The sequence below is a fragment of the Bacteroides sp. HPS0048 genome (genome assembly GCF_964240755.1).
Lineage (GTDB): Bacteria > Bacteroidota > Bacteroidia > Bacteroidales > Bacteroidaceae > Bacteroides > Bacteroides nordii.
The window spans coordinates 115343-155716 of record NZ_CAXSVC010000011.1; the positions used below are offsets into that span (position 1 = coordinate 115343).

The 40374-nt window shown below is 41.0% G+C and carries 34 protein-coding genes and 1 tRNA gene (1 of these 35 running past the window's edge); 17 read left to right on the top strand and 18 right to left on the bottom strand.

Annotated features, from left to right (window positions below; all coding sequences use genetic code 11):
- The 5 genes from ACESQI_RS11095 to ACESQI_RS11115 all read right to left on the bottom strand — a co-directional run.
- A protein-coding gene (locus ACESQI_RS11095) for a SusD/RagB family nutrient-binding outer membrane lipoprotein (RefSeq protein WP_002559114.1) crosses the window boundary here: on the bottom strand, window positions 1–43 show its 5' end (the start). It extends 1724 nt beyond the left edge of the window; only the first 43 of its 1767 coding nucleotides appear in the window; the start codon lies at window positions 41–43; its stop codon lies off the left edge, out of view.
- 41 nt (window positions 44–84) lie between these two features.
- Window positions 85–3624, bottom strand: coding sequence for a SusC/RagA family TonB-linked outer membrane protein (locus ACESQI_RS11100; RefSeq protein ID WP_002559113.1), 3540 nt, complete (start codon window positions 3622–3624; stop codon window positions 85–87).
- 133 nt (window positions 3625–3757) lie between these two features.
- A complete protein-coding gene (locus ACESQI_RS11105; protein WP_002559112.1) occupies window positions 3758–4693 on the bottom strand; it encodes a FecR family protein in 936 nt (311 codons plus the stop codon).
- Between the two features lie 89 nt (window positions 4694–4782).
- Window positions 4783–5346 (bottom strand): RNA polymerase sigma-70 factor, encoded by a 564-nt coding sequence (locus ACESQI_RS11110; RefSeq protein ID WP_002559111.1) that lies wholly within the window; start codon window positions 5344–5346, stop codon window positions 4783–4785.
- A 789-nt stretch (window positions 5347–6135) separates the two neighbouring features.
- Window positions 6136–7113, bottom strand: a complete 978-nt coding sequence (locus tag ACESQI_RS11115) for an ROK family protein (RefSeq protein ID WP_002559109.1) — start codon at window positions 7111–7113, stop codon at window positions 6136–6138.
- A gap of 176 nt (window positions 7114–7289) precedes the next feature.
- On the opposite strand from ACESQI_RS11115, the gene ACESQI_RS11120 reads away from it, so the two are divergent.
- From ACESQI_RS11120 to ACESQI_RS11145, 6 genes are all read left to right on the top strand, one after another.
- A complete protein-coding gene (locus ACESQI_RS11120) occupies window positions 7290–8006 on the top strand; it encodes an ABC transporter ATP-binding protein (RefSeq protein WP_002559108.1) in 717 nt (238 codons plus the stop codon).
- A gap of 132 nt (window positions 8007–8138) precedes the next feature.
- Window positions 8139–9398, top strand: coding sequence for an ABC transporter permease (locus ACESQI_RS11125; protein ID WP_007483811.1), 1260 nt, complete (start codon window positions 8139–8141; stop codon window positions 9396–9398).
- Between the two features lie 155 nt (window positions 9399–9553).
- On the top strand, window positions 9554–10798 hold the full coding sequence (locus ACESQI_RS11130) for an ABC transporter permease (RefSeq protein ID WP_002559106.1): 1245 nt from the start codon (window positions 9554–9556) through the stop codon (window positions 10796–10798).
- Between the two features lie 64 nt (window positions 10799–10862).
- Window positions 10863–11966, top strand: a complete 1104-nt coding sequence (locus ACESQI_RS11135; protein ID WP_122200989.1) for an efflux RND transporter periplasmic adaptor subunit — start codon at window positions 10863–10865, stop codon at window positions 11964–11966.
- Window positions 11967–11984: 18 nt separating this feature from the next.
- On the top strand, window positions 11985–13301 hold the full coding sequence (locus ACESQI_RS11140) for a TolC family protein (RefSeq protein WP_195660493.1): 1317 nt from the start codon (window positions 11985–11987) through the stop codon (window positions 13299–13301).
- A 43-nt stretch (window positions 13302–13344) separates the two neighbouring features.
- On the top strand, window positions 13345–14925 hold the full coding sequence (locus tag ACESQI_RS11145) for an ExeM/NucH family extracellular endonuclease (protein WP_373126080.1): 1581 nt from the start codon (window positions 13345–13347) through the stop codon (window positions 14923–14925).
- 84 nt (window positions 14926–15009) lie between these two features.
- On the opposite strand, the gene ACESQI_RS11150 is transcribed toward ACESQI_RS11145, so the two are convergent.
- Window positions 15010–15510 carry a DUF3836 domain-containing protein gene (locus ACESQI_RS11150; RefSeq protein WP_278508118.1) on the bottom strand — a complete coding sequence of 167 codons (501 nt, stop codon included), beginning with the start codon at window positions 15508–15510 and terminating at the stop codon, window positions 15010–15012.
- 261 nt (window positions 15511–15771) lie between these two features.
- Between ACESQI_RS11150 and ACESQI_RS11155 the strand changes: the two genes are divergently transcribed.
- From ACESQI_RS11155 to ACESQI_RS11165, 3 genes are read left to right on the top strand one after another with little or no spacing between them, the layout of a single operon-like run.
- The gene (locus ACESQI_RS11155) at window positions 15772–17199 is read left to right on the top strand and encodes an O-antigen translocase (RefSeq protein ID WP_002559100.1); all 1428 of its coding nucleotides are present in this window, start codon (window positions 15772–15774) and stop codon (window positions 17197–17199) included.
- Between the two features lie 17 nt (window positions 17200–17216).
- Window positions 17217–18101: a glycosyltransferase gene (locus tag ACESQI_RS11160; RefSeq protein WP_320969602.1), complete on the top strand. Its 885-nt coding sequence runs from the start codon at window positions 17217–17219 to the stop codon at window positions 18099–18101.
- A complete protein-coding gene (locus tag ACESQI_RS11165; RefSeq protein ID WP_007483802.1) occupies window positions 18098–19195 on the top strand; it encodes a glycosyltransferase in 1098 nt (365 codons plus the stop codon). Before ACESQI_RS11160 ends, ACESQI_RS11165 begins: the two co-directional genes overlap by 4 nt.
- Before the next feature lie 20 nt (window positions 19196–19215).
- Here ACESQI_RS11165 and ACESQI_RS11170 read toward each other — a convergent pair whose 3' ends face one another.
- From ACESQI_RS11170 to ACESQI_RS11205, 8 genes are all read right to left on the bottom strand, one after another.
- Window positions 19216–20316: a DegT/DnrJ/EryC1/StrS family aminotransferase gene (locus ACESQI_RS11170; RefSeq protein ID WP_373126101.1), complete on the bottom strand. Its 1101-nt coding sequence runs from the start codon at window positions 20314–20316 to the stop codon at window positions 19216–19218.
- A complete protein-coding gene (locus ACESQI_RS11175) occupies window positions 20309–21289 on the bottom strand; it encodes a GNAT family N-acetyltransferase (RefSeq protein ID WP_122200993.1) in 981 nt (326 codons plus the stop codon). The genes ACESQI_RS11170 and ACESQI_RS11175 overlap by 8 nt, the downstream gene beginning before the upstream one ends.
- The gene (locus ACESQI_RS11180) at window positions 21286–21672 is read right to left on the bottom strand and encodes an FdtA/QdtA family cupin domain-containing protein (protein ID WP_002559095.1); all 387 of its coding nucleotides are present in this window, start codon (window positions 21670–21672) and stop codon (window positions 21286–21288) included. The genes ACESQI_RS11175 and ACESQI_RS11180 overlap by 4 nt, the downstream gene beginning before the upstream one ends.
- A 328-nt stretch (window positions 21673–22000) precedes the next feature.
- Window positions 22001–23089, bottom strand: a complete 1089-nt coding sequence (locus ACESQI_RS11185; protein ID WP_320969604.1) for a hypothetical protein — start codon at window positions 23087–23089, stop codon at window positions 22001–22003.
- Between the two features lie 10 nt (window positions 23090–23099).
- The gene (locus ACESQI_RS11190; RefSeq protein WP_122200994.1) at window positions 23100–23771 is read right to left on the bottom strand and encodes a DUF4476 domain-containing protein; all 672 of its coding nucleotides are present in this window, start codon (window positions 23769–23771) and stop codon (window positions 23100–23102) included.
- Complete coding sequence (gene bamE, locus ACESQI_RS11195; protein WP_122200995.1) at window positions 23768–24097, bottom strand: outer membrane protein assembly factor BamE; 330 nt, start codon at window positions 24095–24097, stop codon at window positions 23768–23770. Before bamE (ACESQI_RS11195) ends, ACESQI_RS11190 begins: the two co-directional genes overlap by 4 nt.
- Before the next feature lie 45 nt (window positions 24098–24142).
- Window positions 24143–24448 (bottom strand): outer membrane protein assembly factor BamE, encoded by a 306-nt coding sequence (gene bamE / locus ACESQI_RS11200; protein ID WP_002559091.1) that lies wholly within the window; start codon window positions 24446–24448, stop codon window positions 24143–24145.
- 123 nt (window positions 24449–24571) lie between these two features.
- The gene (locus ACESQI_RS11205) at window positions 24572–25405 is read right to left on the bottom strand and encodes a S1 RNA-binding domain-containing protein (protein WP_122200996.1); all 834 of its coding nucleotides are present in this window, start codon (window positions 25403–25405) and stop codon (window positions 24572–24574) included.
- 379 nt (window positions 25406–25784) lie between these two features.
- Between ACESQI_RS11205 and ACESQI_RS11210 the strand changes: the two genes are divergently transcribed.
- The 4 genes from ACESQI_RS11210 to ACESQI_RS11225 all read left to right on the top strand — a co-directional run bounded on the left by ACESQI_RS11210 (window position 25785) and on the right by ACESQI_RS11225 (window position 29650).
- On the top strand, window positions 25785–26786 hold the full coding sequence (locus ACESQI_RS11210) for a malate dehydrogenase (RefSeq protein ID WP_002559089.1): 1002 nt from the start codon (window positions 25785–25787) through the stop codon (window positions 26784–26786).
- 106 nt (window positions 26787–26892) lie between these two features.
- Window positions 26893–27696, top strand: coding sequence for a DUF6597 domain-containing transcriptional factor (locus ACESQI_RS11215; RefSeq protein WP_373126084.1), 804 nt, complete (start codon window positions 26893–26895; stop codon window positions 27694–27696).
- Between the two features lie 102 nt (window positions 27697–27798).
- The gene (locus ACESQI_RS11220) at window positions 27799–28170 is read left to right on the top strand and encodes a VOC family protein (protein WP_195448730.1); all 372 of its coding nucleotides are present in this window, start codon (window positions 27799–27801) and stop codon (window positions 28168–28170) included.
- A gap of 172 nt (window positions 28171–28342) precedes the next feature.
- Window positions 28343–29650 carry an MATE family efflux transporter gene (locus tag ACESQI_RS11225; protein WP_195660496.1) on the top strand — a complete coding sequence of 436 codons (1308 nt, stop codon included), beginning with the start codon at window positions 28343–28345 and terminating at the stop codon, window positions 29648–29650.
- Window positions 29651–29766: 116 nt separating this feature from the next.
- Here ACESQI_RS11225 and ACESQI_RS11230 read toward each other — a convergent pair whose 3' ends face one another.
- Both ACESQI_RS11230 and ACESQI_RS11235 read right to left on the bottom strand, forming a co-directional pair.
- On the bottom strand, window positions 29767–30699 hold the full coding sequence (locus ACESQI_RS11230) for a DMT family transporter (RefSeq protein WP_373126086.1): 933 nt from the start codon (window positions 30697–30699) through the stop codon (window positions 29767–29769).
- A gap of 593 nt (window positions 30700–31292) precedes the next feature.
- Window positions 31293–32534, bottom strand: coding sequence for an MFS transporter (locus tag ACESQI_RS11235; RefSeq protein ID WP_007483782.1), 1242 nt, complete (start codon window positions 32532–32534; stop codon window positions 31293–31295).
- Window positions 32535–32990: 456 nt separating this feature from the next.
- On the opposite strand from ACESQI_RS11235, the gene ACESQI_RS11240 reads away from it, so the two are divergent.
- Together ACESQI_RS11240 and glsA are read left to right on the top strand one after the other, a co-directional pair.
- Window positions 32991–34427, top strand: coding sequence for a glutamate decarboxylase (locus tag ACESQI_RS11240; protein ID WP_002559082.1), 1437 nt, complete (start codon window positions 32991–32993; stop codon window positions 34425–34427).
- Window positions 34428–34618: 191 nt separating this feature from the next.
- On the top strand, window positions 34619–35581 hold the full coding sequence (gene glsA / locus ACESQI_RS11245; RefSeq protein WP_002559081.1) for a glutaminase A: 963 nt from the start codon (window positions 34619–34621) through the stop codon (window positions 35579–35581).
- Window positions 35582–35654: 73 nt separating this feature from the next.
- Here glsA and ACESQI_RS11250 read toward each other — a convergent pair whose 3' ends face one another.
- Window positions 35655–36428 (bottom strand): potassium channel family protein, encoded by a 774-nt coding sequence (locus tag ACESQI_RS11250; RefSeq protein ID WP_373126088.1) that lies wholly within the window; start codon window positions 36426–36428, stop codon window positions 35655–35657.
- Window positions 36429–36620: 192 nt separating this feature from the next.
- Between ACESQI_RS11250 and gadC the strand changes: the two genes are divergently transcribed.
- A complete protein-coding gene (gene gadC, locus ACESQI_RS11255; protein ID WP_373126090.1) occupies window positions 36621–38213 on the top strand; it encodes a putative glutamine/gamma-aminobutyrate antiporter GadC in 1593 nt (530 codons plus the stop codon).
- 163 nt (window positions 38214–38376) lie between these two features.
- Here the strand turns inward: gadC and ACESQI_RS11260 are convergent, their stop codons facing one another.
- A complete protein-coding gene (locus ACESQI_RS11260) occupies window positions 38377–39615 on the bottom strand; it encodes a sensor histidine kinase (RefSeq protein ID WP_373126092.1) in 1239 nt (412 codons plus the stop codon).
- A gap of 205 nt (window positions 39616–39820) precedes the next feature.
- Here ACESQI_RS11260 and ACESQI_RS11265 point away from each other — a divergent pair.
- Window positions 39821–39896: transfer RNA gene (locus ACESQI_RS11265), tRNA-Phe, on the top strand.
- Window positions 39897–40374 lie beyond the last annotated feature (478 nt).

Here is a 40374-nt window from a genome sequence, read left to right on the forward strand (position 1 = left end):
TGCAAATGGCCAAGCAAAAATAGTTTATAAATATCGTTTTCATGATTGTTTCTATTTTTATATGTCTCATATATGAATGTCTATTTAAAAGTTTGCTTTAACAGAAAAGCCGAATGAACGAGTGGACGGCATGTTGAATATCTCGAATGCACCCAAGCCGTTTTGTGTGGAAAGCGAAATATCAGGATCAACCGGTGCGTCTTTGTATAAGAACAGAAGATTACGGCCAATGAAAGAAAGGGATACATTTCTGCCCATTCCCAACAAATTGCGGAATGTATACCCCAGTGACACCTCTCTCAACCGGAAATTAGTAGCATCGTACACATACTGAGTTGCATTCACATCTCCACCGATAGAACTATAATAACTTTCAATCGGCGCAAGATTTCCATCAGGCATAACTACTGCAGGTTGTCCGTTCCACACCAGCGAAGGATCTCTCTCGGCAGCCAGACGAGCATTCGCAGTACGTTGTGAAGAGCCTAAGCGGTCTAATTCGGCCTCGGTGAAAGAAACAACTTTCCCTCCGATTTTACCGTCTATCAAGAAATACAAAGTAGCATTTTTATAGCTAAACGAATTACTCCATCCCAACTGATACTTAGCATTCATATTGCCTACATACATTTCAAATTTCTTATCAGAAAGAGTAGGTCTTCCACCAGTCAGTACAATGTTTCCCTGTTCATCACGTTTAAAATCGGTAGCATAAATATCTCCGTAAGATCCTCCTTCTTTGTATTTAACTTTCAGTTTATTGTTAGCAATAGACTGCTCTGTAGGCATTTCACGTCCGTTACTGTCACGATATGTCTTTACTATTACGTTATTGTTATACGAAAAATTGACTGACGTTTTCCATAAGAAATCTTTAGAGTCAAACAGATTGTATGAAACAGTTGTCTCTATTCCCGAATTTCGGATAACACCCGAATTCACCGGACGTTGTCTGCCTGCATCCTGAATCAGTAGATAACTATTGTGCATACTCGAATTATAGTAAGTAAATTCAAGCTCCAAAGCATTATCGAAGAGAGCCACGTCAAATCCGGTTTCAAACGATTTGGTCTTTTCGGGAATAGCATTCTCGAAGCGAGTATAAGGTGATGGAGTGATAGCGCCGGTACTTGGATTGATGCCTATATTAGAGAACATTATGTTGGGAATGGAATTACCCACTTCACTATAAGAAGCTCTTACTTTCAGGTTATTAAACACCTCCGGCAATTCAAAAAACCGATGTAGCAGTGCATTGGCACCCGCAGAGAAATAACCATAATTATCAGAAAGGCCGTCATTAGCAAATTGTTTAAAGGCACGATACCAGTCTCTACGATAACTACCTTCCAGATAAACCTTCTCCTTGTATCCTACCTGCCCGGTGAACAACAAACCTTTAGCCCAGTTGGATGTTTTGTTGTAGGTTCTTTCAGAAAAATTACCGCCCGATGCATTGGGTTGAAACAAATTAATTAACGTAGATATTTTTTTCATCGTAGGATCAAAAGTGGTAGCTTCCGTCCAGATTTTCTGCATGTTTCCTTTCATGCTCTGGAGCGTTCCGCCTACAGAGGCAGATACGGAAAAGTCACCAAAACTCTTATTATAACTGAGCATACCGTCTAAATACATTTCCGTATATGTATTCAGTTCCTGTCCGTAGATACCCCGGTCTTCCATCTGGCTAGGATTCCAGGTGGTAGCCATACGCATATTTACATCTTCCAAGCGGGTATGATCAATACTAAACCGACATTGCAGTCTCAGTCCGTCAATAATTTCATAACTTCCGGCAATATATCCATAGGCACGGTTTTCATAATTGATACGGGTATTACAGTTGACCAGCCAATAAGGATTGTTTTGTCGCTTACTCGCATATGGCCATATTTGCTTAGGTCCTTGTAACTCTACCGTTCCCTTGGTGAATACATTATTATTATCATAATAACCATGCTGATTGGAAGTCCATGTAGCATTTTCTTCGCGATAGTTTTTCTTATAATAGTCCATATCTATGTTGCGAGGTGTTGTGTAAAGGTCGTAAAGCGGATTCAGAGAAGTTCCTCCTCCAGGACGGTTACGAGTTTCTGAATTTACATAATTTATTGCAACATCAACATTCAGTTTTTTATTAAAAAGGGTATAGTTCTGACGAAACGTCATGATATGACGATTAAAGTAGTTACGTTTGATCATACCATTGGCATTAGTATTTGCATATGAGAAATAAGTAGTTACGTTTTCTGTACCGCTACTTAATGATACGGATGTATTTGTAGTAACTCCCGTACGGAAAAAGTCTTTTACGTCATCACGGCTTTCATTTCTTAAATGCGCATTCGGATAAGCCATCTCTTCCGGAGTTAATTCGGAAAGTTTTTTTCCCCAGCTATTCAATGCCAGCGTACCGGCAGCAACATTGATTGCTGCACCATAAACATTTTGTATTTCAGGTGTCAATAAAGGATTTTCAAAAGTGATGTTAGAAGATACATTAATACTTAACTTGCCTTCTTTCCCTTTTTTAGTGGTAATCATTATGGCACCATTGGCTGCCGCACTACCATAAAGAGCAGCTGCATTGGCTCCTTTCAGGATATTAATACTTTCAATATCATCTGGATTAATAGCAGATAGCGGATCCGAGCCTTCGGTTATATTTGCATATTCCAGACTTTCTCCGTCATTAAATCCCGCCTGTGAACGTGTATTGTTCGTGATCGGAATACCGTCAATCACCACAAGCGGACTGTTATTTCCCAGAACCGACTTATTACCTCTCAACAATATCTTTGAAGCACCACCGGCACCACCGGCACTGGGGGTAATGGTCATTCCTGCCGCTTTTCCCTGAAGAGCGTTCACAAAGTTAGCATCCTGAACTTTCGTAAGTTCCTCTCCACTGACTTTCTGTGTGGCATATGTCAACGATTTCGATTTACGCTGGATGCCCATTGCAGTGACTACCACTTCATCAAGAGTTTTGGCATCTTCTTCCATTGTAATATTTATGAACTGTTTATTGGCAGAAACAGTCACAGGCGTATAACCGATATATGAAAATACCAGCTCACCGGTGAGTTTGGGAACCTTAATAGTATAGTTACCATCTAAGTCTGTGATTGTTCCAATACCAGCATGTCCTTTTAGGGTTACATTCACTCCTGGCAACGGCTCTCCCTGCGAGTCCACCACTTTACCGCTAATGACATTATCCTTTCCATCCTGTAGTATGGTCTCGTTGCCTATTGGCCTATTAGAAAGAATAATATAGGAACCTTCCGTAGAATAGCTGACATTTGTTCCTTTCAGCAATTGATTTAAAACACTCGATACGGTAGCATCTTTGACTTTTATCGATACTTTTTTTTGAGTATCGATACTGGAGTTTACAATAAATAGATAGTCCGTCTGACTTTCTATTTCATTAATCACTACTTCTAACGGACTGTTGAGTTGAGACAAAGTTACACGTGCGTTTTGAGAATGCACATCCTTTGCTTTCAAACTAAAAACAGAAATAAAGGCTAACAAGAGGGTAATTCTCATAATCTTAAAAAGATGATTAGTTTTTAATTTTTGGAGGCATAGTTCACCACCCAAAGATTTTTTTTTCATATCTTTGTTATGTTTAATATAGTTATTAGATAAATTGTATTATTCAGAGCGTTGATGTAGTTTGCAGCTATCAGCGCTCTTTTCCTTTGAGTTTCATTGAGTCAGGTTTTCCATGTTTTTCACCATAGGCTGTCTATTTTATATAAATTATTTGATTTTCTTCATTTCTTTCAAAAGTGAATTTGACATCCTTCTGTAATACCCTTAAGGCATATGAGATGCCATCCGACTGACGAAATTTACCGGTATAACGGGCGCTTAAGACCTTCTTATTTTCAATCTTTATAGTCACCCCGTAGCAAGTCTCGAATTTGGCCATTATATTGTTGAATGTTTCATCTTTAAAGCAGATGAGTCCCTCTTTCCACCTATAAATATTATAATCCTCTATTGGAACTGCTTTTAAATCTCCCCGACTCAGGATTGCCATTTCATCGGGTTTTATCAATAGTTCTTTTGTACCGGACGTTACTTTGACAGAACCTTCCATCAGAGAGGTTACAAAAGCATCATTATCGGCATACGCTTCCAGGTTGAATTTAGTACCCAAAACTTCTACATTTCCTTTGGTTGTTTCTACAATAAACGGTTTTTGAACATTGTGTGCTACTTCAAAATAGGCTTCTCCGTTCAAATGTACTGTTCGGTTCTTTCCTGTAAAGGAAGCCGGATATTCTATGGTTGATCGCGAATTAAGCCAGATTACCGTTCCATCCGAAAGTTCAAGATTAATTCTTTGCCCTGCAGGAACCGTAATTTTCTGCATTGCCAATAACTCTTCGTTCGGATAATAATTAGTATATATATATGTACCTATTAAAGTGATTGTTATTACAGCAGCAATTTTCAATACCTCTTTTATCCGGTTGTAACCAATGAAAAATTTCTTCTTTTGGAAAGAACGAACTTTATCTTCGTCTGCTGACAATACCAATGTATCAAACAGCTTTCGTTCCTCTAAAAAGAGCTTATAATTATCCGGTGACGCCTCCATCCAGTTTCTTATCCGGATCTCTTCCGGCATGGAAGTTTTTCCTTGAAAAAAGTTATATAATAGTTCTTTATCCATGATTGATCATTAAAAATGCATACACTCTTTTTATCTTCTTATTTGTAAAGCAGATAATAAAGGTATATCCCTAGTAGAAAATTGTTTTTTTAATAGAAAAATAAATAGAGGAATACAGGAAGATAGTCTTTCAGACTGATTCTCAACTCTTTGAGAGCCTTACCTATATGAAATTCAACACCTTTGGTTGATATATCCATTTTTGCAGCTATCTCTTTGTGAGACATATTTTGCATACGGCTCATAATGAAAATCTCCCGGGTACGCGAAGGAAGTTTAGCTAAGGTACGGTTAACGATTTCCATCGCTTCCGCATTAAAAAGTTCACTGGGATTACATGCTTCAAGAGTAGCAATACGGGTACTGAGCTCCCATTCAGCATGAGACTGAATACTTTCTTCAATATCTTTATGTATTTGTTGCTGCTGAAGATAATTCAGACATTTGTGTTTTACAACAGTGAGCACATAAGCAGGTATATTGGTATTTTCATCTAACCGCTCCCGGTTTTCCCAATAATAAACCAATGAATCTATCACTATATCTTCTGCTACTACCATATTTCGCACGTATGTTTGCGCAAAACGGGTAAATCTCCCTTTATAGTCGGTAAACAGTTGGTTAAAAGTGATTGGTTCAAGAGTATCGCTCATTGCTTTTTTCATGTATTTAATACAAAGGTAGCAAAAATGCGAATGTAAGATAAACAATCTTAAGTTTTTTTTAAGAAACATATCCTATAGCATATTTTTTAAAAAAGGCAGAATAACTTTTTCCGACCATACATAGTATATAAGAAACAAGCGAATTATCGACAAATTAAGCTGAATATTATAGATGTCACATCAAAATACAAAGTTTTATAGATTTCGTACGCATGAAACAAGATATTCCTTAAAACAAAGAGGGTCTATACGATACTTATGGAAGTTTTTTCCCGGTACATTGAGATATAACGATGTGCAATGAAGTAATATATATCCAAAACCATAATGAGCTAAATAACTTTGTGTTAATATTGTTAATACGTTTTTTAACGTTTTAATTTGCCCCTCCCAAAATGTACAATTTAACATGACAAGAATGTACGATTTAGCATAACAAAAGTGTACTATTAACACTCATATAAGCATACACTTTTGACACACCTTAAACAGAAGAATCATATTCACTATAAATCAATCACTTACATAGAAAATAAATATTCAATTCTATCTTATAACTCCTTTTAAAGAATTCCTATAATTATCTTTCTGACAACTATATATTTACCATATAAACCATTGATAAAAAGAAAACGAAATCTTATTATTTCTTCGTTGATTTAGCTTCCACCGGACTTTTTCAAGTGTATCCTCGATCAGAAAATCCAAAGCCCCGAATGAACAACTGGTTCATCCGGGGCTTCATTACCTTTATAAATAATTAATGGGACACGCCTATTACATATCTTTCAGTTCCCAAGCCAATGCACTGGCACCCAATACAGCAGCATCAGAATCTTTCAGTTCAGAAACCAGCAATTTGGTTTTTCCTTTATAGATATTAAGCAGGTTGTCTTCCATGGCTTTGTGGATCGGCTTCATAATGTAATCACCCGACTTTGCCAGACCACCGAACAATACAATCGCTTCCGGACTGGAGAACGCTATGAAATCTGCCAGTGCTTCACCAAGCAAAGTACCCGTAAATTCAAAAATCTCCTGTGCCAATTTATCACCTTGCACTGCTGCGTCATATACATCCTTAGAAGTAATGTTTTCAGCAGAAATATTACGCAAAAGGCTTGCATCTGTACGGGCAGCCAACAATTCACGTGCTGTACGAGCCACACCTGTAGCCGAGCAGTAAGTCTCCAAACAGCCTTTACGACCACAACCGCACATACGTCCTGTACCGCGACGAACAATCACATGGCCCAATTCGCCGGCAAAACCGTCATGACCATAAACCATTTGTCCGTTAATTACGATACCGCTACCTACACCTGTTCCCAGCGTGATCATGATAAAATCCTTCATACCACGGGCAGCACCATATGTCATTTCGCCTACAGCAGCAGCATTCGCATCATTGGTCAATGCAGTAGGAATACCAAGTCGCTCTTCAAACATAGCGGCCAAAGGAATAATACCTTTCCACGGCAAGTTTGGAGCAAACTCAATTGTTCCGCTATAATAATTTCCATTAGGAGCACCGATACCGATACCTTTTATTTTTTCAACTCCACCCTGTGAAATAATAAGCGGAAGAAGATTCTTGCACACTTCATCTACATACTCTTCTACTGTAGAATAGGCCTGAGTTTTCACCGAGCCACTTGCTATAATAGTTCCACGTGCATCTACTATACCAAAGACAGAATTTGTTCCGCCTATGTCAATACCCACTACATAGGGCTTTTCCATGTTTGAATTCATGATAGTTCGTTTAAAAGGGTTAGCTTATTAAATATTTATTGCACACAAATTACGTAAAGAAGATTGATTCGGCAAAATGTTTTTGAAAAAAAGTTCACTCTGTTTGCAACTTTTCGTATCTTACGTGCGTCTAATAGATGAAATTATAAGAAAATAAAAACTAAACAAAGGAAATTGTGATATACCTTAAAGACATTAACAAGACCTACTACAACGGAGCACCTCTCCATGTACTCAAAGGTATCAACCTCGATATCAAACGGGGTGAATTTGTATCCATCATGGGGGCATCGGGCTCAGGAAAATCCACTTTACTAAATATACTGGGTATTCTGGATAATTATGATACCGGCGAATATTACCTGAACAATGTATTGATAAAGAACCTCAGCGAAACGAAAGCTGCAGAATACAGAAACCGGATGATCGGGTTTATTTTCCAATCTTTCAATCTGATCTCTTTTAAAAATGCAGTGGAAAATGTAGCCCTCCCGTTATTTTATCAGGGAGTGGGACGTAAAAAGCGTAACGCTTTAGCACTGGAATATCTCGACAAACTGGGACTGAAAGACTGGGCTCATCACATGCCAAACGAAATGAGTGGTGGACAAAAACAACGTGTGGCAATAGCACGGGCACTAATCACCCAACCACAGATAATTCTTGCCGATGAGCCCACCGGAGCATTGGACAGTAAGACTTCCGTTGAAGTGATGCAAATCCTGAAAGACCTTCACAAAACAGGAATGACCATCGTGGTAGTAACTCACGAAAGCGGTGTGGCCAACCAGACCGACAAAATAATCCATATCAAAGACGGAATCATCGAACGGATCGAGGAGAATCTTGACCACGATGCATCGCCTTTCGGACAGCACGGAATAATGAAGTAAAGATATTTACGATTGGGCGATTGACTATTTACGATTGAAAAATCTTTGTAAATCATAAAGCCAAGGGACAGTCGTAAATACAAAAGTAATTTCAATCGTCTAATTGTAAATCGTTAAATCGTAAATAAAATCATGTTTGACATTTGGCAAGAAATATACGGTACCATCAAGCGGAATAAACTTCGTACCTTCCTCACCGGATTTGCTGTGGCATGGGGGATTTTTATGCTTATCGTACTGTTAGGAGCAGGTAACGGATTGATACATGCCTTTGAGCAATCGTCTTCGGAAAGAGCACTGAACTCCATAAAAATATATCCGGGGTGGACAACCAAATCATACGAAGGACTGAAAGAGGGACGAAATATCCGGTTGGACAATAAAGACCTGGATGTGACAAAACAACAATTTCAGGAAAACGTTATCAGCGTCGGTGCAACTCTGTATCAGAGAAGTGCCAATCTCAGCTTTGGCAAAGAGTATGTCAACCTGAGTCTTACAGGCGTATTTCCCAACTTTCCGGAAGTAGAAACCGTGAAACTCTCCGAAGGAAGGTTTATCAACGAAATGGATATACAACAACGCAGAAAAGTTGTTGTTCTTAACGTCAAGACAGCCGATATACTCTTCGGGAAAACCCATACAAACCCCATCGGACAAAATGTAAAGACCGGAGGTATCGTCTATCAGGTGATAGGACTATACAAAGATCAGGGAGACAATAGCTCAAGCGATGCCTATATCCCTTTTACTACTCTTCAGATTATTTACAACAAAGGTGATAAACTAAACAACATTGTATTTACCACCAAAAACCTGAAATCAATAGAAGACAACGAAGCCTTCGAAGCGCAATACCGTAAAGTGCTCGGAGCCAATCACCGCTTTGATCCCACAGACAACAGTGCTATCTGGATATGGAACCGGTTCACCAATTATCTGCGAAACATGGGCGCAATGAATATGCTCCGGATTGCCATCTGGGTAATAGGGATCTTTACGCTGTTAAGTGGTATTGTGGGAGTATCAAACATTATGCTGATTACCGTAAAGGAACGTACCCACGAATTCGGTATCCGCAAGGCCTTAGGAGCCAAACCGGGATCTATCTTATGGCTTATCATCGTAGAGAGTATTGCTATAACAACTTTCTTCGGATACATAGGTATGGTAGCGGGTATTGCCGTAACGGAATGGATGAACAGTGCTTTCGGAAACCAGCAAATGGACAACGGTATGTGGTCGGAGACAGTATTCTCTAACCCGACAGTGGACCTGAGTATTGCCATACAAGCAACTCTAACGCTGGTAGTTGCAGGAACATTGGCAGGATTTTTCCCCGCGCGCAAAGCGGTTAGTATCAGCCCGATTGAGGCACTGAGAGCGGATTAATAATATTTTCGATTGGACGATTTACAATTTACGATTAAAGGTCCTTCGTAGCTTAACAGAAATTCGAGATAAACAAATGGAGCATGAGGGAAACAAAATATTCTTTTGTCGTTTAGCTCATACCCCAATAATATAGCACTTAGTAAATAATAAAGATGCGAATAGACATGGACACGTGTGAGGAAATCCTCATCACGATAACAAGAAACAAAACCCGAAGCCTGCTTACGGCATTCGGTGTATTTTGGGGTATTTTCATGCTTGTGGCACTCATTGGCGGCGGACAGGGTATGCAAAATGCAATGCAGGTACAATTTGAGGGGTTTGCTACCAACTCAGGATTTGCCTGGCCCCAACGTACAGGTGAGGCTTACAAAGGATTTAGTAAAGGACGTTGGTGGAGTATGAACATCGATGACATTGAACGGATACGCGAAAATGTAGAAGGTATTGAGCTTATTACTCCTTCCATTGCCCGCTGGGGGGCTAAATCCGTACACGAAGACAAAAAGTTCGACTGTATCGTAAAAGGTCTGCACCCCGAATATGAAAATATCGAAGCACAGGATATTGCACTCGGACGATTTATAAACGATGTGGATATCCGCGAAGCACGTAAAGTGTGCGTCATCGGAAAGCGCGTATACGAAAGCCTGTTCACCCCGGGAACTGACCCGCTGGGGAAATACATACGTGTAGACGGAATTTACTATCGCGTTATCGGCATGTCGGTAGCAGAAGGGAATATCAATATTCAGGGACAGTCGTCAGAATCGGTTATATTGCCCTTCACAACCATGCAACGGGCCTATAACTTAGGACGTAACATAGAACTGGCCTGCTTCACAGTGAAACCCGGACTGAAAGTGACCGATATACAACCGGAAGTAGAACGTATCATTAAAGAAGCACACTTTATATCGCCAGACGACAAACAAGCAATCATGGTATTGAACACAGAAGCCATGTTTTCAATGATGGACAACCTATTCACAGGAATACGCATTCTTATCTGGATGGTAGGACTGGGTACACTGCTGGCAGGAGCAATCGGGGTATCGAATATTATGATGGTGACTGTTCGCGAACGAACCACCGAAATCGGTATTCGCCGTGCCATTGGTGCACGCCCCAAAGATATTCTCCAGCAGATTCTCTCCGAAAGTATGGTACTGACCACCGTAGCCGGAATGATGGGAATTTCATTTGCCGTGCTGGTACTTCAGGTTATGGATCTTACAATTACCAGTGACAGCGGAAGGTCTTTCGGCTTTCAGGTGACATTCGGCTTAGCCGTAGGTACTTGTCTGCTACTTGTCACGCTGGGCATGCTGGCAGGACTGGCACCTGCTTACCGGGCAATGGCAATAAAACCGATAGAGGCTATCAGGGACGAATAACAGATATGCGCCCCAAAGAAAAGTGAAAAACAAGAATAAAATAAAAATCAAAAATAAAACTAAAATGAAAAAGTTTCTGAAAATCACATTGTTAGTACTTCTGGCAGCCGGTATTATAGGGACATTTGTATTCCTGTGGATGAAATCAAGACCCAAAGTTGTTGTATACGAAACCGTAACAGCAGAGGTGGCCGACCTTCAAAAAACAACCGTAGCTACGGGAAAAGTAGAGCCACGTGATGAAATTCTTATCAAACCACAGATCTCCGGTATCATTGACGAAGTGTATAAAGAAGCCGGACAAAGTATCCGTAAAGGTGAAGTGATTGCCAAAGTAAAGGTCATTCCGGAACTGGGACAGGTAAACTCTGCCGAAAGTCGTGTGCGTCTGGCAGAAATCAATGAGAAACAGGCACAAACAGACTTTGACCGCATTGAAAAACTATTCAAAGACAAGCTGATCAGCCGAGAAGACTTTGAGAAAAGCGAAGTAGCACTGAAACAAAGCCATGTAGAAGTGCAGACAGCCAAAGATGCTCTCGAAATCATCAAGGAGGGTATCACCAAAAACAGCGCTTCACTCTCCAGCACACTGATTCGCTCTACAATAGACGGACTGATCCTGGACGTTCCGGTAAAGGCTGGTAATTCGGTTATCATGAGTAATACATTCAATGACGGAACGACTATTGCTACGGTGGCCAACATGAATGACCTGATCTTCAAAGGCAAGATAGACGAAACGGAAGTAGGCCGTATCCACGAAGGTATGCCCGTAAAACTGACTATCGGTGCATTGCAGAACCTGACATTCGACGCTACACTGGAATACATTTCACCCAAAGGTGTGGAAGAAAACGGGGCCAATCAGTTTGAGATAAAAGCAGCGGTATCCGTTCCGGACAGTGTACAAATCCGTTCGGGCTACTCGGCCAACGCAGAGATTGTGCTTCAACGTGCCCAGCAGGCATTAGCGGTGCCCGAAAGCGTGATTGAATTCAGTGGTGACTCTACATTTGTATATATAATGACAGATTCCATACCAGAACAGAAATTCCAGCGCAAATCGGTTATAGCCGGTATGAGTGATGGTATCAAGATTGAAATTAAAAGTGGCGTAACAGCCAAAGACAAAATCCGTGGAGCGGAAAAGAAAGATAAGAAGTAAAATCAATAACAGGAAATTATGAAAAAAGGACTTATTATATTCTCTCTTACCACACTCTGTGCCACCAGTCAGGCTCAGGAGGGGTGGACGCTACGCCAATGCATTGACTATGCCATCGAGCACAATATAGAAATTCAGCAAACAGCTAATGCTGCCGAGCAAAGTGCTATAGAGGCAAATACGGCAAAGTGGGCAAGGTTACCGAATTTGAGTGGCTCAGCAAGTCAGAATTGGAACTGGGGACGTTCGGCTTCGCCAGAAGATATCGGTGGTTACACCAACTCCAACACCTCAAGTACACAGTTCGGCATTAATACAAACATACCACTTTTTACAGGATTACAAATACCTAATCAATATGCACTTTCCAAACTGAACCTTAAAGCCGCTATTGAAGATCTGAATAAAGCAAAAGAAGATATTGCTATCAACGTGACATCTTCTTATCTGCAAGTTTTGTTCAATATGGAACTCAGTAAGGTAGCAGCCAGCCAGACGGAACTCAGCAAAGAGCAATGTAAACGCATCACCCGTCTTGCCGAAGTGGGAAAAGCTTCATCTGCCGAAGTAGCTGAAGCTAAAGCACGTGTGGCACAGGATGAGATGAGCCTGGTACAAGCTGAAAACAATTACCAACTGGCTTTATTGGACTTGAGCCAATTGCTTGAATTGCCTACCCCCGAAGGATTCACACTCGCACAACCGGATACTATAGTAAATTTCATTCCGCTAACCCCACCGGATGATATTTATACGGAGGCATTGAGTAATAAACCGGGCATCCGGGCTGCACAACTTCGCTTGGAAGGTAGCGAGAAAAACATACGCATAGCGCAAAGCAATTACTATCCGCAACTCTCTTTCGGAGCAAGCATAGGAACGAACTATTACACTGTGGACGGGCATTCCAAGTATGGCTTTAGCAGTCAAATGAAAAACAATCTGAATAAAGGCATCGGATTCAATTTGAGTATACCACTGTTTAACCGTTTGGCTACCCGCAATCGTGTTCGTAGTGCCCGGCTACAGCAAACCAACCTCGCCCTGAAACTTGATAACACTAAAAAGGTGCTTTATAAAGAGATTCAACAAGCATGGTACAACGCAGTAGCTGCCGAAAGTAAATTTAACAGTAGTACAGCGGCCGTTGCTGCCAACGAAGAGTCTTTCCGCCTGATGAGCGAAAAGTTCGACAACGGGAAAGCTACTTTCGTTGAATACAACGAAGCCAAACAGAATCTGACAAAATCGCTGTCGGACAAAATACAGGCAAAATATGATTATCTGTTCCGTACCAAGATTCTCGACTTCTACAAAGGAAAGGCTATTGAGTAACCAATAATATCAGTATCTTTGCTTCATAAACAAAAAACTGTCTATGAAGCAAAGGTTATTCCTATTACTGATTTTCCTGCCGGTCGCTCTGCTTGGTCAACAAAAAGTTATCTTCCCTGATGATTTTAATACAAGCCTGAATGGAAAGGATGTAACCATTACCAATCCGCTCATTATCACCGATACCCGAAAATTAAGTTCTAACGGTATATTGGTTTTAGCCGCCGAACGCATACAGTCTGCCACAGAAGAACATGAACCTGGGATAGAAATGTATGCTCAATGGCAAAAAGACTTCCCTAAGCGCATACTATCCCTTAAAGTAGATAAAACAGCTTTTTACCGTACCGGACAACAAACCACCAACCTTACAGGAACGGTATCTGTCAGTAACGGCACTTATACAATTATCCCCAAAATAGCTCCTTCTTTCGCAGGTAATGAACGTACCACTCAACCCCGGGAAGTAACAGTACCACACAATCTGAAAATCGCCAGTTTCAATCTGAACTTCTACATTGCAAATTCGTCTCTGTGGAATCCGGACTACGGTGCAGCCAGCCAGAATGAATTCACACGCCAACGTACTAAAATACTTGCAGCTCTCAAAGCAATAAATGCAGACATATACGCACTCTGCGAAGTTGGTGAAGGAAAAACGGCCGTGCAGGACATTGTGGAAGGATTGAATGACATAGCCGGAACAAACCGGTATGCTTATACCGACAACGGGGATACGAAAGAAAGTACGTATACTAAAAATGTATTTGTTTACAACACGAATAAGGTAGAACCTTATAAAGAAGTCCTCACCATTGGTTCATATCTCAAACTCCGTCATGTGGCACAGGCCTTCAACCTAAAAGAGAACCAGGAAAGGCTGATTATCTCATTGAATCATTTTAAGTCGAAATCGTCTGGTAACGGCACCGATGCCGATCAATATGACGGACAGGGGAAATCAAATAATCAACGGAAAGCAGAAGCCTACACATTGGTCAACGAACTGAATACACTAACCAATTATTACGAAGATCCGGATATACTGATACTGGGAGATTTGAATGCATACTCCAGAGAAGACCCGATACGGATACTTACAAATGCTTCTTTAGTGAACTTACTGGAACATTTCTCTCCGCAGGATTATAGCTATGTCTACAATGGAGCTATCGGTTATCTGGATCACTCCATAGCCTCTACCAGCATGAGTAAGCAAGTAGTAGATGCAGCGCCCTGGCATATCAATGCAGATGAACAAAGTAAATTTGGTTATAAAAATGCCGTAAACTATTCGCCGGATCCCTATCGCAGTTCTGACCATGACCCTATCATTACCACTTTAATGCTAGACCGTGCTACGGGTATTTATACTCCGGGGAACGGATATAAAAACAGAATTCAGATATCCGGCAACCCACATGATGGATATCTCACTCTGCAAAGCGAACGTATAGACAAAGTAGAAGTACTTAGCATCAACGGACAAATACTTTTCACAAATACACCTGCCGTAGCAGGTAATTATTTCATTCTACCAACCAGCGGACTCACGGGTGGTTTTTATATCATTCGTGTTTACTGCAATAATTATTGCATTACAGATAAAATTGTACTTCCATAAAAGAAAGTATACACTGAAAAACGAAGCTCCGCGTTACCAAGAAAGTAACGCGGAGCTTCATTTTTATTTTTATTACAAATATTTTTAATAAGCAAATGCTATCAGATTTGAATTATCGTCAACTCTGTTTACCACATTCATTGTCCAGTCGCTCTCTGATTTACTCCACTTATAGTTCATATAGGCAACCGGCATATTTTGCTCATTCAACTCATAAACCGTTTTCTCTACTGAATCAATATACGCTCTGCGACTCTCATTCCAACGTGCATATTCCATTGTGATTTCATTGTTGGCGTACAAATAAGTAATTTTAAAATACGGAGTCCATTTGTCATGACTACCATCCCACTTAAATGCCTCTTTTGCAGTCATTCTATTCTGATCATCATAAGAAAAATCATATTTCATATGACGATAAAGCGAACCATCCATACGATAGATAACCTTCGACGTAACTAAGTCCCCCTCTTTAACTTCATTCGTCACAAAATTCGTATCCTGTGCTTTTAACTCTGCATTTATAACACCTGTAATTGTCATTACTACTAAAACAATCATTCTGAAAAATACTGTAGTCTTCATAATCGTATATTTTTTATTAGTTAATTTTTTTCCTGTTTATATATTAGACGTATTGACTTATTCAAAGGTTGCATCACTTTCTGTTTTTTTTCGTTTTTTATTTGATGACCGCCTTCGTATATCTAAATGCAAGAGGTGTGCCAGAACAATAAAATACTGATAACCAACAGTATAAAATAAATCCTTAGTGTACGAAAATGAACACATGTACGCTTATATGCGGACAGTGTACTATTTTTAATTATCTTTGCCTATTGTTTTATGGAACAACAAAAAGAATATAGAAGCATCGTAAAAGCTACAGCCCTCTTCGGAGGCGTACAGGCTTTTCAGGTTCTGCTTACTTTGGTACGTACCAAAGTGGTGGCATTGCTTCTTGGTGTAGACGGTGTAGGCCTGTTAGGAATGTTCAACAATGCCATAAGCATGGTACAAAGTATAACGGGGTTAGGTATCAATCAGGGAGGTGTCAAAAGCCTCTCCTCTGCCGAAGATCCCCGTAAAGCTGCACAAATAGCAACTCTAATCCGGCAAATGAGCTTATATGCTGGCTTACTCGGTGCAGTGGTGGTGCTTGCACTTTCTCCCTGGCTATCACAATGGAGTTTCGGAACCCGGGACTTTACAGGAGCATATATGTGGCTCGCCTGTACCATCTTATTTGATACGCTGACCAAAGGAGAACTTGCTATATTTCAAGGATTCCGACGCCTCCGTATTCTGGCACAAGCCAATCTACTGGGTGCATCTGCAGGACTTCTTATTTCACTACCTATTTATTATATATGGAAAACGGATGGCGTTGTGGTTGCTATTATACTCTCTTCCATTTGTGGTTACTTTGCTACACTGCTGTTCCGCGACAAACAAAAAGTGCCACCTTTATCTGTTCGTCAGGAAGGTAAAAGTATCATCACAATCGGAGCCATGCTTACCATTAGCGGTTTTGCCAGTACATTGGTCAGCTATCTATTCAATATCTACCTTAGAAGTCACGGTGGATTGGAGGACGTGGGTATCTACCAGTCCGGGTTCGGACTGATAGACAAATACATCGGGCTTATCTTTGTGGCAATGAGTACCGACTACTACCCCCGACTGGCAGCTGTTCATAATCAAAACACGAAACTCAGTTCCATAATGAATCAGCAGACCGTAGTATCACTGCTGATACTGTGTCCGGTTATCACAATCTTTCTGCCAACAGCACCACTAATTGTCCGCCTGCTACTTACCAAGTCGTTCCTACCAGTCATTCCTTTTCTGTCATGGGCCATCTTAGGTATGATCTTTAAAGTGGTTTCTACCAGTATGGGATATATACTTATCGTTAAGGGAGCACACCGGTTATTTCTTGGTACTGAATTATTTTCATGGAGCACTATACTAATAACCAATATCATAGGATATACTGTATGGGGAATTGAAGGAATAGGGATTGCTTTTTTATTCAGTTATGTCTGCTATCTGACAGTGGTGGGAATTTCCTGCAGAAAAATCTTCAAGATTGTATTTAACCGGGAAGTATTATACCTATTTCTCTTTACCAGTACATTAGCTATAGCCAGTTTTATTTCTGTACGCTATCTGGTACCTGTCAATCCTTGGTATGGCTATGCAATATGTGTGTTATTAATCACATTTTCCTTATGGATTGCCATAAAAAGACTATGGCAGCATATTAAATAAATCACTATTTTTGCATAATGAAGCCATTACTAAGTATAATCATCCCTTTTTATGGAACGGCAGATAAAAAAATGCTGGAACGTTGTATTGCTTCCATCCGCAATCAAGGTATGGAAACAGAGGACTACGAAATACTCATTGAAGATGATAATGGCAAAGGATTGGGTGGAGCACGTAACATTGGTATTGGTAAAGCCCGGGGAGAATATCTGTTATTTATAGATGCGGATGACTATCTATTTCCGGGAATGCTGGCACAATGTATGGTTCTGCTAACACAACATCCGGATATGATATCCTTTGGTTTTCAACAAGTCTCACACTCCAATGAAACAGTTAGAAGTAAAGAAGAAGCCACATCCAAAACCTATCCGACAGGAGCTGCATTTATGAATGAACATAATTTCATGGGTACAGCCTGGAGACATCTTTTTCTAAAAGAATGGCTTCTCAAACATCAGCTCGTATTCCCTGAAAATGCCTATCATGAAGATGAAGCATTCGTGGCCAAAGCTTATTTCCATGCCGGAACTACTATCATAACAAACTTGACAGTATATGCCTATTATCAGTGCCCCCATTCTATTTTGCACAAACAGGATGTAACCAACCGTACTCAACGGATACAGAATTTCCGGCAAATACTGACAGATCTGAAAAAATATCTGAAAGAGACAGCTGCAGAAGCTTCTCCACAGCAACAACGGGCGCTACAAAGGAGAATTCATTTCCTCACGATTGACTATATATTACAATTAATACACAACCATTATCCACTTTTGGGATATCCTGCGGCTCTAAAAGAGTTAAAGAAACATCAGTTTCTTCCATTACCAAATGAAAAATACTCATGGAAATACTCTATAGCCCGAATACCCCTCAATCTTTTTGCACTGCTATGAAAATACTACTTCTCGGTGAATTCAGCAATATCCATTGGACCTTAGCAGAAGGACTCCGCATATTAGGACATGAAGTGTGTGTTGTCTCAGACGGCAACCACTGGAAAAATTATAAACGGGATATCTCTCTGTTGCGCCCAACAGACGGTAAAATAGATGGAGTCAAATATCTGGCAAAGGTTTTATTATTGCTTCCTAAATTAAAGGGATATGATATCGTACAAATCGTCAATCCCTGTTTTCTGCATCTGAAACCGGAAAAGAGCCTACCCATCTATCGTTTTTTACGGAAACATAATAAGAAGATATTCTTAGGTGCTTTTGGTACAGACCATTACTACGTAAAAACTTGTATGGAAACGAATGTATTCAAATATTCTGATTTCAAATCTCAGGACAAATTCAGAGACACGCCTGTCAACCGTAAAATAATAAAAGAATGCCTGTATGGCGGAACAGCACGTGCCAACAAAGAAATAGCTCAAACCTGTAATGGCATCATAGCCTGCCTATGGGAGTATTATGTATCTTATACTTCATACTTCCCGGATAAATTAACGTTCATCCCACTACCGATTGACTATTCTGACATTGTTAGCCGGGTACGGCCCGAACCCGAAAAAGTGAACTTTTTTATCGGTATTCAATCCGCACGAAGTGATATCAAAGGCACAGATATTATGTATCCCGTTCTCAAGGAAGTACAAAAAAAATATCCGGACCGATGCTATATTACAGAAGCTATCGATGCTCCCTATGATACCTATCAACGGTTAATGGATGACGCTGACGTACAATTAGATCAGTTATATTCATATACTCCTTCTATGAACTCTTTGTTAGCTATGACAAAAGGGGTTATCGTAGTAGGAGGCGGAGAAGAAGAAAATTATGAAATAATAAACGAGAAAGAACTACGTCCTATTATTAATGTATATCCCTCCGAAGAAGATATTTTCCGGAAACTGGAATTCATCGTGCAACATAAAGAGCAGATTCCAATACTATCAGCGCAAAGTATTGAATACGTAAGAAAACATCATGACTACGTAAAAGTGGCACAACAGTATGCAGACTTCTGGAAAACACATTAATCCCCAGAATACGAACAGATTTATTCAAACTTATTGATTGCCGCAATCACATAGGCCACTTCTTCAACCGTCATCAGGGGAGACATGGGCAAGCTCAATTCTTCACGATGTATTTGCTCCGTCACCGGCAATGAAAGAGCAGCATATTCAGTCAAGGCCTCTTGTTTGTGCGGAGGAATCGGATAATGTATCTGTGTTTGTATTCCTTCCTCCGCAAGGAAAGTCTGCAACCTGTCACGGCAAGATGAAAAGATAGGGAAAATATGAAATACATGCTGCTGCCAGTCATCGACCCGTGGCAAGGTTAATTGCGTATTCTGAATATGCGTCATGTATTGAGAGGCAATCAGGCGACGACGTTCATTGTCAGCATCGAGACGCGACAGTTTCAGACGCAATACGGCGGCCTGAAGTTCATCCAGGCGACTGTTTATACCTTTATAAAGGTGGACATACTTTGCAGAAGAGCCATAATTGGCGATAGAACGAACCATCGCAGCAAGCGACTCATCATTGGTAGTCACTGCACCACCATCTCCCAATGCACCCAGGTTCTTTGCCGGATAGAAACTGAATCCGGCTGCATCTCCAAGGCTACCGGTACGTTTCCCGTTATAAATGGCACCATGAGCTTGTGCCGCATCCTCCACAACTTTGAGATTATGACGTCTTGCTATATCTTTAATAGGCTGCATATCAGCACATCTTCCGTATAGATGTACAGGAAGTATAGCTTTGGTTCGGGAGGTAATCAGGGATTCTATTTTTTCGGAAGCTATATTACATGACAACAAAGAAGGTTCACAGAAAACCGGCTTCATTCCGGCACGGATCACCGCCAATATAGAGGCAATGTAAGTATTGGCAGGAACAATCACCTCATCACCGGGCTGCATTTCTCCCAACTCGCAATAAGCCATAAAGATAAGAGTCAATGCATCCAATCCGTTACCCACACCTACACAACAGGTTGTACCACAATAATCAGCAAAAGCTTTTTCAAAAAGATGGTTTTCTTCTCCCTGTAAATACCAGCCGGAGCGAAGCACCCGAATTATAACATCCGAAATCTCCGGTTCGAAAGAATCGCTAATACGCTGTAAATCGAAATATTTAATCATCATCCACAGAGTCTAAACAAAGTTCATATGTATCATACATGACCGCACGTCCACCAAATCCTTCTTTCTGGAATATTAATCCCTCATTCAGATAACGTCCTCCATCTTCTACGGAAACTCCAAAATCAAAATAACGTTTCTCTGTATAAATTTGGTTTATCAGGCAGTCAAACAAAAGATCAAGTGCTCCCATATCCCGCCCTCTATCAGTAGAAGCAATATACTGGACATGAGCTACTTCACCAGAGATATACATCACACATCCTCCTACCGTTTCATCTTTATCGAGTACCCGATAAAGTTTTATTTCTTCCGGGAACAGACGATTAAGGCGTACAATCTCCTCTAACGAATGTACCGGTAATCGATCATGACGTTGTTGCAGATTCTGCTCCAGAACAGACCAGAAAGCACTAAAAGCGTCATCCTGGCAAATGCGTAATCCACTCGTATGTGCAAGTTTCAGTTTTCGACGCCGAAGTGTACTGAAAGGACAGCCTCCGGCAGGCATTACAACCGAAGAGATCTTCCGCTCTGTCAGTCGGGCATTCAAGCGAAACAGGGCATACAAATCCTCTTCAGCAGGATATTTATGATATATAAAAGGAATAGTACGATAAACAATCCGCTTTATTCCGGAGGTTTCTTTCAGGTAACGGCACAAAAGATAAAATGCCTCCAACACTACACTCGCACTTGCCTGATAAGCAAGAACGAACCCGCCATAGGTCAATCCACCATGCGTACAGTAAGTATCATCCTCTATATTTCCCGGTAATAAAGCGAGCAATCGCCCTCCTTTATAAAACATCAGAGAATAATCGGTGAAACGATCGGCATGATAATCCATATAATCACGCATAAACAAGAACGTTCCATTTCTGGAGGCAGCCACAAAACTATCCCAAACTATCTTTTGGTCCGACGTATAACGGACAACGCTCAACTGTAAGTCTCGGATAGCAAGTGTCATTTCTTTATATATTCCAGGAATTCGTCGTATGAATTAATATAATTATCAAGGCAATAGGGATGAGAGGCCAGGACAAGAACAACAGCATCCGGTGAAAAATTACTCATGACCTTCCACATTCCCGGCGGAATTAATAAGCCTTCGGAAGGAGAAGACAAATGATAGTGTTTACGTCCCGTTATATCTTCTGTCCAGATATCAAAGCTACCGCTGACAGCCACAAGATATTCGGACAACTCCGTATTGGCATGTTGCCCACGTTCTTGTCCTTCGGGTACATTATGTATCCAAAACACACGCTCAACAGGAAAAGGTATATCCTGTCCTACCTCAAGAAGGGTCAGACTCCCCCGTTTATCTGTAAATGTCTTTAAACGTTCCATAACTTTATAGAATAACGATATTTAGTGGATATTATTATAAGTGGTACTTCAAATTTAATTCATACTATGCCAGTCTTTTATTGAAACGCAAATGATCGCAGATTTTCGCAGATTAGATAGTTTGCTGCACTTAAGAGACGATATTCTTTGCGTAAATTTGCGATATCTGCGTTTCAATGATACGATCATTTAATTGGGATACAGTACTTACGAATAATAGTTTATAGTTAACTTTACAACCAGAAAATCAAGCTCTAACAAGAAAAAACTCCTCTTTCCATTATTACATAGGAAAAGAGGAGTTGATTGATAAGAACTTCCCAATAATTTATCTTCTTGAACTACTTCCCCGTTCAGAAGAGCTGGAAGAAGAACTTCTGCTACTCGAAGATGAACTGGAGGAAGAAGAACTACGTCCGGACTGTCCACTGGAAACCGAACTACGACGACTACTACTTGGGGAAGTCGTTTCCCGGTTAGCTGAAGAGCTACTTCTGCGGCTACTGTTTCCGGAGTTTGTACTACTGTGGCTTGTACTGCTATTTACCCTGCTACTGCTACCTGAAGTATCATTATCTCTTCTACTACCTGATGTACTTTCACGATTTGAAGATGAAGAACTACTACTTGGCCGCGTAGTAGGCCGAGAGGTTGAACTTGGCTTCGTTTCAGAATTTCCCGGACGGGTTGACGTTCCCGGAGTAGTACTTGGACGAGTTGTAGAACTACCGGGACGGGTAGTTGTACCGGTACTCGGACGGGTAGTCGTGCCAGTGCTTGGACGAGCTCCTGGTCTGGAAGAAGGCCTTGTACTTGTATTCGGACGAATATTCACCGATCCGAAATCCGAACGACGGTTAGTGTGGTACACCCGATCATTTCTCACACTATAGTTTCCTCGATAATGACTATGGTTATAGCGCCCACGATAATAACTTACATTATGAAAATGTGTCCGGTAATGTCCTCCGGAATAACTACGATAATGATAAGGTTTAGGGAAGTAGAAGTGGTTATGGTTCGTATATGTGATATACACACGGAAGTTCCACCCACCTGTATTAGCATATATCGGACGATAAAAATAATCGAGTCCCAGGAACCTACGATACTGTGAGTCACTCAATACCCAACGCAAATCGTCATTACGCACATCCAGATAATTGTAATAATCATCCAGTGCCCATTCGTATCCGCGTATTACATCGTCCATCAAATAGCGAATGGAATAGATAAAATCAAAATTGATTTCATAGACATCATTATACTGTTGCGTATTCAGGTTTAGTTCATACGCCATCTTATCAGTCAGGAAACGCGTCTCTTTGCGTACCCTGCTATTACTCATAGCCGCCATACTCATACTGCTCATGGCAGTTATCCCGATGGCAAATAATAGTATAATCAATCGTTTCATAATCGGTATATTATTTTATATTATTACTTTGGTGATATCTTTTTATAAAGTCATTCACTTCTTTCTTATCCGAACTAAATGTCAGTTTGTCCAGTGCCCGGAAGAAGTTTGCTTTATCAGCAATTCTCGGATATATCTTTATAAGGAATGGTTTCCTTTCGCTATCAAATGTGCAAAACTCCAACAAGCGGATACACTGATCGGTAGTAAAGTAAGAACTCATTAAAGCATTGTCGAGTAAAGCATTGCGGTCGGATTCAAAAGGTTGATTTCTCAATGAATTTATAAACTGTTCAAAGGAGCCATCGCTCATTACCGGTTCCCATGGATTAAAATCGTCCGGTCTATGTCCAGGTCGGTCAGGCCTGTGCCCCGGATGATTTGCACCTTCAATAACAATCTCTTTCACTCTCATGCTTGAACAATAAACACGTTCATCCAGCAATAAGTTTTCTCTGTTAAACTGTTCTCCGCGACGGGCAGCATACACCTGTACACGGTAACTGCCTCCGTTCAGATTGGCAACAAAGCAACTGAATGTAGGTTTACATACCTGTTGTCCATCAATAAACACAACCACTTGTTCCCGAGGACTTTCAATAGAAATACCATTCAGAGAAAAAGCTTTTACTGAAACCACTGCCAGCAGAAAACAAAAACCAAGTATCAATTTACGTATCATATCTTTTCTATTTTATTTTTATCTGTCCGGGTATGGCAATCACTCTCTTTCTCCAGGTAGGATTTCATTTCCGTCACCTTCCCGTCTACAAAATATACCTTAACTACAGACCAACCGGAAAATACGAAGACCCGAAACTCCCACTCCTCCCCTTTGTCATTAAAAGTCCTGTAAGAAGGTGAACCGAGTACATCTGTTACCTGTTCCAGCGTCATCCCTTTACGAATGCTCAGTAACTGTTCGTTTGTAAAGCCTGCTTGAGAAGAGATGCAACTGCCAAGCAATATCATCATCAACAAGATGCCAAAAGTATGTATCTTTTTCATAATCTGTATTGTTTAAGTGAAACTTTTCTCTTGAAAACATATCTTTTAATGTATATGTGGTACCGGCGCCGGATGTGTGTACACTTCCCGAACAAATGTATTCATGCCTGATACCCTTCCTTCATCAAACGTAATCACGGTAATTTTAGTTTCTCCCCCAATAACAGACAGCCTGTGATACTCCCATTCTTCCACTCCTCTATCAAAACGACGGTAATCCGGTGTACCAAAAATCTTTGAGATCTCCTGCCTGCTCATTCCTTCCTGTACCTTCATGATCTTGTTCATAGAACCGCAACCTGCACTTATCACCAGAAGCAATAACATCAATAAAACATGTATCTTTTTCATACCCTGTACATTTAAGTAATTCAACTTTTGTGTTTTCTTATACCACAAAAATAGGGTGAGGAAACTCCCCACCCTAATGATTATCTATATTCGTGTATAGGGATTCCCCTATCATAATTAGGATTATGCCAACCGGATTCCATCTTCCTCCAGAACGATCAGGCGTTTCTTATATAAGTCGCCAACAGCTTTTTTGAAAGTCTTCTTACTCACCTCAAAGGTTTCATAAATATCTTCTGCCGGGCTTTTATCCGTCAACAAAATTCTGCCTCCTTTATCCTTTATATATTGGAATAATGCTTGTGAGAAATCATCTACTTTCCCGAATCCCGGCTTCTGAAGTATTAAATCTATTTTCCCGTCCTCGCGAACCTGTTTCACATAAGCCTTCAGTTCCATTCCTGTTTTCAAAGGCTGAAATATTTCGCTGTCATAAAGCAAACCACCAAACTTATTCTCAATAATGGCTTTAAATCCAAGATCCGTTTTTTGCCAGATAAGAATATTAACTTCTTCTCCCGGCTGATACGCTGCTTTCTCTTTGGAAAGATAACGATCTACCTTTGCAGAAGCCACAATACGATAACTTTCATCATCGAGATGAGCATGGATAATGTATTTATTGCCTACCTGCATTTTCATCTTCTGTTCACTGAAAGGCACAAACAAGTCTTTCATCAATCCCCAGTTGAGGAATGCGCCAAACTGATTAATCCATGCCACTTCCAGACAAGCAAACTCCCCCACCTGCACCAGTGGAGTCAATGTAGTAGCAATCAGCCTTTCTTCATTATCGAGATAGAGAAATACATTCAATACATCTCCTATTTGACAATTTTCGGGTACATAACGAGTAGGCAGCAAAATTTCACCTTCCTCACCTCCGTCAAGATACATTCCGAAATCGACCTCTTTTACAACCTCAAGCTGGTTGAATTTTCCTAATTCAATGCGCATAATATTTAGTAGTTAGAATTTAGTAGTAAGTAGTCAAGTAGTTGAAATGATTTAGTAACCAAAGTAGCTAACAGCACAATCTACCACTTGCTACTTAACCACTCACTACCAAATCCCTACTACAATTTTCTGCAAAGATAGTTCATTTAGCCGACATCTTTCCCACCGGTATAACTTTTCCAAGGCAACCGCGCTAAATTTATGCTCATTATTGTACGAATATGAATAAATTTACGATATTGAGCAAAATTGGTACGGTTGTCCTATAACTTTTCATTATCAGCCAGAACTTTTTTCAATGAACATTCTGGCGATTAAGTCGTTATATTTGTAGCGTCAACATAAAAACCGCCTATTCATTTATAAAAAATATAAGATTATGGAATTCTTAACCAACGAGAAATTAACGATTGTAGGAGCTGCCGGAATGATTGGCTCAAATATGGCCCAAACTGCCATGATGATGAAACTTACCCCTAACATCTGCCTGTATGACCCATATGCACCCGCACTGGAAGGTGTGGCCGAAGAGTTATATCACTGTGGATTTGAAAATGTCAACCTCACCTATACTTCTGACATCAAAGAGGCACTGACGGGAGCAGCTTATATCGTTTCATCCGGTGGTGCTGCCCGTAAAGCAGGTATGACACGTGAAGATCTTTTAAAGGGAAATGCAGAGATTGCCGCCCAATTTGGTAAAGACATCCGCCAATACTGCCCTAACGTGAAACATGTGGTAGTAGTGTTCAACCCGGCAGATATTACAGGATTGATCACGTTACTTTATTCCGGTCTGAAACCCTCACAGGTATCTACACTTGCAGCATTGGATAGCACCCGTCTGCAAAACGAATTGGTAAAGTTCTTCAAAATACCTGCTTCCAAAATACAGAACTGCCGTACATACGGCGGGCATGGCGAACAAATGGCAGTATTTGCATCCACCACTACCGTAGATGGTGATACATTGACCAACTGGATTGGTACTACCCACCTGCCTCAAACAGAATGGGAAGCTATCAAGCAACGCGTTATCCAGGGTGGTAAGCACATCATCGACCTGCGCGGACGTTCTTCTTTCCAAAGTCCGGCCTATCTTTCTATTGAAATGATCGCCGCAGCTATGGGAGGACAACCTTTCCGTTGGCCAGCCGGAACGTATGTATCCGACGGAAAATTCAACCATATCATGATGGCAATGGAAACGTCTATCACGAAAAATGGCGTCAGCTATAAAGAAGTACAGGGTACCCCTACCGAACAGCAAGAACTGGAAAATAGTTATAAACACCTGTGTAAACTGCGTGATGAAGTCATTGAAATGGGAATTATCCCGGCAATAAAAGATTGGCACAGCCTGAACCCTAATATCAAGTAGGCTTATTTTCTCAAAAAGGATTGAATGTCTCTTTTTTACAATCAGAAGAAAAAGCAAAGAAGTATTTTTGCACGTTCTGCATTTATAAAATATCTTTGCTCACAGTATGGAAACATTCAGCCTCATTAAGCCTTGTACCGCACTAACTCCGTTTATCAAGTATTACTGGATATTACGGATTGATATCTCCGCACCCGTCACGGAACGAACCATTCCTGTCGGGTGCGTTCATTTAACTTTCCACCGGGGTAAACAACTGTTTTCGCCTACCACCCGGCAACTACAGCCACAGGCTTTCATCTGCGGACAATCTAATACTTACGCCGATGTGGCCTCTACCGGAAATATTGATATGATCACTGTTGTTTTTCAGCCTTATGCACCGAAACTATTTTTCCGGTTACCTGTCAGAGAAACATATGGGATGAATGTTTCAATAGAAGATATCGGAGACATCGCATTGGCAGACCTGGCTAAACGAGTCGCAGAGACACCGGATGATACACAATGTATAGAACTAATAGAGCACTTTCTGCTCCAACGCTTCTATTCTTCCGCTGAATATAACATAAAGAGAATAGGGGCTGCCATACAAGAAATAAACCAGTGTCCCCAACCTGCCATTCACAGGCTGGCCCAAACAGCCTGTCTCAGCGACAAGCAGTTTAACAGGGTCTTTCATGAATATGTAGGCACTACACCCAAAGAGTTTATCCGTATTGTCCGTTTACAACGGGCTTTGTATACATTGCAAACACAGCCGGACATCAATTTTGCCCAACTGGCCTATGAATGCGGATATTATGACCAATCCCATCTTATTAAAGAATTTAAAGTTTTTTCCGGCTACACGCCGGGAGAGTATCTGGCACTTTGTGCACCTTACTCCGATTACTTCTCTACACTCTAAAAGATAGAATGTCCTTTTTTTCCTATCATACGCCGACTGCCGTTCCTACTTTTGCAGTGTCTTTGCAAAGCAAATTAATTAATCATTAAAAAACAGAAGACTATGAGTAAGTTGATTTCATTTTTTGAGATTCCGGCAAGCGACTTCAATCGGGCGGTAAAGTTCTACGAGACAATCTTTGGCATCAAGATGCCGGTAACAGAGTGTGAAACAGAAAAGATGGCATTCTTTGTTGAAGAAGGTGAAGAGCAGAGTGTGGGAGCAATCTCTTATGCAGAAGGATTCAATCCCTCGGAACACGGGGTTCTGATTCACTTCAATTGTGAAAATATAGAGCTTATGACAACAGCAATCACACGTAACGGTGGGAAAATAATCATCCCAAAGACAAAGATCGAAGCCGAAGGACGAGGTTGGTTTGCCGTTTTTGCCGACAGTGAAGGAAATCGCATCGGATTGTATGCCGGGAAATAAGTTTTTTCTATCTTTGCCACATCATCAATTTAAGAAATATCAATTTGTTTAACTCATGAAGTGGCAAATTTGCAGATAGCTACGCTTCGAATGAAATAATAGAGAGTTATTTATTCATTCCGTGGGGATGACTTTTCAGTCATCCCCCTAACGTGTTATTCGCAATTAAATCATGAATTTTACTTATAAACAAATTTGGCTCATCAACTTTCCTGTGATGATGAGCCTGCTGATGGAACAACTCATCAATCTTACCGACACTATTTTCCTGGGTCATGTGGGCGAAGTCGAATTAGGTGCCTCGGCACTGGCAGGAATGTATTACATCGCAATCTATATGCTCGGCTTCGGCTTCAGTCTGGGACTGCAAGTGATGATTGCACGAAGAAACGGAGAAGGGAATCTCCAGAAAACAGGGGAAACATTCTGGCAGGGAATGTTCTTTCTGATCACGCTGTCGATACTGACGTTCACATTCTCCAAACTCTTTTCCCCGACACTGCTACGAACAGTGATTTCGTCAGACCAGATTTATCTGGCCGTTATCCAATACATAAGTTGGCGGGACTATAGTTTTTTATCCGTATTTCCTATACTGGCATACAGGGCATTTTATGTAGGGACTACAAAAACAAGAGTGTTGACGATTAACTCCATTCTGTTAGTGACAACGAATACACTGCTCAACTATCTGCTCATCTTCGGCGTAGGTGGATTCCCGCGTCTTGGAATAGCAGGAGCTGCTATAGCCTCATCGGTAGCAGAAGCGGTAGCACTGATCTATTTGGTGACATATACATACTTTAAGGTGGATAAAAAGAAATATGGCTGGAGATGTTCGTTCAATTTCCCGTTACTCAGACAGCTGTTTCAGCTTTCAAGCTGGACGATGATCCGGTCGTTCTTCTGTATAGCTCCGTGGTTTCTGTTTTTCATAGCCATCGAACATTTAGGAGAAAGGCAACTCGCAGCAGGAAATGTTGTAAGAAGTGTCTCAGTAATCCTGTTCGTTATTGTCAACTCATTCGCCACAACCGGGATCTCGCTGGTCAGCAATCTGATCGGAGCAGGACAAACGGAAAGTGTAATGCCGGTATGCTGGAAAACGGTAAAGCTGAGTTATGCGGTAGGAACTCCGTTTATACTGGTAGCAATACTGATGTCCAATCAGATTTTAGGGATTTATACAAACAGTAAAGAGGTAGTTGAAACAGCCATCCCACCATTCCTACTGATGCTATCTACCTATTTTCTTGCTACGCCAGCCTATACATATTGCAACGCAATCATTGGAACCGGAAAGACAAAAACGGCCTTTGTTTTCCAAATGATAACAATTACCATTTATCTCGGATATCTGTATGGATTAGCTTCCTGTAAGTTACCATTAGTGATTTACTGGACGGCGGAACAATTGTATGTACTATTACTATTAGGATTGGCCTTGAATTATTTGAAAAAAGGAAGCTGGAAACGATAAATGTTTCAAAGCAAGTATCTAAGAACATTATCCTATACAATAAAGGCATAGTCTGCATGCAGGTCATATATCTACTGCATGCAGGCTACGCCTATACTGATTATCCCCCCCTGTTACTACTTATGTGCCGGCGTAGCCATAGGGGTACTTTTATCTTTACTTTCAGCCACCTCTACCAGATAAACTCCAACACAGATAAAGAGGATTGCAAAAGTCTGAGTCCAGCTAAAACGATCTTGTCCTAAAATCAAAGAAGCAATAGTAGCCACAATCAATATCAAATAACCATAAATGGCAACCACCGTCGTTTTCAGATATTTCAAACCGATAGGCAACAGCATGTAACTGATTGTGGTAGGGAATATTAGTACAAACATCAATACGGCAAACGGTAACCAATGGAAAGGTAACGAAAATACAGGAGCATCGAACCCTGTAATCATCGATACAATAAGACCGGATACTGCCGAACCGCTAAAAGTATATTTCAGCATTGTAATAGGACCTACAGCAGAAAGAATGCGTTTACTCATCACCAGATAAATGGCATAAACCACAGAACTGGACAGACACAACATATTGCCGACAAAAGCGTCCGAAGCAAGATCATCACTCCGTTGCGTGAGGATACAAACCAATGCACCGACAAGAGCTATGGATATGCCTACTATTTTCGAACCGGTTGCCTTCTCGTGATAAAAGAAAATCATAATGAGAAACACCCAGATAGGCTGAAGACTCGTGAAAATGGAACTTGACACAGGAGTCGTTTTATTAAGACCAATCAGATAAAGAAACATAAAGCCATAGAGCCCTAATGCTCCCAATAAGAATAATAACCATTTATCCTTACGGGAGGTCTTTTCTTCGGGTGGAGCAAACCAGCCAATAATCCAGAAAGCGACCGCAGCAAAGGTACAGCGGATCGTAGCTCCGGTAAGCGGGCTCATCCACAAAGGAAGTAGATATTTAAGGGCATTCATATTTAACCCACTGAATACTTTTGATATAGCCATGTACAGATTGGCTTCCAGTTTCTTATTCTTCATACTTATTGTTTTAGGTGCTTGTGCTTCCCGCACAGGGAGGCTCGGCAAGCGATGTTAGTTATTATATCGTTTTACGCTAAATGTTGTCTGGCATTACTATCTATCTCTTTCTCCGGTATCGATAAAGCTATATCTCGTAGAGTAACGTAGGAAGCCTCGGTATGTAATGTTGTTTTAGATGTACATGTAAAGCAGTACAACATGTGCATGTGGGACAGTACGACATGTGCATCTCATGCAGCTTTACATGTACATGTAAAACAAAACTGTGCACCGGGAAAAGGAACACTCCTTTCTGAGAAAAACAAAGTACAACACCGGGCAAAGGGGGCGATACCGTTTAGGGGTACTTCCGCTACCGAAAAGATATGCCCATAATCTTCGTTACGAATCAGTTCACCACAGAGGACACAGAGGGCACAGAGATATTATTTTCTCTGATGAGACGCGGATGAACGCAGATTAAAAAACTGTAGTTCTTTATTTTATCGTTATTTCCCTTTGCGAGAATCTGCGTTCACCTGCGTTTCAATGAAGATTTAAAACTCTGCGCCCTCTGTGTACTCTGTGGTAAAATACCATACGGTTTTAAGCTATTTCAAACCATCATCAAACAGGAACGTATTCCGCTTACGATAGGCCCATATTAGTGCTACAATCGTTATAACAAGATTAAATACAAACGCAAACTGCTGAGATTTAACATGAAATACTGTTGACTGAAAGAAATCTATAATAAACGGACAAAGCAAAATTGCCAGATAATTCATCATCATCACAAAAGCCAGTGCCAGCGTTGCTTTCTTCGGAATAGCAGTATGAGTGGTTTTATCATATATAACAGGTTGTATCACCCCATATCCTAACCCTACAAGAATACATCCCGGAGCTATCACCCACTCTTTGGGTGATAACCAGATAAGTGCCAGTCCAACGGCGATGCACAATAAACTGTAAAACTTCGTCTTCTCACGAAAAAGTCCCACTATCTGATTCAAAAAGAAACCCGGAGCCATAATAGCCAGAAAGAACAGCGAAATCATAATACCGGAATTACCACTTGAAAAATGATATTCCTCCATCAGGAAAGGAAGATTAAAAGTAACAATAAGCACTAAATAAGTAGCAAGCCCATAGAACAGCATCACCTGCAAAAGATATTTCACATTTATACCCCGCTTATATTTTGCTACTTCAGGATCAACCGGCGCATCAGCCTCCTTCTCTTCCGTATTAGTTATTGAAGCAGCCCCTTCCTCACTGATCATACTACGCTTGAGATAAACGGACAGCACCAACGAAACCAATGGAAGCAGGTATACCACAAATGGCAAATGCCAATTCACCTCTGCCAGATAACCGGTGACAGCTGTAGCTATCACTAACGTAAAATTCGTAATAGCAGAACTAAATCCGAACTGCTTTACCCGATAAGGACCTGTGAAATATTTAGAAATAAGCCCCGTGCTAAGGGGGATAATCATTCCCGAACCTACCCCAAGCATGGCACTGATAGCAATAAGTTGCCACATCTCACTGGCAAGCAGATAAAGAATACCACTCAGGGCAAAAATAGCAAGCCCCACTTGCAGCAAACGAATAAAATTTACTCGCTCCGTCAGTTTTCCCGCCAGAATAATAAAAGGAATGATCAGCAAAGAAGGCAAAGATGAAAGCATCTGAACATCAAGCTCCGTGGAATGAGGAAAGATGACAGACAATTTTCCAAGGATAGGGCTAACGGCCAAGCCAGGTAGAGCATTCAGAGCAGATATAGACCAAATGCCGATAAGGGTGATAAGGGGAATGGTGCCCCGTCCTGTTTGTATTCTCATATTCTCTTTAATATTTGGGGTTTAGATTTGACAACAACAACGCATCCCCTCAGAAAGTTCAGTGCTTCCCGCACGGGGAGGTTTCGCCAGGCGGTGCTTCCCGCACGGGGAGGTTCGGCAGGCGATGGTTAATTGAAACGCAGATTGCCGCAAAGGAAAACAAAAATAAGAGAAAGAATTACCGGATTTTAATCTGCGATAATTTGCGTTAATCTGTGTTTCATCAGAGATTTAAAACTCCGTGTTCTCAGTGTCCTCTGTGGTGAATTTACCTCATTATTCATTCTTTATACAGTTAGAGCATCTCCTGCCGAAACCTCCCGTGCAGGAAGCACGAAGCACAATAAACGCAAAATAATGTAAAATGGCTAAACTTTAAAAACCCCGTACTGTTGTTGTGGAAAATTCGACGGGGAAACTCCCCATCGCCTAAACCTAACTAAAAACAATAGCAAAATGGAAGATTTAAATTTCAGAAAAGGTGATGCCAAGACCGATGTATTTGGTTCAAACAGAATGTTGCAACCCTCTCCGGTAGAGAAAATCCCCGACGGCCCTACAACTCCTGAGATTGCCTATCAGATGGTGAAAGATGAAACATTTGCACAGACTCAGCCCCGATTGAACCTGGCTACTTTCGTCACCACTTATATGGATGAGTATGCCACTAAGCTGATGAACGAAGCAATCAACATCAACTATATTGATGAAACAGAATATCCGCGTATCGCCGTCATGAACGGAAAATGTATCAACATCATGGCCAACTTGTGGAATACTCCTGAAAAAGAGGACTGGAAAACAGGTGCGTTAGCTATCGGTTCTTCCGAAGCTTGTATGCTTGGTGGTGTTGCCGCATGGTTGCGTTGGCGCAAAAAACGTCAGGCACAAGGAAAACCGGTAGACAAACCAAACTTCGTTATCTCAACCGGATTCCAGGTAGTATGGGAAAAATTCGCTCAGCTATGGCAGATTGAAATGCGTGAAGTACCTTTGACACTGGAAAAAACAACCCTCGATCCGGAAGAAGCACTGAAAATGTGTGACGAGAACACTATCTGTATCGTCCCTATCCAAGGCGTTACATGGACAGGACTGAATGACGACGTAGAAGCTCTTGACAAAGCACTCGATGCTTACAATGCCAAGACCGGATATGACATTCCTATCCACGTAGATGCCGCCAGTGGTGGTTTTATCCTTCCATTCCTGTATCCTGAAGTAAAATGGGACTTCCGTTTGAAATGGGTACTTTCTATCAGTACTTCCGGTCATAAATTCGGTTTGGTTTATCCGGGTCTTGGTTGGGTTTGCTGGAAAGGCAAAGAATATCTTCCCGAAGAAATGTCTTTCAGTGTAAACTACTTAGGTGCAAACATCACACAGGTAGGTTTGAACTTCTCCCGTCCTGCTGCTCAGATTTTAGGACAGTACTATCAATTTATCCGTCTGGGATTCCAGGGATACAAAGAAGTGCAATACAACTCACTGACCATTGCGAAATACCTCCATAGCGAAATAGCCAAGATGATGCCATTCGTGAACTACTCAGAAGATGTAGTGAACCCACTGTTCATCTGGTACATGAAACCGGAATACGCAAAAGATGCTAAGTGGACACTGTATGATTTGCAGGACAAACTGGCTCAGAGTGGCTGGATGGTACCGGCCTACACATTGCCTACTAAGTTGGAGAATTACGTCGTTATGCGTATCGTTGTACGTCAGGGATTCAGCCGAGACATGGCCGACATGTTGTTGGGCGATATCAAAAATGCAATTACCGAACTGGAAAAACTTGAATATCCTACTACTACCCGTATTGCTCAGGACAAGAACCTACCGGTAGCAACAAAGGTATTCAACCATACCGGCAAACCACAAGGTAAATAAAGACATTTACGATTAGACGATGTAATAATTTACGATTAGACGATTGACAATGTACGATTGAAGAATCTCCGGAAATCACAATGAGAGTAATTTCAATTGTAAATCGTAAATTGTCTAATCGTAAATTATTCAAATCGTCTAATCGTAAATTCTTCAATTGTCTAATCGTAAATCATAAAGCTTTTTATTATATGAATAAGATTTCTATATCCCAAATAAAAGAAGTGGTACAGCAAGCCTACGAGCAGGTGAAAGGAAATACAGACGGAAAGAATGCCGACTATATACCTTATCTGGCCAATATCGACAAGAACCTGTTCGGTATTAGCATCTGCCTGCTGAATGGCCAAAAGATTACCGTCGGTGATTACAATTACCGTTTCGGTATCGAATCAGTATCCAAAGTTCACACTGCCATTCTGATTCTTCGTCAATATGGAGCTCAGAAAGTGTTGGATATGATTGGCGCTGATGCAACCGGACTACCATTCAACTCCATCATCGCCATCCTTCTGGAAAACGATCATCCTTCTACCCCATTGGTAAACGCCGGAGCAATCTCCGCCTGTTCCATGGTGCAACCGGTAGGTGATGCTACTCAGAAGTGGAATGCGATTGTGGAGAATATAACAGACCTTTGTGGTTCGGCTCCTCAATTAATTGACGAGTTATACAAGTCCGAATCTGCAACGAACTTCAACAACCGCTCTATTGCATGGTTATTGAAGAATTACAATCGCATCTATGATGATCCCGAAATGTCACTCGACCTGTATACACGCCAGTGTTCACTGGGAGTTACAGCAGAAATGCTGTCTGTCGCAGCCGGTACAGTGGCCAACAGTGGAGTGAATCCCGTGACTAAAAAACAAGTACTCGATGCCAGTCTGACTCCGAAGATTACCTCTATGATTGCTTCCGTAGGTTTTTACGAACATACGGGCGACTGGATGTATACTTCCGGTATTCCTGCAAAGACCGGTGTAGGCGGTGGCGTCATGGGTGTATTCCCAGGTGTAATGGGTATTTCCGCATTTGCTCCTCCTCTTGATGGTTCGGGCAACTCTGTAAAGGCACAATTAGCTATCAAATATATAATGAATAAGCTGGGGTTGAATGTGTTCAACGGCGAGCAAGTTACTGTAGTTGAATAAAAGTTCTGTCCTTTTTTTGTAGGGGTTACTGCCTGTATGGGTAGTAGCCCCTTTTCTTTGAAGGAAACAATCTTCAGGATTTAGCTGTATGATCAGATTCAACGGGTTCCGGCGCAGCTACTACCTTTCCATTCTCTTCTATCTGCTGATAATACTCATCCTTTTCCTTATTCTTTTTCTGAATGAGGCTGGTGACATATACAGTGAATATAGGAAACATCATCATGCCCAATGCCGCCAGTAAAACGGAGAGTACCCGTCCGGTAGCCGTTACCGCTATAATATTGGAACCAACAGTAGTTACATCCATAAATGCCCACCAGAGTGCATCACCATAACCCGTTACCAATGGGTTTACTTTATGCTCCATCACAAAAAAAGCCAGGCTGGCAAAATAAACCGTAGCCAGCAACATCGTCAGATAGGAGACAAAAAGGCTGGAGGCTTTATTGTAAGTCAGCCATCCCACCACAATTGCCATTGCATATCCGCCACGTACCAAAGGAATAAAACGAAGCATATAAGTAATCTCAGGCGAGAAGGTCCATCCCATATAGGCGATGATATTCTGATAAGGAATAGCTACCAGTAAAAAGAGGAAATGGGTACTAAAATAGCGCAATTTATCTTTGGCGAGAAAGAGTTCGAGGATGAAATCGAACAGAAACAAAATACATATCCACAACTGTACCTTCATATACAGTGATTGGGTATAAAAAGGGATACCCTTGAATGTATCCACAGAGATACTGATGACCAGAAAAAGAGATAATAACAGTATGATGACATGCAAAATACCATATATTCCCCTTCTTCGCAGCGCAAAATCGGAAAGAGCAGTTTTCATATAAATGCTATTTATTTAGGTGATTATACATCTTTATTATACAAGTATAGGGAACAACACAAGTACAAGCTTTGTTTACCGGCCGGTGTATGTTAATTAACCAAGTTTGACAGTCTCCCCCGAAAACATCTCTCCCCGAATGTTGTTATAAAACAGACTTAAAAATATTTTTCACTTATAAAACCTTAACTTATGGCAAATATTAAACAAGTAGCAAAACTGGGGGTATTTACCCTGGCTATTATGAATGTAACGGCAGTCGTCTCCCTGCGTGGACTTCCTGCCGAGGCCGTATATGGTATGAGCTCGGCCTTTTACTATCTTTTCGCAGCCATTGTTTTCTTGATCCCGACTTCACTCGTTGCAGCCGAACTGGCTGCTATGTTTCAGGACAAACAAGGTGGTGTATTCCGGTGGGTAGGCGAGGCCTACGGCAAGAAATTCGGTTTCCTGGCCATTTGGGTACAATGGATTGAAAGTACAATCTGGTATCCTACCGTTTTGACATTCGGTGCCGTTTCCATCGCTTTTATCGGAATGAACGATGTTCACGACATGTCACTGGCAAGCAACAAGTATTACACACTGGCCGTTGTGCTTATCATCTACTGGCTTGCTACTTTCATCTCTCTCAAAGGTATGGGATGGGTAGGTAAAGTTGCCAAAATCGGCGGTATGGTCGGAACCATCATCCCGGCAGCCCTATTGATTATTTTAGGTATTGTTTATCTGGCAACCGGAGGAGTATCCAACCTCGATTTTCATAGTAGTTTCTTCCCCGATTTTACTAAGTTTGACAACGTAGTGCTCGCAGCAAGTATCTTCCTCTTTTATGCCGGTATGGAAATGGGCGGTATCCACGTAAAAGATGTGGAAAACCCCTCTAAGAATTATCCGAAAGCCGTGTTTATCGGTGCATTGATTACAGTACTGATTTTCGTATTAGGTACTTTTGCACTGGGTGTTATCATCCCGGCCAAAGATATCAGCCTGACACAAAGCTTGCTGGTAGGTTTCGATAATTACTTCAGATATATCCATGCTTCCTGGTTGTCACCGATCATCGCTATTGCATTGGCATTCGGTGTACTTGCAGGTGTACTGACTTGGGTTGCCGGTCCGTCAAAAGGTATCTTTGCCGTAGGTAAGGCTGGCTATATGCCTCCTTTCTTCCAGAAAACCAATAAGATGGGTGTACAGAAAAACATCCTGTTCGTACAAGGTATCGCTGTTACAGTACTGAGTCTTCTCTTCGTTGTTATGCCTTCTGTACAAAGCTTCTATCAGATTCTATCTCAGCTGACAGTGATACTCTATCTGGTCATGTATTTGCTTATGTTCTCTGGCGCTATCTATCTGCGTTACAATATGAAGAAAGCCAACCGTCCGTTCCGTATCGGTAAGAAAGGAAATGGCTTGATGTGGTTTGTGGGCGGCCTCGGTTTCTGTGGCTCATTGCTTGCATTTATATTGAGCTTTATCCCACCCAGCCAGATCTCTACAGGTAGCAATACCGTATGGTTCACCGTTCTTATTGTAGGTGCAATCATCGTAGTTATAGTTCCGTTCATTATCTACGCTTCAAAGAAACCGTCATGGGTTGACCCGAATACCAGCTTCGAACCTTTCCACTGGGAAGAACAAGCTAAACCGGAAGTAGCAACAGCTAGGGCAACAACCGTCGCCACTGCAACTACCGCAACAGCTAAACCTGCTCCGGTATCCGGTACAGTAACACCGACATCCGGTACTGTTGCAAATGACAATAGTACTCCCAAAACTTAAAAAGATTATTTATACAAAAAATGAGGGATATACCGGGATTTATTTTCCGGTATATCCCTCATTTCCTTATATATAGGCAGAAAATCTATCTTCTGTTATACGAAAAACTTAGCCTAACGCCTGTATCCTCAGAAAGTGGGAGGAGAAGCAAGCGTTATCAGATTCAAGATTCTGAAGTTAGTGGCAAAACAAACCAAAAAGTAGATCCTTCACCCTGTTGTGACCAGACTCCTATTTTACCTCCTAATTTCTCTACTACAGTTTGTGAAAGCGTCAATCCCAATCCGGTTCCCGGGACCTCCCGATCCAATTTGGTAAAACGGCTGAATATCTTACTCTGTTCTTCAGAAGATATTCCAATTCCGGAATCCCGTACGTAGCAATACAGTTCTTTTCCATCCCTCACCCGACAACCAAAACAAATCTCTCCATTCTGGGTAAACTTCATTGCATTCGTCAACAGATTCATAAATACCTGCATAATACGCTGCCGCTCTGAATATATGGTCAGTTCTGCCAGATCAGCCTCACACACCAACATAACTTCGGGCTTCTCTACCAGCCGGATATTAAATAAAGCATATAATTCTCTTAACAGATCATTGGCATTAAATTCCGAATAATGAAAATCAAAACTCCCGGCTTCAATCTGCGAAAGATCAAGAATATCGGAAATCAACTGCAACAAACGGTCACTATTCTGATTAATGATATCAGTATACATATTCTTTTCTTCCTCACTTGATGCTGTAGCCAGTAAACTGGAAAAGCCTACAATAGCATTCATCGGCGTACGGATCTCATGGCTCATATTGGCAATAAATGCGTTCTTTAACTTATCACATGAGCGCGAATTTTCCTGTTCGAGCTGCAACAACCGTTGTGTATTCCTGAGTTCACTGATATCATAAACAGTCAATAACATCAGTTCTTCATCATTTATATTCAAATAATTTCCTGATACATGTACGTCACATGGAGTAATCTGTTTATTGTTCTGACTCACTATCTGCATAGATGCCTCAAAGCGATCAAAATTCTCCCTTTTATAAAAAGCTCTGCCAATAGCAACCCGCACTCCACAAACCTTACAACATGCATGCGTACCACATTCCCCCGATTCTACTGCATTCTTACAGTGAAGCAAATCTCCCACCCGCTTTATACTTTTATCTTCTTCGATACCATTCAGCGAGTAATAGTTTGTCTTCTGTACAACAAAATCCTTACCTATCAGTAAAAGATAAGTGTTCACATTCCGGAAAATCAAATCTTCTTTCTGCCGTTCTCTACTGTTTTCTTTCTCTCTCCGACAGGCTTTTTTCTGTCCTTGCTGATATTTGACTGTAATAAAGATACTATAAACTAAAAAAAATCCGGCAGTAATATAAGGTATTAGCATGTTATGTTTGCAATGTCTGTTTATTATAATCTTGTCTTATTTGAGCGTAAAAATATAAAATATCTCAATCCTTTTTTATTTTGAAGGATATTTATTTGCAGTACCCTAAAACAAAATAGTCAGAAATGTAAAAAACCTGCATTTTTTTCTTGAAGTTATTGCAGTATTGAAAAATATACCTATCTTTGCACCCGCAAACAAGAAAGGTGCCATAGCTCAGTTGGTAGAGCAAAGGACTGAAAATCCTTGTGTCCCCGGTTCGATTCCTGGTGGCACCACCAAAAAGCTTTTCAATTTTAGAAAACCCTTGAATTAGAGATAGTTCAAGGGTTCTTTTTTTACCCTCACTACGCATTCCGCTACATATTTGTGAAGTTGGATTTCGCCAATTCAGTGGCTTTTTTTAAGGCTTTTGAAAAAGCCATAAATATGTACCATACTTCATTGTTTTTCAATTGTTTGACAATTTCAATCTCCGGTGTGAAAAAGTAATTTTGCACACATGACCGGATGGAGTCAGAAATGTGAAAGAAATTTAAAAATTCGGTATTTCCCATCGGGATAAAAAAAAGGAATCGAACCCGGGATACAAAAGGCAATTCGAACCTGAAAAAAATGGGATTTTTATGGCTTTTCCACAAGTCCCTCAAAAAAGCCACCGAATTTAACATTTCGCTCCATATCCTCATGCCATCCGGTTTTGACGAAACAATTGAATGTAACACCTCAAAAAACAAAAGTGATGAAACAAGGAACAAT

Excerpts from the sequence above, each read along its gene's own strand:
- ACESQI_RS11100 (WP_002559113.1), bottom strand. The coding sequence starts at position 3,624 with ATGAAAAAAAAATCTTTGGGTGGTGAACTATGCCTCCAAAAATTAAAA.
- ACESQI_RS11175 (WP_122200993.1), bottom strand. The coding sequence starts at position 21,289 with ATGACACTTGCTATCCGAGACTTACAGTTGAGCGTTGTCCGTTATACG.
- ACESQI_RS11240 (WP_002559082.1), top strand. The coding sequence starts at position 32,991 with ATGGAAGATTTAAATTTCAGAAAAGGTGATGCCAAGACCGATGTATTT.
- ACESQI_RS11105 (WP_002559112.1), bottom strand. The coding sequence starts at position 4,693 with ATGGATAAAGAACTATTATATAACTTTTTTCAAGGAAAAACTTCCATG.
- ACESQI_RS11110 (WP_002559111.1), bottom strand. The coding sequence starts at position 5,346 with ATGAGCGATACTCTTGAACCAATCACTTTTAACCAACTGTTTACCGAC.
- ACESQI_RS11130 (WP_002559106.1), top strand. The coding sequence starts at position 9,554 with ATGCGAATAGACATGGACACGTGTGAGGAAATCCTCATCACGATAACA.
- ACESQI_RS11215 (WP_373126084.1), top strand. The coding sequence starts at position 26,893 with ATGGAAACATTCAGCCTCATTAAGCCTTGTACCGCACTAACTCCGTTT.
- bamE (WP_002559091.1), bottom strand. The coding sequence starts at position 24,448 with ATGAAAAAGATACATGTTTTATTGATGTTATTGCTTCTGGTGATAAGT.
- ACESQI_RS11140 (WP_195660493.1), top strand. The coding sequence starts at position 11,985 with ATGAAAAAAGGACTTATTATATTCTCTCTTACCACACTCTGTGCCACC.
- ACESQI_RS11230 (WP_373126086.1), bottom strand. The coding sequence starts at position 30,699 with ATGAAGAATAAGAAACTGGAAGCCAATCTGTACATGGCTATATCAAAA.
- ACESQI_RS11155 (WP_002559100.1), top strand. The coding sequence starts at position 15,772 with ATGGAACAACAAAAAGAATATAGAAGCATCGTAAAAGCTACAGCCCTC.
- ACESQI_RS11205 (WP_122200996.1), bottom strand. The coding sequence starts at position 25,405 with ATGCGCATTGAATTAGGAAAATTCAACCAGCTTGAGGTTGTAAAAGAG.
- ACESQI_RS11170 (WP_373126101.1), bottom strand. The coding sequence starts at position 20,316 with ATGATTAAATATTTCGATTTACAGCGTATTAGCGATTCTTTCGAACCG.
- ACESQI_RS11135 (WP_122200989.1), top strand. The coding sequence starts at position 10,863 with ATGAAAAAGTTTCTGAAAATCACATTGTTAGTACTTCTGGCAGCCGGT.
- ACESQI_RS11125 (WP_007483811.1), top strand. The coding sequence starts at position 8,139 with ATGTTTGACATTTGGCAAGAAATATACGGTACCATCAAGCGGAATAAA.
- ACESQI_RS11260 (WP_373126092.1), bottom strand. The coding sequence starts at position 39,615 with ATGCTAATACCTTATATTACTGCCGGATTTTTTTTAGTTTATAGTATC.
- ACESQI_RS11220 (WP_195448730.1), top strand. The coding sequence starts at position 27,799 with ATGAGTAAGTTGATTTCATTTTTTGAGATTCCGGCAAGCGACTTCAAT.
- ACESQI_RS11250 (WP_373126088.1), bottom strand. The coding sequence starts at position 36,428 with ATGAAAACTGCTCTTTCCGATTTTGCGCTGCGAAGAAGGGGAATATAT.
- ACESQI_RS11225 (WP_195660496.1), top strand. The coding sequence starts at position 28,343 with ATGAATTTTACTTATAAACAAATTTGGCTCATCAACTTTCCTGTGATG.
- ACESQI_RS11185 (WP_320969604.1), bottom strand. The coding sequence starts at position 23,089 with ATGAAACGATTGATTATACTATTATTTGCCATCGGGATAACTGCCATG.
- ACESQI_RS11235 (WP_007483782.1), bottom strand. The coding sequence starts at position 32,534 with ATGAGAATACAAACAGGACGGGGCACCATTCCCCTTATCACCCTTATC.
- gadC (WP_373126090.1), top strand. The coding sequence starts at position 36,621 with ATGGCAAATATTAAACAAGTAGCAAAACTGGGGGTATTTACCCTGGCT.
- ACESQI_RS11150 (WP_278508118.1), bottom strand. The coding sequence starts at position 15,510 with ATGAAGACTACAGTATTTTTCAGAATGATTGTTTTAGTAGTAATGACA.
- glsA (WP_002559081.1), top strand. The coding sequence starts at position 34,619 with ATGAATAAGATTTCTATATCCCAAATAAAAGAAGTGGTACAGCAAGCC.
- ACESQI_RS11210 (WP_002559089.1), top strand. The coding sequence starts at position 25,785 with ATGGAATTCTTAACCAACGAGAAATTAACGATTGTAGGAGCTGCCGGA.
- ACESQI_RS11165 (WP_007483802.1), top strand. The coding sequence starts at position 18,098 with ATGAAAATACTACTTCTCGGTGAATTCAGCAATATCCATTGGACCTTA.
- ACESQI_RS11180 (WP_002559095.1), bottom strand. The coding sequence starts at position 21,672 with ATGGAACGTTTAAAGACATTTACAGATAAACGGGGGAGTCTGACCCTT.
- ACESQI_RS11145 (WP_373126080.1), top strand. The coding sequence starts at position 13,345 with ATGAAGCAAAGGTTATTCCTATTACTGATTTTCCTGCCGGTCGCTCTG.
- ACESQI_RS11160 (WP_320969602.1), top strand. The coding sequence starts at position 17,217 with ATGAAGCCATTACTAAGTATAATCATCCCTTTTTATGGAACGGCAGAT.
- ACESQI_RS11115 (WP_002559109.1), bottom strand. The coding sequence starts at position 7,113 with ATGAATTCAAACATGGAAAAGCCCTATGTAGTGGGTATTGACATAGGC.
- ACESQI_RS11190 (WP_122200994.1), bottom strand. The coding sequence starts at position 23,771 with ATGATACGTAAATTGATACTTGGTTTTTGTTTTCTGCTGGCAGTGGTT.
- bamE (WP_122200995.1), bottom strand. The coding sequence starts at position 24,097 with ATGAAAAAGATACATACTTTTGGCATCTTGTTGATGATGATATTGCTT.